44 protein-coding genes are annotated in these 47,588 nt (G+C 69.1%); 23 read left to right on the forward strand and 21 right to left on the reverse strand.

What is annotated here, in order from left to right; genetic code table 11:
• The first annotated feature begins 117 nt into the window (after positions 1-117).
• From acnB to A3AG_RS0109035, 6 genes are all read left to right on the forward strand, one after another.
• Complete coding sequence (gene acnB / locus A3AG_RS0109010; protein WP_018005081.1) at positions 118-2,709, forward strand: bifunctional aconitate hydratase 2/2-methylisocitrate dehydratase; 2,592 nt, start codon at positions 118-120, stop codon at positions 2,707-2,709.
• Between the two features lie 192 nt (positions 2,710-2,901).
• The gene (locus A3AG_RS0109015; RefSeq protein WP_018005082.1) at positions 2,902-3,606 is read left to right on the forward strand and encodes a glutathione S-transferase N-terminal domain-containing protein; all 705 of its coding nucleotides are present in this window, start codon (positions 2,902-2,904) and stop codon (positions 3,604-3,606) included.
• A 146-nt stretch (positions 3,607-3,752) separates the two neighbouring features.
• Positions 3,753-5,093 (forward strand): PQQ-dependent sugar dehydrogenase, encoded by a 1,341-nt coding sequence (locus A3AG_RS0109020; RefSeq protein WP_018005083.1) that lies wholly within the window; start codon positions 3,753-3,755, stop codon positions 5,091-5,093.
• 81 nt (positions 5,094-5,174) lie between these two features.
• On the forward strand, positions 5,175-6,014 hold the full coding sequence (locus A3AG_RS0109025) for an EamA family transporter (protein WP_018005084.1): 840 nt from the start codon (positions 5,175-5,177) through the stop codon (positions 6,012-6,014).
• Positions 6,015-6,185: 171 nt separating this feature from the next.
• A complete protein-coding gene (locus A3AG_RS0109030) occupies positions 6,186-7,010 on the forward strand; it encodes a class I SAM-dependent methyltransferase (RefSeq protein WP_018005085.1) in 825 nt (274 codons plus the stop codon).
• A gap of 204 nt (positions 7,011-7,214) precedes the next feature.
• Positions 7,215-7,586: a hypothetical protein gene (locus A3AG_RS0109035; RefSeq protein ID WP_026164061.1), complete on the forward strand. Its 372-nt coding sequence runs from the start codon at positions 7,215-7,217 to the stop codon at positions 7,584-7,586.
• A 74-nt stretch (positions 7,587-7,660) separates the two neighbouring features.
• Here A3AG_RS0109035 and A3AG_RS0109040 read toward each other — a convergent pair whose 3' ends face one another.
• Positions 7,661-8,071: a type II toxin-antitoxin system VapC family toxin gene (locus tag A3AG_RS0109040; RefSeq protein ID WP_018005087.1), complete on the reverse strand. Its 411-nt coding sequence runs from the start codon at positions 8,069-8,071 to the stop codon at positions 7,661-7,663.
• Positions 8,071-8,319 carry a type II toxin-antitoxin system VapB family antitoxin gene (vapB, locus tag A3AG_RS0109045; protein WP_115678634.1) on the reverse strand — a complete coding sequence of 83 codons (249 nt, stop codon included), beginning with the start codon at positions 8,317-8,319 and terminating at the stop codon, positions 8,071-8,073. The genes A3AG_RS0109040 and vapB overlap by 1 nt, the downstream gene beginning before the upstream one ends.
• A 126-nt stretch (positions 8,320-8,445) precedes the next feature.
• Here vapB and A3AG_RS0109050 point away from each other — a divergent pair, with 126 nt between their 5' ends.
• Entirely contained in the window at positions 8,446-9,306 is an 861-nt protein-coding gene (locus tag A3AG_RS0109050) for a LysR family transcriptional regulator (RefSeq protein ID WP_018005089.1), read from the forward strand.
• A gap of 24 nt (positions 9,307-9,330) precedes the next feature.
• Here the strand turns inward: A3AG_RS0109050 and A3AG_RS0109055 are convergent, their stop codons facing one another.
• The gene (locus A3AG_RS0109055) at positions 9,331-9,576 is read right to left on the reverse strand and encodes a hypothetical protein (protein ID WP_018005090.1); all 246 of its coding nucleotides are present in this window, start codon (positions 9,574-9,576) and stop codon (positions 9,331-9,333) included.
• A gap of 227 nt (positions 9,577-9,803) precedes the next feature.
• Between A3AG_RS0109055 and A3AG_RS0109060 the strand changes: the two genes are divergently transcribed.
• The 8 genes from A3AG_RS0109060 to A3AG_RS0109095 all read left to right on the forward strand — a co-directional run bounded on the left by A3AG_RS0109060 (position 9,804) and on the right by A3AG_RS0109095 (position 20,885).
• Positions 9,804-10,961 carry an acyl-CoA dehydrogenase family protein gene (locus A3AG_RS0109060; RefSeq protein ID WP_018005091.1) on the forward strand — a complete coding sequence of 386 codons (1,158 nt, stop codon included), beginning with the start codon at positions 9,804-9,806 and terminating at the stop codon, positions 10,959-10,961.
• Positions 10,962-11,311: 350 nt separating this feature from the next.
• On the forward strand, positions 11,312-12,691 hold the full coding sequence (locus A3AG_RS0109065; RefSeq protein ID WP_240619815.1) for a TolC family protein: 1,380 nt from the start codon (positions 11,312-11,314) through the stop codon (positions 12,689-12,691).
• Between the two features lie 24 nt (positions 12,692-12,715).
• Positions 12,716-13,939 (forward strand): efflux RND transporter periplasmic adaptor subunit, encoded by a 1,224-nt coding sequence (locus tag A3AG_RS0109070; protein WP_018005093.1) that lies wholly within the window; start codon positions 12,716-12,718, stop codon positions 13,937-13,939.
• A gap of 13 nt (positions 13,940-13,952) precedes the next feature.
• Positions 13,953-17,075, forward strand: coding sequence for an efflux RND transporter permease subunit (locus A3AG_RS0109075; RefSeq protein ID WP_018005094.1), 3,123 nt, complete (start codon positions 13,953-13,955; stop codon positions 17,073-17,075).
• A gap of 309 nt (positions 17,076-17,384) precedes the next feature.
• A complete protein-coding gene (locus A3AG_RS0109080) occupies positions 17,385-17,999 on the forward strand; it encodes a hypothetical protein (RefSeq protein ID WP_018005095.1) in 615 nt (204 codons plus the stop codon).
• Between the two features lie 100 nt (positions 18,000-18,099).
• Positions 18,100-18,303, forward strand: coding sequence for a CsbD family protein (locus A3AG_RS0109085; RefSeq protein WP_018005096.1), 204 nt, complete (start codon positions 18,100-18,102; stop codon positions 18,301-18,303).
• Positions 18,304-18,484: 181 nt separating this feature from the next.
• Positions 18,485-19,270, forward strand: a complete 786-nt coding sequence (locus A3AG_RS0109090) for a GntR family transcriptional regulator (protein ID WP_018005097.1) — start codon at positions 18,485-18,487, stop codon at positions 19,268-19,270.
• Positions 19,271-19,340: 70 nt separating this feature from the next.
• A complete protein-coding gene (locus A3AG_RS0109095; protein WP_026164062.1) occupies positions 19,341-20,885 on the forward strand; it encodes an acetolactate synthase large subunit in 1,545 nt (514 codons plus the stop codon).
• Positions 20,886-20,898: 13 nt separating this feature from the next.
• Here the strand turns inward: A3AG_RS0109095 and A3AG_RS0109100 are convergent, their stop codons facing one another.
• On the reverse strand, positions 20,899-21,309 hold the full coding sequence (locus A3AG_RS0109100; protein ID WP_026164063.1) for a hypothetical protein: 411 nt from the start codon (positions 21,307-21,309) through the stop codon (positions 20,899-20,901).
• Between the two features lie 119 nt (positions 21,310-21,428).
• Here A3AG_RS0109100 and yddG point away from each other — a divergent pair, with 119 nt between their 5' ends.
• Positions 21,429-22,361: an aromatic amino acid DMT transporter YddG gene (gene yddG, locus A3AG_RS0109105; RefSeq protein ID WP_018005100.1), complete on the forward strand. Its 933-nt coding sequence runs from the start codon at positions 21,429-21,431 to the stop codon at positions 22,359-22,361.
• 68 nt (positions 22,362-22,429) lie between these two features.
• Here the strand turns inward: yddG and A3AG_RS0109110 are convergent, their stop codons facing one another.
• The 8 genes from A3AG_RS0109110 to A3AG_RS0109145 all read right to left on the reverse strand — a co-directional run bounded on the left by A3AG_RS0109110 (position 22,430) and on the right by A3AG_RS0109145 (position 29,927).
• Entirely contained in the window at positions 22,430-22,813 is a 384-nt protein-coding gene (locus tag A3AG_RS0109110; protein WP_018005101.1) for a response regulator transcription factor, read from the reverse strand.
• Positions 22,814-22,880: 67 nt separating this feature from the next.
• Positions 22,881-23,948: a porin gene (locus tag A3AG_RS0109115; RefSeq protein ID WP_018005102.1), complete on the reverse strand. Its 1,068-nt coding sequence runs from the start codon at positions 23,946-23,948 to the stop codon at positions 22,881-22,883.
• A 25-nt stretch (positions 23,949-23,973) separates the two neighbouring features.
• Entirely contained in the window at positions 23,974-24,252 is a 279-nt protein-coding gene (locus tag A3AG_RS0109120) for a XapX domain-containing protein (protein WP_018005103.1), read from the reverse strand.
• Between the two features lie 29 nt (positions 24,253-24,281).
• A complete protein-coding gene (locus tag A3AG_RS0109125) occupies positions 24,282-25,913 on the reverse strand; it encodes an MFS transporter (RefSeq protein WP_018005104.1) in 1,632 nt (543 codons plus the stop codon).
• Positions 25,914-25,918: 5 nt separating this feature from the next.
• Positions 25,919-26,383 carry a DoxX family protein gene (locus tag A3AG_RS0109130; RefSeq protein ID WP_018005105.1) on the reverse strand — a complete coding sequence of 155 codons (465 nt, stop codon included), beginning with the start codon at positions 26,381-26,383 and terminating at the stop codon, positions 25,919-25,921.
• 39 nt (positions 26,384-26,422) lie between these two features.
• On the reverse strand, positions 26,423-28,360 hold the full coding sequence (locus tag A3AG_RS0109135) for an amidohydrolase (RefSeq protein WP_018005106.1): 1,938 nt from the start codon (positions 28,358-28,360) through the stop codon (positions 26,423-26,425).
• Positions 28,361-28,364: 4 nt separating this feature from the next.
• Positions 28,365-29,186, reverse strand: a complete 822-nt coding sequence (locus tag A3AG_RS0109140) for an alpha/beta fold hydrolase (protein WP_018005107.1) — start codon at positions 29,184-29,186, stop codon at positions 28,365-28,367.
• Between the two features lie 54 nt (positions 29,187-29,240).
• Complete coding sequence (locus tag A3AG_RS0109145; RefSeq protein WP_018005108.1) at positions 29,241-29,927, reverse strand: hydrolase; 687 nt, start codon at positions 29,925-29,927, stop codon at positions 29,241-29,243.
• A 386-nt stretch (positions 29,928-30,313) separates the two neighbouring features.
• On the opposite strand from A3AG_RS0109145, the gene A3AG_RS0109150 reads away from it, so the two are divergent.
• Positions 30,314-30,973: a response regulator transcription factor gene (locus A3AG_RS0109150; RefSeq protein ID WP_018005109.1), complete on the forward strand. Its 660-nt coding sequence runs from the start codon at positions 30,314-30,316 to the stop codon at positions 30,971-30,973.
• A gap of 56 nt (positions 30,974-31,029) precedes the next feature.
• Positions 31,030-36,198, forward strand: coding sequence for a trifunctional serine/threonine-protein kinase/ATP-binding protein/sensor histidine kinase (locus tag A3AG_RS0109155; RefSeq protein WP_018005110.1), 5,169 nt, complete (start codon positions 31,030-31,032; stop codon positions 36,196-36,198).
• A 59-nt stretch (positions 36,199-36,257) separates the two neighbouring features.
• Here A3AG_RS0109155 and A3AG_RS0109160 read toward each other — a convergent pair whose 3' ends face one another.
• The 7 genes from A3AG_RS0109160 to A3AG_RS0109190 form a co-directional block, all read right to left on the reverse strand.
• Entirely contained in the window at positions 36,258-36,935 is a 678-nt protein-coding gene (locus A3AG_RS0109160; RefSeq protein ID WP_018005111.1) for a hypothetical protein, read from the reverse strand.
• Positions 36,932-37,918: a 5'/3'-nucleotidase SurE gene (gene surE / locus A3AG_RS0109165; protein WP_026164066.1), complete on the reverse strand. Its 987-nt coding sequence runs from the start codon at positions 37,916-37,918 to the stop codon at positions 36,932-36,934. Before surE ends, A3AG_RS0109160 begins: the two co-directional genes overlap by 4 nt.
• A gap of 73 nt (positions 37,919-37,991) precedes the next feature.
• Positions 37,992-39,017 (reverse strand): 4-hydroxy-2-oxovalerate aldolase, encoded by a 1,026-nt coding sequence (gene dmpG, locus A3AG_RS0109170; RefSeq protein ID WP_018005113.1) that lies wholly within the window; start codon positions 39,015-39,017, stop codon positions 37,992-37,994.
• Between the two features lie 10 nt (positions 39,018-39,027).
• Positions 39,028-39,933: an acetaldehyde dehydrogenase (acetylating) gene (locus A3AG_RS0109175; protein WP_018005114.1), complete on the reverse strand. Its 906-nt coding sequence runs from the start codon at positions 39,931-39,933 to the stop codon at positions 39,028-39,030.
• A gap of 27 nt (positions 39,934-39,960) precedes the next feature.
• A complete protein-coding gene (dmpE, locus tag A3AG_RS0109180; RefSeq protein ID WP_018005115.1) occupies positions 39,961-40,743 on the reverse strand; it encodes a 2-oxopent-4-enoate hydratase in 783 nt (260 codons plus the stop codon).
• Positions 40,744-40,800: 57 nt separating this feature from the next.
• Positions 40,801-42,372 carry a DUF1302 domain-containing protein gene (locus A3AG_RS0109185; protein ID WP_018005116.1) on the reverse strand — a complete coding sequence of 524 codons (1,572 nt, stop codon included), beginning with the start codon at positions 42,370-42,372 and terminating at the stop codon, positions 40,801-40,803.
• A gap of 159 nt (positions 42,373-42,531) precedes the next feature.
• The gene (locus A3AG_RS0109190) at positions 42,532-43,320 is read right to left on the reverse strand and encodes an SDR family oxidoreductase (RefSeq protein ID WP_018005117.1); all 789 of its coding nucleotides are present in this window, start codon (positions 43,318-43,320) and stop codon (positions 42,532-42,534) included.
• Positions 43,321-43,448: 128 nt separating this feature from the next.
• On the opposite strand from A3AG_RS0109190, the gene A3AG_RS0109195 reads away from it, so the two are divergent.
• The 5 genes from A3AG_RS0109195 (at position 43,449) to A3AG_RS0109215 (ending at position 46,547) form a co-directional block, all read left to right on the forward strand.
• Positions 43,449-44,351, forward strand: coding sequence for an alpha/beta fold hydrolase (locus A3AG_RS0109195; RefSeq protein WP_035848257.1), 903 nt, complete (start codon positions 43,449-43,451; stop codon positions 44,349-44,351).
• Between the two features lie 37 nt (positions 44,352-44,388).
• Positions 44,389-45,174, forward strand: a complete 786-nt coding sequence (locus A3AG_RS0109200; RefSeq protein WP_018005119.1) for an SDR family NAD(P)-dependent oxidoreductase — start codon at positions 44,389-44,391, stop codon at positions 45,172-45,174.
• Between the two features lie 61 nt (positions 45,175-45,235).
• On the forward strand, positions 45,236-45,595 hold the full coding sequence (locus A3AG_RS0109205) for a nuclear transport factor 2 family protein (RefSeq protein WP_026164067.1): 360 nt from the start codon (positions 45,236-45,238) through the stop codon (positions 45,593-45,595).
• 13 nt (positions 45,596-45,608) lie between these two features.
• On the forward strand, positions 45,609-46,244 hold the full coding sequence (locus A3AG_RS0109210) for a TetR/AcrR family transcriptional regulator (RefSeq protein WP_018005121.1): 636 nt from the start codon (positions 45,609-45,611) through the stop codon (positions 46,242-46,244).
• A gap of 87 nt (positions 46,245-46,331) precedes the next feature.
• Entirely contained in the window at positions 46,332-46,547 is a 216-nt protein-coding gene (locus tag A3AG_RS0109215; protein WP_018005122.1) for a hypothetical protein, read from the forward strand.
• 51 nt (positions 46,548-46,598) lie between these two features.
• Here A3AG_RS0109215 and A3AG_RS0109220 read toward each other — a convergent pair whose 3' ends face one another.
• The gene (locus A3AG_RS0109220) at positions 46,599-47,078 is read right to left on the reverse strand and encodes an SRPBCC domain-containing protein (RefSeq protein ID WP_018005123.1); all 480 of its coding nucleotides are present in this window, start codon (positions 47,076-47,078) and stop codon (positions 46,599-46,601) included.
• Between the two features lie 234 nt (positions 47,079-47,312).
• Positions 47,313-47,588: ISL3 family transposase (locus A3AG_RS33270; RefSeq protein WP_018005124.1), on the reverse strand; the 276-nt coding region annotated here is incomplete at its 5' end.

The following is a 47,588-nucleotide window of genomic DNA, read 5'->3' on the forward strand; positions in this document are numbered from 1 at the left end:
ATGGGTTTTCCTGTTTTAACTCTTATATAAGATATAAGACATTTGACCCAGGAGCCGCTTCGGACTACAATCGCGACGTACCGAGTCTTTCTAAACCTAATTACTCAGCAGGTTCCCATGCTTGAAAACTATCGCGCACATGTGGCCGAGCGCGCCGCGCTTGGCATCCCCCCTCTGCCCCTGACCGCCAAGCAGACGGCCGAGCTGATCGAACTGCTGAAGAACCCGCCCGCCGGCGAAGAACAGAACCTGGTGGACCTGATCTCCAACCGCGTTCCCGCCGGCGTCGATGACGCCGCCAAGGTCAAGGCCTCGTACCTGGCCGCGGTGGCGCTGGGCAAGGAACAGTGCGCGCTGATCTCGCGTGCCAAGGCCACCGAGCTGCTGGGCACCATGCTGGGCGGCTACAACATCTCGCCGCTGATCGAGCTGCTGGACGACGCCGAAGTCGGCACCGTCGCCGCCGACGCGCTGAAGAAGACCCTGCTGATGTTCGACGCCTTCCACGATGTGAAGGAGAAGGCCGACAAGGGCAACGCCAACGCCCGCGCCGTGCTGCAGAGCTGGGCCGACGCCGAATGGTTCACCAGCCGTCCGGAAGTGCCGCAAAGCCTGACCATCACCGTGTTCAAGGTGCCGGGCGAAACCAACACCGACGACCTGTCGCCGGCCCCGGACGCCACCACCCGCCCGGACATCCCGATGCACGCGCTGGCCATGCTGAAGAACAAGCGCGAAGGCGCGGCGTTCCAGCCGGAAGAAGACGGCAAGCGCGGCCCGGTCAAGTTCATCGAGTCGCTGAAGGAAAAGGGCCACCTGGTCGCCTACGTGGGCGACGTGGTCGGCACCGGTTCCTCGCGCAAGTCCGCCACCAACTCGGTGCTGTGGTTCACCGGTGAAGACATCCCCTTCATCCCGAATAAGCGCTTCGGCGGCGTGTGCCTGGGCAACAAGATCGCCCCGATCTTCTACAACACCATGGAAGACGCCGGCGCACTGCCGATCGAGCTGGACGTGTCGAAGATGGAAATGGGCGACGTGGTCGAGCTGCGCCCGTATGAAGGCAAGGCCCTGAAGAACGGCGAAGTGATCGCCGAGTTCAAGGTCAAGTCCGACGTGCTGTTCGACGAAGTCCGCGCCGGCGGCCGCATCCCGCTGATCGTCGGCCGCGGCCTGACGGCCAAGGCGCGCGAAGCGCTGGGCCTGGCCCCGTCGACGCTGTTCCGCCTGCCGCAGAACCCGGCCGATACCGGCAAGGGCTACACGCTGGCACAGAAGATGGTCGGCCGCGCCTGCGGCCTGGCCGAAGGCAAGGGCATCCGCCCGGGCACCTACTGCGAACCGAAGATGACCTCGGTGGGCTCGCAGGACACCACCGGCCCGATGACCCGCGACGAGCTGAAGGACCTGGCCTGCCTGGGCTTCTCGGCTGACCTGGTGATGCAGTCGTTCTGCCACACCGCCGCCTATCCGAAGCCGGTCGACGTCAAGACCCACCACACGCTGCCCGAGTTCATCAGCACGCGCGGCGGCATCTCGCTGCGCCCGGGCGACGGCGTGATCCACTCGTGGCTGAACCGCATGCTGCTGCCCGACACCGTCGGCACCGGCGGCGACTCGCACACCCGCTTCCCGATCGGCATCAGCTTCCCCGCAGGTTCGGGCCTGGTCGCCTTTGCCGCCGCCACCGGCGTGATGCCGCTGGACATGCCGGAATCGGTGCTGGTGCGCTTCAAGGGCCAGATGCAGCCGGGCGTGACCCTGCGCGACCTGGTCAACGCGATCCCGCTGTACGCGATCAAGCAAGGCCTGCTGACCGTGGCCAAGCAAGGCAAGAAGAACATCTTCTCGGGCCGCATCCTGGAAATCGAAGGGCTGCCCGACCTGAAGGTCGAGCAAGCGTTCGAACTGTCGGACGCCTCGGCCGAGCGTTCGGCCGCCGGTTGCACGGTGCGCCTGAACAAGGACCCGATCATCGAATACATCAACAGCAACATCACGCTGCTGAAGTGGATGATCGCCCAGGGCTACCAGGACCCGCGCAGCCTGCAGCGCCGCATCAAGGCCATGGAAGCGTGGCTGGCCGATCCGAAGCTGCTGGAGCCGGACGCCGACGCCGAGTACGCCGCCGTGATCGAGATCGACCTGGCCGACGTGCATGAGCCGATCGTGGCCTGCCCGAACGACCCGGACGACGTCAAGACCCTGTCGGACGTGGCCGGCGCCAAGATCGACGAAGTCTTCATCGGTTCGTGCATGACCAACATCGGCCACTTCCGCGCAGCCTCCAAGCTGCTGGAAGGCAAGCGCGACATCCCGGTCAAGCTGTGGGTCGCCCCGCCGACCAAGATGGACCAGAAGCAGCTGACCGAGGAAGGCCACTACGGCGTGTTCGGCACCGCCGGTGCCCGCACCGAAATGCCGGGCTGCTCGCTGTGCATGGGCAACCAGGCACAGGTGCGCGAAGGCGCGACCGTGATGTCGACCTCGACCCGCAACTTCCCGAACCGCCTGGGCAAGAACACCAATGTGTACCTGGGTTCCGCCGAACTGGCCGCGATCTGCTCGCGCCTGGGCCGCATCCCGACCAAGGACGAGTACATGGCCGATATTGGCGTCATCAACCAGAATGGCGACAAGATCTACAAGTACATGAACTTCGACCAGATCGAGGACTTCAAGGAAGTGGCCGACGGCGTGACGGTGTAAGCCGTCGCAGCCAGATTGGCGTAGGAATGGGGCCCCACGGGGCCCCTTCTTTTTTTGCGGGGCGGTGGCAGGGGGGGCACCCGGCGGTGCGGGCCGTCGCCCTGCAAGCGCGGCGACACCGGTTTATGATCGGGCTCTTTCGTTGTCCGGCGGCTTCCCCACGATGCGGAAGCGCCCGAACCAGGAGCCCGTGTGCCCGATCTGTCCGCTTTTCCCATCACCCGCAAATGGCCGGCACGGCATCCCGACCGCATCCAGCTCTATTCGCTGCCCACGCCCAACGGCGTCAAGGTGTCGATCATGCTGGAAGAGACCGGCCTGCCGTACGAGCCGCACCTGGTGCGCTTCGATACCGACGACCAGCTGTCGCCGGAATTCCTGTCGCTGAACCCGAACAACAAGATCCCGGCCATCCTCGACCCGCACGGCCCGGGGGACAAGCCGCTGGCGCTGTTCGAGTCGGGCGCGATCCTGCTGTACCTGGCCGACAAGTCCGGCAAGCTGATTCCGGCCGACCCGGCGCGCCGCTACGAGACCATCCAGTGGGTGATGTTCCAGATGGGCGGCATCGGGCCGATGTTCGGCCAGCTGGGCTTCTTCCACAAGTTCGCCGGCAGGGACTACGAGGACAAGCGCCCGCGCGACCGCTACGTGGCGGAGAGCCGGCGCCTGCTGAAGGTGCTGGAGCAGCGCCTGGATGGCCGCGCCTGGATCATGGGCGACGAGTACACCATTGCAGACATCGCCACCTTGCCGTGGGTGCGCAACCTGGCTGGCTTCTATGAGGCCGGCGACCTGGTCGGCTTCAAGGACTTCATCAATGTGCGGCGCGTGCTGGATGCGTTCGTGCAGCGACCGGCGGTGGTGAAGGGGCTGGATACGCCGCAGCGGGGCTGAGCGCGCCGGGGCAGGGCGCCGCGCGGGCGTGGGCATCGTCTTGCACGGTGCCTTGCGCGGCGCCTGCAGAGTGCCGGTCGCTCTACGTCCTGTCCTATAGTCCAGGCACAGGCGCGCGGCCGTGCGTGGCCTGAGGAGCCCGGACCATGCCGATGCCCAACCCCTTGCGCCAGTTGCGCACCGCCATGCTGGCGGGCGCGGTGCCCGTGATCGCCGCGCTTGCCGCCTGCGGCGAATCCGCCAAGCTGCCGTCCGAAGCCGGCTTCGGCCCCACGCCGCAGCTGCCGCCGCCCAACCAGACCGCCATTCCCACCGTCAAGATCGCGCCGGCGATCGGCTGGGCCGCGGGCCAGCGCCCGGTGCCGGCCGAAGGCATGGCGGTGACGGCCTTCGCCGACGGGCTGGATCATCCGCGCTGGGTCTACGTGCTGCCCAACGGCGACGTGCTGGTGGCCGAGAGCAATGCGCCGCCCAAGCCCGACGACGGCAAGGGCATCAGGGGCTGGATCATGAAGATGGTGATGAAGCGCGCCGGCGCCGGCACGCCCAGCGCCAACCGCATCACGCTGCTGCGCGACAGCAACGGCGACGGCGTCGCCGACCAGCGTTCGGTGTTCCTCAAGGATGTGAATTCGCCGTTCGGCATGGCGCTGGTCGGCAATGACTTCTATGTGGCCGCCACCGACGCGCTGCTGCGCTTCCCGTACCAGCCCGGCCAGACCGAAATCAGCGCCGCCCCGCAGAAGGTGGTCGACCTGCCCGGCGGCCCGCTCAACCACCACTGGACCAAGAGCCTGATCGCCAGCCGCGATGGCAGCAAGCTGTACGTGACCGTGGGCTCGAACAGCAACGTGGGCGAGAACGGCATGGACAAGGAAGCCGGCCGCGCCGCGATCTGGGAGGTCGATCGCCGCACCGGCACGCACCGTATCTTCGCCAGCGGGCTGCGCAACCCCAACGGCATGGCGTGGGAGCCGGTCACCGGCATGCTGTGGACCGCCGTCAACGAGCGCGACGAGATCGGCAGCGACCTGGTGCCGGACTACATCACCTCGGTGCGCGACGGCGGCTTCTATGGCTGGCCCTACAGCTACTACGGCCAGCATGTGGACCAGCGCGTGAAGCCGCCCGCACCGGACCTTGTGGCCAAGGCGATCGTGCCCGACTATGCCGTGGGCGCGCACACCGCCGCGCTCGGCCTGGCCGCGGCCGGCGGCAACAGCCTGCCGGCGCGCTTCAGCGAAGGCATGTTCGTCGGCCTGCATGGTTCGTGGAACCGCCGCCCGCTGGCCGGCTACAAGGTGATCTTCGTGCCGTTCAGCCAGGGCCGGCCAAATGGCGCGCCGTTCGACGTGCTGACCGGGTTTGTCGACGACGACGGCAAGGCGCGCGGGCGCCCGGTGGGCGTGGCGATCGACAGGCGCGGCGGCCTGCTGGTGGCCGACGATGTCGGCAATACGGTCTGGCGGGTCAGCGGCGCCAGATAGTCGAGCCGCGGCGCGGCACGCCGGCGCGGCTAGAATGGCGCGATCCGGCGCCGCCTGCCGGCGCCGACTTCGCTGCCGCCCATGTCGCTCACCGTCTTCGCCGTCGTCCTGCTTGCCGCCTTCCTGCATGCCGCGTGGAATGCCGTGGTCAAGGGCGGCGGCGACAAGCTCCTGTCCACCGTGATGGTGGCGGTGACGGCTGGCCTGATGGCCGCGCTGGCGCTGCCGGCACTGCCGCAGCCGGCGGCCGCCAGCTGGCCCTTCATCGCCGCGTCGGTGGGCGTGCACGTGGTGTACTTCGCGCTGGTGGCGCGCATCTACCGCAGCGCCGACATGAGCCTGACCTACCCGCTGATGCGCGGCTGCGCGCCGTTGCTGGTGGCGCTGGCCAGCGTCGGCTGGCTGGGCGAGCACCTGTCGGCGCTGGCATGGAGCGGCATCGCCGTGATCAGCCTCGGCATCCTGGCCATGGCGGGCGGCGCCCGTGGCGGGCCCGGCAGCCGCGAGGGCGTGTGGCTGGCGCTGCTGAACGCGCTGGTGGTCGCCGCCTATACGCTGATCGACGGCACCGGCGTGCGCCGCTCCGGCGCGCCGGTGGCCTATGCCTTCTGGATCTTCGTGCTGACCGCGGTGCCGCTGGCGGCATGGGCACTGGCGACGCGCCGGCCGCAACTGGCCGGCTACGTGCGGCGCAACCTGGTGTTCGCGCTGGTGGGCGGCGGCGGCACGCTGGCGTCCTACGGGCTGTCGCTGTGGGCCATGACGCGCGCGCCGGTGGCGCCGGTGGCCGCCTTGCGCGAGTCCTCGATCCTGTTCGGCGCGCTGATCTCCGCGCTGCTGCTCAACGAGCGCGTCGGCGCCGCGCGGCTGGGCGCGGCCTGCCTGATCGCCGCCGGCGTGGCCACGCTGCGCTTCGCCTGAACGGGCGCGGCCCGGCGCCGGGGTGCTTGCCCGGGCGCCTGGCCGCTGCCCGTGCGCGGCGCTGTCTATACTTGGCTTGACCGGGTTCTCAGGACGCTTCAGCGCTGCGTCCGCACACCAACATCACCAAGACACGCCCGCCCGTCTGGACATCGTCGCCGAGGAGTAGGCATGGACCACACCGCAGATTCGTTTCGCGCCTTTGAACTGGCTGGGTGGGAAGACCCGGAAGTCGTCAGCCGGTACCAGGAACACCTGTCGCACGTGACCCGGCAGTCGGTCGAGGCCCTGCTGGACGCCGCGCATGTGGCCAGCGGGCAGCGGGTGCTCGATGTCGCGTCCGGCTCCGGCTATGTCGCAGCCGGGGCGGTGCAGCGCGGGGCCGACTCGGTCGGCATCGATTTCGCGCTGGCGCAGGTGCAACTGGCGCGCAAGCTCCATCCCGAGGTCCGGTATGAGCAGGCCGACGCGCAGGCGCTGCCGTTCGCCGATGCCAGCTTCGACGCCGTGGTCAATGGCTTTGGCCTGTGCCACATGTCCGACCCGGACGCGGCGCTGGCCGAGGCCTTCCGCGTCCTGCGCCCGGGCGGGCGCATCGCCTTCACGGTATGGGATACACCGGAGCGCGCGGTCGGCTTCGGCGCGGTCTATGCCGCGATCCGCGCCTATGGCTCTATGGACGTCGACATCCCGGTCGGGCCGAATTTCTTCCTGTTCAGCGATCCCGGCCACTGCCGCAGCGCCTTGCAGCAGGCCGGCTTCGTCATGCCGACCTGCCGCAGCGTGCCGCAGGTCTGGCGCTTCTCCGCGCCCGACCAGCTGTTCGACGCGCTGGCCCAGGGCACCGTGCGCGCCGCCGCCACGCTGCGCGCGCAGACCCCCAAGGCCCGCGACGAAATCCGCGCCGTGCTGCGCGGCACCGTGGCCGGCTACATGCGCGGCAGCGGCTTCGAGGTGCCGATGCCGGCGGTGCTGGCGGCGGCGGTCAAGCCCTGAGCCAGGAGCGTCGGACGCCGGCCGACACCTGCGCGGCCAGCGTTGGCCCGCTCCCACCACTCCACGCCCGGAATGTGCCGCATTCCTGGCCCTGGGCCGCATTAGCCGGCATTAGCCCGATGGCACGGTGATTGCGCAATGGACCGCGAGCGCGGCCGCGGCTCGTTGTGCCACCCGCCAGCAATGGCTTCCCGGAGAACCCCGATGAATACCCGATCCCCATGCCAGAACGGGCAGGCCGCGTCGCGCCCGTCCGCCCTCCGACACCGCTCGCGCCAGGCCATGGTATTGCTGCGCGTGCTGGGCCTATGCCTGAACAGCGTCGCCTGCGCGCAGTCCGAGGCGCCGCAGGCCGCCACGGCACCTGCCGTGCAGGCGGTAACGCCGGAGCGCAAGTTTGCGCCCGGTTACCTCGAGGCCGCCGCCACCGGCTATGACAATGGCCTGGCCTGGCAGGAGCCGGAAGGCATTGCACCGTTGCGGCCGCCACGCGAGGCGCGCAGCATGCCGGCGGCGCAGACCGGCGCGGTGCCGGTAGCCATGCCGGCGGGAATACGGCCGCAGCCGGTGCGCTAAGCCCGCCCGGGGCCGTCAGCGGTCAGGAAGTGGTGTGGGATATTGGTGCTGCGCCAGCGTCGCCGGTTTTCCCGTCAGGCGCCCTGGCCCTCGGTCCAGTCTTCGACGCGCAGCCCCGGGTAAGCCGTAAAGTCGCGGACGTTGCGCGTGACCACGGTCAGGCCTTCGGCAATGGCATGCGCCGCGATCAGCTTGTCCAGCGCATCGGCCTTGCGTTCGCGGGTGGCGGCACGGACCGGACCATAAGCGCGCGCCGCTGCCGCATTCAGCGGCAGCACCGGCACGCGGCCGATCAGCGCCTGCAAGGCGCGCCGGGCTCGCTGCGGATCCCGCGACGCGGTGACGCCGAACTCCAGTTCGGCCAGGCTGACGGCGGACAACACCACGTCGCCTTCAAAGCACCGGGCAAGGCGTTCGGCCACCTGGGGCGGCTGGCTCTTCATCAGGTAGATGCACATATTGGTATCGAACATATACCTGGCCATCAGAACCCCTCCCGCTCGGACCGGGCCTGGTCTTCGCGACCTGGCGCCATGAAATCGTCCGGGAAGGCGGCGAACACATCGAGCAGCCCGGTCAGGCGCCGCCGCGCGGGCCGGATGCGCAGCTCATCGCCGATCCGCTCGATTTCAAATTGCATGTCGGTGTCGGGATAGGCCAGTTCCGCGGGAATGCGCACCGCCTGGGAATTGCCGTTGCGGAAGATGCGGGTGAAAGGCATCGAGAGTTCCATGTACATCCATGTAGGTACAAAGCATAGCGCCATGACAGCAGAAGTACATCCTTGTGTGTATAAGCCGATTTTCCATCGGCTACTCTTGTCTACAATGCGCCACGCCGTCCCGGAACCTCCGCCACCATGGACATCGAACTAGCCCGCACCTTCCTCCAGGTCGTGCGCGACGGCAGCCTGCTCGCCGCCGCCGACAAGCTGCATGTCACCCAGACCGCCGTCACCGCGCGCATCAAGAGCCTGGAGGCGCAGCTGAACTGCCGCCTGTTCGAGCGCAACAAGGCGGGCGCGCGGCTGACGCCGGATGGGCAGCGCTTCCTCGGCTATGCCAGCCAGCTGGTGCAGACCTGGGAGGCGGCGTGCCGCGAGCTGCCGTTGCCGGCGGGGTTGGCCAGCCTGTTCCGCTATGGCACCGAGATCAGCCTGGGCAATCCGCTGGTGCTGCTATGGGCGACGCGCCTGCGCCAGCGGATGCCGGATCAAGCGGTGCGGGCCGAAGTGGGCGAGGGGGCTGAGCTGCAGCGCAGGCTGCAGTCGGGCGCGCTCGACGCGGCGCTGGTATACCAGCCGGAATACGCGCCCGGCATGCATGTGGAAGCGCTGATGGAAGAGAAGCTGGTGCTGATCCGCTCGACGCAGCGCGACGGCGGCTATGTCTACGTGGACTGGGGCCCGGAATTTCGGCGCCAGCATGACAGCGCGTTGCCCGAGCATGCGCGCGCGTCGCTGTACTTCAACCTGGGGCCGCTGGCGTTGCAGTACATCCTGCAGTACGGCGGCAGCGGCTATTTCCGCACGCGCGTGGCGCAGAGCTACCTGGACAGCGGCGCCCTGGCGCGGGTCGCCGGCGCGCCCGAGTTTTCGTATCCCGTGTTCCTGGTGTGCGCCGACGCGCCCGCGGGGCCGGCGCGTGAAGCCGTGGAGATCCTGCGCGAGATCGTGCGGGAAGCCTCCGACTGGTCGCAGCGCTGGGACTTCCCGCAATAGTGCCCAGGCGTTGCCGCCCGGCAGTCAGACCCGCACCGGCACCGGCTGAGCCGAGGGTGCGGGCACGGCCACCAGGCGCCATTGCCGCACGCGCCGTGTACGGCCGCCGCCACCGCGGCGTGGCGGACGTGGTTGCAGCCCGGCAAAGCGCCCGTGCAACTGCGCGCGCGCAAACAACGGTTCGGGCACCCGCGTGCCGATCAGCCAGGTGACGCTGCCCCCCAGCGCCACCAGTGCCAGCGCCAGTCCAATCCAGAGGATGGCTTCCATGTTCCCCGCTCCATCGAATCGTTATCTGTTTCCAGTATTGGCACAAAGCGTGCCGGCGGGTAAATGAAAGTTATTGGCGCTTTATATCAACAAGATTGCATTGAAGCGGCTCTCCAGCGCGGGAGAAGGCGGTTAGCGGGGGCAAGAAAAATCATCCGTTCCGACGAATCTCATAGGCGTCGCGCGGCCGACACTGGCCTGGTCGATCAAAACACCTGGAGACCCCGATGCAACGCCTGATCTTCGAAGCCGAACACGACGCCTTCCGCGAATCCGCCCGCCGCTTCTACCAGCGCGAGGTCGGCCCGCACGGCGAGCGCTGGCGCGAACAGGGCTGCGTCGACCGCGAGGTGTTCCGCAAGGCCGGCGAGCAGGGCTACCTGCTGATGTGGGCCGACGAGCAATACGGCGGCGCCGGCGTGCAGGACTTCCGCTACGAGCAGATCCTGATCGAGGAAAACGCGCGCCACGGCGATTCCGGCTTCTTCGGCACGCTGCACTCGCGCCTGGTGGCGCCCTACATCGGCCGCATCGGCAATCAAGAACAGCGCCAGCGCCTGCTGCCGGCGGCGGCGCGCGGCGAGTCGATCTTCGCCGTGGCCATGACCGAGCCGCAGACCGGCTCGAACCTGGCCGGCATCCGCACCCGCGCCGAGGACCACGGCGACCACTGGGTGCTGAACGGCGCCAAGACCTATATCTCGAACGGCCAGCTGGCCGACGTGGTGATCGTGGTGGCCCGCACCGACCCGGAGCGCAGCCATGGCCTGACGCTCTTCATCGTCGAACGCGGCATGCCCGGCTTCGAGCGCGGGCGCAAGCTGCGCAAGCTGGGCCTGCATTCGCAGGACACCTCGGAGCTGTTCTTCGACAACGTCAGGGTGCCCAAGGCCAATGTGCTGGGCGAGCCGGGCCAGGCCTTCCGCTACCTGACGCGCCACCTCGCCGAAGAGCGCCTGATCGGGGCCTGCGGCTACATGGCGTCGGCGCAGGTGGCGTTCGACATCACGCTGGATTACGTGCGCGAGCGCAAGGCCTTCGGGCGCGCCATCGGCACGTTCCAGAACTCGCGCTTCAAGCTGGCAGAACTGCGCGCGCAGCTGGATGCGCTGCAGACCTTTGTCGACCAGTGCGTGCTGCAACACAACGCCGGCACGCTGACGGTGGAAACCGCGGCGTCGGCCAAGCTGCTGACTTCGGAGTTGCAGGGGCGCATGGTCGACGAGGGCGTGCAGCTGCACGGCGGCGCCGGCTACATGGAGGAATACCGCATCTGCCGCATGTATGCCGATGCGCGCATCTCGCGCATCTACGCCGGCAGCAGCGAGATCATGAAGGAGATCATCGGCCGCGGCCTGGGGCTGGATGACCGGGTCAAGGCTTGAACCCGCGGCCCGGTTTCCAACGGCACGGCCGGCCACGGCCGTGCCGTTTGTCGTTTGCTCCATCCAGTCAGGGTTTTCGCGTAGTTGAAGGCTTTTGTCAGCGGAATGAAAGCCGTTTGTAAAGCGATTCGGTTTGAATGCGGGCGGGAGATCGTGTCCGAGTGCCCTTGGCGGCACCAGGACAGCGGGCGAGGGCGCACCAGGACAGCCCCGCCACGCCACGGCGCTGGGCGCCTGCCGCGTGAATATTTCACGTCGCGGTGAACCGTTCGGCGGGCACGGTCGTTTACCGCAGATCGTTGTCAAACCGAGCCCGACTGAACGTGCCTCTTGTCTTATCCCGTGTTGCCATGGCAGCCCTGCTGGGTCTGGGTTTCGTGGCAGGACCTGCCGCCAGCCTCGCGGCCGAACGCCCGGCCGATCCGCTTCCTTCCGGGGATTCCACGCCCACTGCACCGGCCGATGGCCCATGCACGCCGCCGCCCGCCGGCGCCGCGCTGACCCTGGCCCAGGTGCGCCTTGGTGCATTGCGCTGCAACCGCACCATCATCGCCGCGCGCCGTGGCGTGGAAGCCAGCCAGGCCGATATCCAGATCGCGTCGCAGCGGCCCAATCCCGTGCTGAGCCTGGGCGTGGAAAACATCAATCCGCATGCCGGCGTCGGCGCCGGCAACCTGCGCAGCAAGACCGTGGATTCGACGCTGCGGGTGGACCAGCTGATCGAGACCGCCAACAAGGGCAACCTGCGCGTCGACGTCGCGCGCAAGGCCAGCGCCGCCGCGGGCGAAGTGGTGCAGGCGGTGGTGGCGCAGCAGACCGGCATGGTGGAGCAGGCCTACTTCGACGCCCTCGCCAGCCAGGAACGCGTGGCCGTGCTGCGCGAGATGCTGGGGCTGTACGAGCGCACCCGCCAGGCCAGCGAGACGCGCCTGCGCGCCGGCGACGTGGCGCGCGCCGACGTGACCCGGCTGCAGCTCGACGCGCTGCGTGCGCAGAACGACATGCGCCAGGCCGTCACCGACCATTACCGCGACAAGGCCGTGCTGGCGCAGGCAATGGGCGTGCCCGGCACCCTTGCCGACAACCGGCTGGTGGCCGACTGGCCGGCGCTCGAGGCCGCGGTGCCGCCGCCGGACCCCGACACGCTCCAGCGCCGCCCCGACGTGACCGCTGCCGAGGCGCGCCTGGCCGCCGCCGCGGCCTCGCGCGACCTGGCACGCGCGGGGCGCGTGCCGGATGTGACCATCGGCGCGCAGGCCGAGCATTATCCGACCTCGCCATCCAACAGCTATGGCACCGGCAACAGCTTCGGCGTGTTCCTGTCGATGCCGCTGCCGGTACGCCACAGCAACGGTGGCGAGGCGCGCCGCGCCGAGGTCGATTACTACGCCGCGCTCGACGACCGCAACCGCGTGTTGCTCGAAGCCGGCAACGAGATCGACCGGCTGCGCAGCCAGCTGGAAACCGCGCGCCAGTCGCTGCGGCAAATGCGTGAGGACGTGCTGCCGGCCGCGGAAAGCGTCGCCGGCAACGCCGAGTTCGCCTACAGCAAGGGCGCAAGCGGTGTGCTCGACCTGCTCGACGCGCGCCGCGCGCTGCGCCAGACCCGGCTCGATGCCGTCGCAGCGCAGGGCGAATACGCCAAGGCGCTGTCGGCGTACCGTGCCGCGCTGCAAACCTCGACCACCGCGGCTGCGGCCCGCACTGCCGCCACTCCCGCGCGCCCCTGAAGCGCCGTTCCCGCGATCTTCCCCATGTCTTTCCTGTCACGCATGTCCCGCCGCCAGCCATTCCCCAGCGCCGCCTTGCCGGCCCGCCTTTCCGCCCTGTTGGCGATGTCGTTGTGCGCGCTCGCGCTGGCCGCCTGCGGCAAGTCCGAAGCCCCGAAGGCCGACGACGAGCCGAAGGTCAGCGGCAATACCATCCAGTTCCCGGCCAGCGTGAAGACGCTGCCCGGCATCGCCGGCGAGCCCGCCAGGACCGGCGGCGAGCGCATGCTGAGCCTGCCCGGCCGGCTGGTGTGGAACGAAGACAAGACCGTGCGCGTGGCGACGCCGTTTGCCGGGCGGGTGACCGAGGTGCTGGTGCAGCCCGGCGCCACCGTCAAGGCGGGCCAGCCGCTGGCGATGCTGACCTCGCCGGATTTCGGCGTGGCCCAGGCCGATGCGCGCAAGGCCGCCGCCGACAGCGCGGTCGCGGCCAAGGCGCTGGCGCGCCAGCGCGAGTTGTACGGCGCCGGCATCATCGCGCAGAAGGAACTGGAGCAGGCGCAGGCCGACGCCGCGCGCGCCGCGGCCGACCTGCAGCGCACCCGGGCGGCGCTGAGCCAGTACGGCGCGGCCGCGGCGGGGCCGGATGGTGTCAATCAGCGCTTTGCGCTGCGCAGTCCGATCGACGGCCTGGTGGTCGAGCGCAACATCAACCTCGGCATGGAGCTGCGCCCCGACCAGCCGCCGGCCGCGCCGCTGTTCCTCGTCACCGACCCGACCACGCTGTGGGCGCAGGTCGATGCGGGCGAGGCCGACCTGAAGCTGTTCAAGCCCGGCGTCGAGGTGCAGCTGACCACCGCCGCCTGGCCCGGCGAAACCTTTGCCGGCTTCGTGGTCAAGATTGCCGACTATGTCGACCCGACCGCGCGCAGCATCAAGGTGCGGCTGACCGTGCCCAATCCCGAACGCCGCCTGAAGGCGGAGATGTTCGTCACCGCCAGGCTGCCGGCGGCTTCGTTCAAGGGCATCGCGGTGCCGTCCAAGGCCGTGTTCCTGGCCGACAACCGCAACTATGTGTTCGTGCGCACCGCGCCCAACACCTTCGAGCGCCGCCTGGTGCGCGTGGGCGTGACGCTGCCCGGCACCACCGAGCTGCTCGAGGGCGTGAAGGACGGCGAGACCGTGGTCAGCGAAGGCAACCTCTACCTGCAGGACATCCTGCGCGACGCCACCGCGGTCAACGCGGCGCGCGCGGCGGAAAAACGCTGAGGACGATCGCCCCATGATTTCGCGTATCGTCAGCTTTGCCCTGCACCAGAAGCTCTTTGTCTGGCTGGGCCTGATCCTCTTCGTCGGCGGCGGCATCGCCGCGTTCAAGAACCTGCCGATCGAGGCCTTCCCGGATGTGTCGGACATCCAGGTCAACGTCATCACGCTGTACCCCGGGCGCGCCGCCGAAGAGGTGGAGCGCCAGGTCACGATCCCGATCGAAACCGCGCTGGCGGGCACGCCCAACGCGGTGCGGGTGTTCTCGCACACGCAGTTCGGCCTGTCGTTCATGATGGTGACCTTCAACGACCGCGCCACCGACGTGGCCGCGCGCCAGCAGATCCTGGAGCGCCTGCGCAGCGTCGACCTGCCCGACGGCGTGCATCCGGACCTGGCGCCGCTGTCCACCGCGATCGGCGAGATCTACCGCTTCCGCCTGACCGGCAAGGGCTATACGCCGCAGGAGCTGCGCACGCTGCAGGACTGGGTGGTCGAAAAGAACCTGCGCCAGGTGCCGGGCGTGGCCGACCTGGTCACCATCGGCGGCACCATCAAGCAGTACGAGGTCAACCCCAACCTGGCGCGCATGCGCGACGCGCGGATCTCGCTGTCGCAGCTGTTCACCGCGCTGCAGCGGGCCAATGCCAATGCCGGCGGCGGCGCGGTCGCGCACGGGCGCCAGCAGTTCCTGCTGCGCTCGCTGGGCAGCTTCCGCACCTCGGCCGATATCGCCAACGTGGTGGTGGCCGAGAACAATGGCACCCCGATCCTGGTCAAGGACATCGCCGACGTGCGCGTCGGCAGCGCGCCGCCGCAGGGCCTGATGGGGCAGGACGACGAGGAGGACATCGTCTCGGGCATCGTGGTGATGCGCAAGGGCGAAAACCCGTCGCTGGTGCTGGAAGCGCTGAAAAAGAAGATCGAGCTGCTCGACGACCAGATCCTGCCCAAGGGCGTGAAGATCGTGCCGTACTACGACCGCTCCACGCTGATCGACAAGACCCTGCACACGGTGTTCGGCAACCTGGTCGAGGGCGCGCTGCTGGTGATGGCGGTGCTGTACCTGTTCCTCGCCAACGTGCGCGCCGCGGCGATCGTGGCGCTGATCATCCCGCTGGCGCTGCTGTCCACCTTCATCGGCCTGACCTGGGTCGGGATTCCGGCCAACCTGCTGTCGCTGGGGGCGATGGACTTCGGTATCATCGTCGACGGCGCGGTGATCGTGGTCGAGAACATCTTCAAGCGGCTGGGCGAGCTCAAGGCGCAGCAGATCCAGGACAGCCGGGCGCGCCTGCATGCGATCCTGCAGGCCACCACCGAGGTGGGCCGCCCGACCGTGTTCTCGATGGTCATCATCATCGCGGCGCACATCCCGATCTTTACGCTGCAGCGGCACGAGGGCAAGATCTTCGCGCCGATGGCCTATACCGTGACGGGCGCCCTGATCGGTTCGCTGATCCTGTCGCTGACGCTGGTGCCGCTGTTGTGCCACCTGTTGCTGAAGAAGAATATCGCGCACGACGACAACTTCCTGGTGCGCCACTGCAAGCGGCTCTACGAACCGATCCTGACCTGGGCACTGGACCACAAGAAGCTGGTGGTGGGCGCGGCGCTGGGCCTGCTGGTAGTGACCGTGGGCGCGGGCAAGTTCCTCGGCAGCGAGTTCCTGCCCGAGCTGGACGAAGGCTCGATGTGGGTCAGCTTCGACCTGCCGGCATCGGTCTCGATCGACGAGGCGCGCGACCAGGCGCGGCTGCTGCGCAACGTGATCCGCCAGACGCCGGAGGTCAACACCACCATCTCCAAGGTGGGCCGCCCCGACGACGGCACCGACCCCAAGCTGATCAATACCGTCGAGATCCTGGTCGACCTCAAGCCCGAGAAGCAATGGCGCGCCGGCCTGGACAAGCGCGCCATCATCGGCGAGATCGACCGCAACCTGCGCCGGCTGCCCGGCATCGAGCCCAATTTCTCGCAGCCGGTGCGCGACAACATCCTCGAGAGCATCTCGCAGATCAAGGGCCAGATCGTGATCAAGGTGCAGAGCGACAGCCTGGAGCAGAACAAGAAGGTGGCCGACCAGATCCTGGCCAACGTGCAGTCGGTCAAGGGCGTGATGCGCGCCTTTATCGACCGCGACGGCGAGCTGCCGCAATACGTGCTGGAATTCGACCGCGCCCAGGCCGCGCGCTACGGCATCAACGTCGCCGACGTGCAGGAGCTGATGGAAACCGCGCTGGCCGGCAAGGCCGCGACCGAGCTGTGGGAGGGCGAAAAGCACTTCAGCGTGGCGGTGCGGCTGAAGCCGTCGGAGCGCGCGCTGCCCAACCTGCCCAATATCTTCATGCAGACCGCCGACGGCGCGCAGGTGCCGCTGTCGCAGCTGGTGACCTTCCGCGCCGCCTCCGGCGCGATGAACATCAGCCGCGAGAACGGCCAGCGCACCACCTCGATCGGCATCTTCATCCGCGACCGCGACATGGGCAGCGTGGTCAAGGACATGCAGAAGCTGGTGGCGAAGAACGTCAGGGCCGACGACGTCAAGATCAGCTGGTCGGGCGAGTTCGAGAACCAGGAGCGCGCCATGGCGCGGCTGTCGATCGTGGTGCCGCTGTCGGTGCTGGTGATCTTCCTGCTGCTGTTCAATGCGTTCAAGTCGTTCAAGAGCGCCACGCTGATCATCTCGAACATCCCGTTCGCGCTGATCGGCGGCGTGTTCGCGCTGCTGCTGACCGGCATCCCGCTGTCGGTGTCGGCGGCGATCGGCTTTATCGCGCTGTTCGGCCAGGCCGTGCTCAACGGCGTGGTGATGGTGACCTACTTCAACCAGCTGCGCGAAGAGGGCATGCCGGTGCGCCATGCCGTGCTGACCGGCTCGATGGACCGGCTGCGCACGGTGCTGATGACCGCGCTGCTGGCCATGCTGGGCCTGTTCCCGATGGCGATCTCGCGCGCCATCGGCGCCGAGACGCAGCGGCCGCTGGCCATCGTCATCATCGGCGGGCTGATCACCGCGACCGTGCTCACGCTGATCGTGCTGCCGACGCTCTATGAATGGATGGTGGGCCGCAACTGGCCGGACGAGGAGGGCGCGACGCCCGACGAAAACCGGATCACGCCTTCGATTTCAGGCTGATGACGGTGCTGCGCGGGGCTGGTCCCGGCGCGGCCTGTCTGGCATCGCAGACATGGCGATGCATGGCGCCGCCCCGCCGTGGGCGGCTTTTTTTATGCCGCGGCGCAATCCACAAGCACTGCGCAACCCGATGCAGCCATGCATGTGCTGCGCGCGGATCTATGTCGGAATAGTCTGACGTTCCTTTCGGAGCCCAACGCCTGCTGACCCCATCCCCCCGGGCCTACTCTGTACATACGGCGTGGCCAGCAGCATAGCCGCCGGCCTCTCATGCGTACCCTTACGCAATCACCCGGAAAGGAGCTCGACATGATGAAGAAATGGCTGACCGCAGCAGTGTGTTCGATGATGGTTGCCGCCCCGGCAGGCATGGCCCTGGCGCAGACGACGGCACCGGCACCGGCAACGACGGCCGGAACGGCTGCAACCGGCGCAAGAGCAGACTATGACGCCGCAGTGAAGCAGGCCGACGCGGACTACAAGGCTGCCTCTGCCAAGTGCGATGGCATGAAGGACAACGCCAAGGACGTCTGCAAGGCCGAGGCCAAGCGCGACCGCGACGTGGCCAAGGCCCAGGCCGAAGCGCGCCGCGACGGCACGCAAAAGTCCATGGCCAAGGCCGAGAAGACCAAGGCCGACCGCGACTATGACGTCGCCAAGGAAATGTGCGACGACAAGAAGGGCAACGACAAGGACGTCTGCAAGAAGGACGCCAAGGCTGCGCATGAAAAGGCCCTGACCGCCGCCAAGGTCGACAAGGCCGCGGCAACCGGTTCGCGCAGCGACGTGGCCGAAGCGCGCGCCGATGCGAAGAAGGACACCACTGACGCCGCCTACAAGGCCGACAAGGAACGCTGCGATGCACTGTCCGGCGATGCCAAGGACAAGTGCCAGGCCGACGTGAAGGCCAAGTACGGCAAGTAAGCCGCTTCGGTACGGCTCGCCCGGGGGCGGGTCGTACACCGCACCACTCTGCAAGGGGACGCTGCCGGCGCCCCCTTGCCATGACATCAAGGAGCATGCGATGAACTGGGATCAGATCGAAGGCAAGTGGGAACAAGCCAAGGGCAAGGTCAAGGAGAAGTGGGGCAAGCTCACCGACGACGACATCGCGCAGATCAACGGCAAGCGCGACCAGCTCGCCGGCCGCATCCAGGAACGCTATGGCTACAGCAAGGAGCAGGCCGAGGAAGAGATGAAGGCATGGGAACGGGATGTGCGGTGGTAAGCCGCCGTACAACGGTCTTGCAAAGCGCCTCCGGGCGCTATTTTTTTTGTGGCCAGGCAGTGCGAAAGCCGGCAGCGGCCAAGGTAAACCCTAGTAGTCTACCTATATAGACTTTTTATACTGTCCCCACCACCCGCCGGCCTCCGCCGGCCGCAATCTGCCCGGCGCCGGGCACCCGCCCATGCCGGAACCTCTTTCCAGCGAACTGCTGTCGCGCAGCCGCCAGCCGGTCTACCTGCAGCTGGCCACCATCTTTCGCCGCCAGATCGAAAGCGGCGCCTGGCGCCAGGGGGCGCGCATCCCGTCGCTGGAGCAGCTGTGCCGCCAGTACGGCGTGGCGCGCATGACCATGCACCATGCGCTGTCGATGCTCGACGAGGAAGGGCTGCTGGAGCGCTCGCGCGGGCGCGGCACCTTCGTCAAGGCGCCGTGCCAGGCGCGGCGGCAGGTGTCGCTGTCGACCAGCTGGGACGAGGCCGTTGCTGTCGGCGCACAGCTCGACACCGAAGCCATGGTCGAGTCGGCCGGCAAGGTGCCGCTGCCCGATGACCTGGGCATGCCCTGCACCGGCGCGCGCGCGCCCGCCTACCACTTCCTGCGCCGGCTGCACCGCCTCGACGGGCGGCCCTTCGCCGTGGGCGAGGTCTATATCGAGGCGGAGGTGTTCGCGCGCGACCCCGAGGCCTTCAGGCAGGGCGCGTCGGTGCCGGTGCTCGACCGCTTTCCCGGCCTGTCGGTCAGCACGGCGCGGCAGCGGCTGTCGATCGTCGCCGCCGGCGCGGAATCGGCGGCCGCGCTGGCGCTGGCGGTCGGTGCACCCGTGGCCGAGCTGCGTCGCTTTGCCTGCGTGCCGTCGGCGACGGCGGCGGGCGCGGAGCGCATCGTCTATTTCGCCCGCATTGAATTCCCCACCGAGTTCGTCTGCCTCGATTTCGACCTGCTGGCGGCGCGCCCGCAGCCGGCATGACTGAGCGGCCCCGAGCCAATCCCCAGCCACCCCTCCAACCAACGGACCCAAGATGGACAACGCACAACCGATGAACGGCGCCGAGAGCCTGGTCAAGACCCTGCTGGCCAATGGCGTGGACACCTGCTTTGCCAACCCCGGCACCAGCGAGATGCATTTCGTCGCGGCGCTGGACCGCATTCCCGGCATGCGCTGCGTGCTGGGGCTGTTCGAGGGCGTGGTCACCGGCGCGGCCGACGGCTACGCGCGCATGGCGCGCAAGCCCGCCGCCACGCTGCTGCATTGCGGCCCGGGGCTGGCCAACGGCCTGGCCAACCTGCACAACGCGCGCCGCGCGCAGACTCCGGTGGTCAACCTCATCGGCGACCAGGCCACCTACCACCGGCCGCTGGACGCGCCGCTCACCGCCGACACCGAAGGCTGGGCGCGGCCGGTCTCGGTGTGGACGCGCACCGCCACGCAGGCGGCTTCGGTCGGGGCCGATGCGTCGGCCGCGGTGCAGGCCGCCTGTGCCGCGCCGGGCGGCGTCGCCAGCCTGATCCTGCCGTCCGACGTGTGCTGGGATGCGGGCGGGGTGGTGGCCGCGCCGCTGCCCGCGCTGGCGGTGCCCAAGGTTGCGCCGGACGCCGTGCAGCAGGCCGCGCGCGTGCTGCGCTCGGGCCAGCCGACGCTGATCGTGCTGGCCGGCAGCGCGCTGCGCGAGGCGCCGCTGGCCGACGCGCACCGCATCGCCGCCGCCACCGGCGCGCGGCTGATCTCGCCCATGTCCAATGCGCGCGTCACGCGCGGGCGCGGCCGCCTGGCGCTGGACCGGGTGCCGTATTCCGGCGATGCCGCACGCGACAAGCTGGCCGGCATCCGCAACGTGATCCTGGTGGGCGCGCCGGCGCCGGTGACCTTCTTTGCCTACCCGGGCAAGTCGCCGCGCCCGTATCCGGAGGATGCCGCGCTGCATGTGCTGGCGCGCCCGGAAGAAGACCTCGCCGAAGCGCTGGCGCGGCTGGCCGATGAACTGGGCGCGCGCCACGCGCCGCTGCCAGCCGCCGCCGCGCCCGCGCCGGTGGAGCCCGCGCGCGGCGCGGTCACCTCCGAGGCGGTGGCGCGCACGCTTACCGCGCTGCTGCCCGAGCAGGCCATCGTGGTGGAAGAAAGCGTCAGCTTCGGCCGCGCCTTCTATCCCGGCACGGTGCACGCCGCGCCGCACGACTGGCTGCAGCTGACCGGCGGCGCCATCGGCGCGGGCCTGCCGCTGGCGCTCGGCGCGGCCGTGGCCGAGCCCGGCCGGCGCGTGGTGGCGCTGCAGGCCGACGGCTCGGCCATGTATACGCTGCAGTCGCTGTGGACCATGGCGCGCGAACAGCTCGACGTCACCGTGGTGCTGCTGGCCAACCGCAAGTACGCCATCCTGCTGGGCGAACTGGCCGGCGTCGGCGCCAACCCCGGCAAGACCGCGCTCGACATGCTCGACATCGGCAACCCCGACGTGGACTGGGTCAGGCTCGCCAGCGGCATGGGCGTGGAGGGCGCGCAGGCCACCGACATGGAAGGCTTCGCCGACCTGTTCCGCATGGCCAACGCGCGCAAGGGGCCGTTCCTGATCGAACTGGTGATCTAGTCAGCCGCGCGTTTCAGTCGGCCAGGTCCGGCCACCCCGGCGCCTCGCTGGCGCCGGGTAGTTGCTGCACCACGTATTCATGCAGGCGCGACAGCTCCAGCGCGATGCCCTCCGGAAACCCCTGGCGCCCGCCGCGCTTGTCGATCAGCAACTCGACCAGGAAGGCATGCAGCGCGGCCGGATTGGCGGCCAGCGCCGCCAGCTGGTTGCCGATGCGCGGATAGCGACGGCACAGCACCAGCGGTCGCGCCGCGGCCGGCAGCGACAGCAGCCAGCGCATGGCAACGTCCGACAGCGCCGCATCTTCCGGCGACGGCGCGCGCCGCAGCTCGCTCCAGTCCGGCGCGGCCTGCACCGGCGGCTCGCCGTCCAGAATCTTTTTGGCTTCCTCGACGGTGACGAATTCAAAAGAGAGGGGTTCCATGCCGGCTCCGGAGATCGAACCGACGCGCGACGCGGCGTCGTTGCTGCATTCTAGCGGTGAGCGCAGGCCTTCGATCAAGTAAAGTAATGCCCCTTCCGTTCCATCGATGGCTTTATCCCATGGCAGTCATGCAGAGAAAACAGGCAACGCTGGTCGGGCTGGCTGCGGTGCTGCTCTGGAGTGCCGTGATTGGCCTGATCCGCGGCGTCACCGAAAGCTTCGGCGCCACCGGTGGCGCGGCGCTGATGTACACGGTGGCTTGCGCGCTGCTGTGGGTTTCGGTGGGCAGCGTCCGGCTGCGGGCGCTGCCGCGCGCCTACCTGGTCTGGGGCAGCGTGCTGTTCGTGTCGTACGAGCTGTGCCTGTCGCTGTCGATCGGCTACGCCGGCAGCGGCAGCCAGGCCATCGAGGTAGCCATGGTCAACTATCTGTGGCCCAGCTTCACCATGCTGGCCGCCATCCTGTTCAACCGGCAGCGGGCCAGCTGGCTGATCGTGCCGGGTTTGCTGGTGGCCATACTCGGCATCTGCCTGGTAGTGGCCGGGGACCAGGGGCTAGATGTGGCGGGCATGGCGGCCAGCGTGCGTGACAACCCGCTCAGTTACGGACTGGCCTTCGCGGGCGCGGTGATCTGGGCGGGCTACTGCACCGTGACGACCCGCATCGCCCAGGGCAAGAACGCCGTCACGCTGTTCTTCATGCTGACCGCGCTGGCCTTGTGGACCAAGTACTTGTTCACCGGCGGAGAAGCGATGGCGTTCAGCGTTGCCGGCGTGGTCTACCTGGCGCTGGCAGCCGCTGCGATGGGTTTCGGTTACGCGGCGTGGAATGTCGGCATCCTGCACGGCAACGTGACGGTGCTTGCGGGGGCATCGTATTTCATTCCGGTGCTGTCGGCTGCCCTGGCCGCCATGCTGCTGCATGCGCCGCTGTCGTTCGCGTTCTGGAAGGGCGCTGCCATGGTGGTCGGGGGTTCCATCCTGAGCTGGCTTGCGACGCGCGGCAAAGGGCAACGCACCGCGCCGGCCGCCGTGTCCGGCCAGCCGACATAGCGTGACGGCGGCCGGCGTGCGTGCAATGACTGCGCGCGCAGCGCAGGCGCGCGGCGGGTAGGGCCAGCCTACCGCGTGTCGCGCGGCAGCCCCAGCGCCCGTTCGATACACCGGATGATCTCGGTATCCTCGAACGGCTTGCCGATAAAGCACGCCGCCCCGGCCGCGCGCGCGCGCGCTTCATATGCCTGCTTGTCGAAGGCCGTCATGAAGATCACCGGCATCCGCAGGCCGCGCGCGCGCAGCGCGGCGCTGAGCGCAAAGCCGTCCATGCCGGGCATCTGCACGTCCGCGACCACGCAGGCAATGCCTTCGATCGATGGCGACGCCAGCAACTGCGCCGCGCCGGGGTAGAGCTCCACGGCCAGGTCGCAGGCGCGCAGCAGCCGCCCCAGGGCGTGGCGCACGGCGGCGTCGTCGTCGACAATGGCAATCACGGGCGTGGCATTCACGCGAACTCCTCCAACAGGCGTGCGCGGTGGCAGGGGTCACGCACGCCCCCTTGCTGCGTTGGCGCCACTAGAAGGTGTGCCGCAGCCCCAGCGCAAACGTCTGCGGATCGGCGCCGGCGCGGATGCCAAGATCGTTGATGGCGAAGTCGTAGATCGCGTTGTCGGCATTGTCGATGCGGCTGTAGTAGGCATACAGCGCGGTGCGCCGCGACAGCGGATAGTCGTAGCCGACCGTGAACTGCATGGCATGGGTTTGCGCGCCGCTGCGGAAGAAGCCGATGGTGTCCGTCGACGACCCGGTGCCGTTGGCCGCATAGGCTACGCCGATGCGCACGCTGCCGGTCCCCACCTGCTGCACCAGCGAGGCATAGTAGGCATTGCGCTGCAGGTCGCCGCTGTCGGTGCGGTAGTGCAGGTGTTCGACCACCGCGGCAAGGCGCGTGCCGGGCAGCAGCTGCCACGCCGCACCGGCCTTGAGCGCGTCGTCGTTGCGGCCGGCGGCCTGGTAGTGCTGGTGGCGCTCCCAGGCCAGCGTCGCGTTGAGCGGGCCGCGCTCATAGACCGCCGCCACCGAGTACAGCGCGGGATTGCGCGCGACGGTGGCCTTTTCCTCGGGCAAGCCCCAGCCCAGCCACAGGCTCACGCCGGCCCAGCTGGGCGAGCGGTACTGCACGATGTTCTTCTGGCGCCGGTCGAAGGCGCTGGTGTTCTCGACATTGTCCGTGCTCGACGCCGAGCCGTTGCCGATCAGCGCCATATAGCCCGCCGTGGTCGGGTAGTACGGGTCGTAGCCCATGGTCGCCTCGGTGTAGGGCGTGTGCCAGTGGCCCAGGAACAGCAGGCCATGGCTGCCCTGCAGGCCGATGCGCGAATTGCGGCTGGCGATCTGGCCCTGGCCCGAATCCAGCGACAACGCGCTTTCGATCTGCCACAAGGCCTTGAGCGCGCCGCCCAGGTCTTCTTCGCCGCGCAGGCCGAATACCGAGCGGTTGTTGTTGAGGCGCACGACACTGCCGAGGCTGGTGCCGTCGGTGGCCGTGCTGGCGTGGCTGTACTCGATGGACGTGTTCAGGCGCCCGTAGACGGTGACGCTGCCGGCCGCCAGCGCGGGTGCGCACAGCGCGGCGCAACACATGCCAAGCAGCGCCCGGAAGCCAGGACTAGTTCGTGGCATCGTCGGCGGGCGGCTTGCTGGCGGCGTTCAGGGTCGGACCGGGGGTTCCGGTGATCTTGGGCATGCATTCGCTGTGGAACCACGCGGCCGTCACCGGTTCGCCGGCGAGCATGCGCTTGATCGGCGGCACCACCTGTTCGCCGATCAGCATGCCGAGCAGGCCGACCAGCGCCACCACCGGCGGCGCCGGTGAGCGGACCTGCATCAGTGCGTAAATGATGCCGACGAGAATGCCAGCGGCAAGGGAAACAAGGTAGAGCTTCATGGGATCGGATTCCTGACAAGGTTGAAGAATCAGCGCGGCGCCGACGGCGCGGGCGGCAGGCCCACGCCCAGCAGGTGCCGCACGCGCGGCGGCGTCTCGCGCGCATGGAAGCGCGTGATCTCGCGCTGCAGGTCGGCATCGGCGTGCGGCACGCGGCGGTGCTGGCGCAGGTGCTCGGCCCAGGATTCGACCAGGAACCACTCGGTCAGCAGTTCCGGGTCGGCCGGGTCTTCCATCACGCCCCAGTTGAAGGCACCGTCGCGCAGCCGTTCTTCCGAGAGCTTGTGCACCGCGCGCAAGAAGGCATCGCGGTCTTCCGCGCGGATGCAATACTCGATCAGGATCATCACCGGTCCGCGGTCATGCGCGATCTCTTCGGCGCCCTCCGGCTCCGGCCAGTGCTGGGCCGGTGCCAGGTCTTCCTCGCCACGCGGCAGGCGCAGCCGATGCAGCAGCAGCGCCGCGGCCAGCAGGCCGCCGGCGGCGACCAGCAGTCCGCCGGAGATGCCCAGCGCCTGGGCCACGAAGCCCCACACCAGGCTGCCAGCCGCCATCGCGCCGTTGAAGACCATCTGGTAGACCGCCAGCGCGCGGCCGCGCACCCAGTTGGGCAGGATGGCCTGCGCCACGCCGCCCAGCGTCGTCAGTGCGGTGATCCAGGCGGCGCCGAGGAACAGCAACAGCGGCAGCGCCACCCACACCGGCGGCGCGATGCACAGCGCCGCCATCACCACGGCGGTGACGACGGCCGACAGCAGCACCATGCCGTCGGCGTCGAGGCGCCGCTGCAGCCGCGGCATCACCAGCGCACCGAGGATCGCGCCGAGGCCCACCGCGCCCAGCAGCACGCCATAGAGGCTGGCGCCGCCGTGCAGCAGCTGCTTCGCCACCAGCGGCAACAACGCCCAGATGCTGCTGCCGAAGGCGAAATGGACCGCCGCGCGCGCCAGCACGACATGCAGCTTGCTGTGCGCGCGGGTAAAGCGCAGCCCCGCGCGGAACGCGCCCAGGAAATGCTCGCGCAGCGGATCGGCGGGGCGCGGCGGGCGCTTCCACCACAGCAGCGCGGCGATCACGAAGACATAGCTGACCAGGTCCACGCCATAGGTCGTGGCCGCGCCGAACGCGGCCAGCAGCAGGCCGCCGGCAGCCGGGCCGATCGCGCGCGCGATGTTGACGCCCAGCGCATTGAGCGCGACGGCGCGCTTGAGCTCGTGCTGCGGCACCAGTTCCGGCACGATCGATTGCCAGGTGGGGCCCATCATCGCCGCGCCGATGCCACCGAGGAAGGCCATGCCGATCAGGATCTCGATCGTCAGCGCCTGGCGCCACGCCAGCACCATCAGCGTGCCGCTGACCATGGCCAGCCCCACCTGCACCGCGATCAGGAAGCGGCGCCGGTCGAGGATGTCGGACAGCACGCCCGCCGGAATCGCCAGCAGGAACACCGGCAGCGTGGCCGCGGCCTGGATCGTGGCGACCGCGGCGGGGGAGGTGGACAGGTCGGTGGCCAGCCAGGCGCTGGCCACGTCGCGCATGAAGCTGCCGATATTGCCGAGGATGGTCGCTGCCCACAGCACTGCGAAGGTGGCCTGCGCCAGCGGCGCGAAGGTGCCGCCATCGGCAGGCGTAGGCGTGGGGCGGAGGGCTTGTTCTGCCATGCGGGTCACCGGTTGGTTTGCACGGAAGGCGTGCGTCGCGCACGTTCGCGCAGGTCATGCCAGGCCACCAGCAGGAAGCCGCCGACCAGCCCCAGGTGTTCGAAGAAGGCATTGGCCATCATGAACCGGGCGTCGGGCGGCGCCTGCCAGAAGCGGTTGGCGACGAAGGTCGCGGCCAGCGTGAACGCCGCCAGCGCCAGGGCGCCCAGCCAGCGGCGCCAGCCGAGCAGGATCATGGCGCACGCGCCAAGCTCCAGCACGATGGTCGCAATCGCCATCGGCACCGCCGGCGACAGGCCGAAATGCTGCATCTCGGCGACCGCGCCGCCGAAGTCGGCCAGCTTGACCAGGCCGCCCTGCAGGTAGGCCGCGCACAGCAGCAGCAGCGCCAGCCAGTGCAGCCAGCGCGGCATGCGCAGTGCGCCTGCGCCGGAGGAATCCGGCGTCTGCGTGGTAGTCGGTTCAGGCATCGCCGGTCTCCGGGTGGGGCGTTGGGGAAGTGGCCGAGATCAGAACGCCCAGCACGAGCAGCCGAGTGCGCCCCAGAAGGTGCTTTCGTCGGCGGTCGGCACGCTCGCGGTCCAGGCCCTGGCATGCGCGTGCCCGTGCACGCCGCAGCTGCTGGCGCAGCCGCACGCGGTGTTCATGGCCAGCTGGCGTGCCTGCGGCCGCGGCTGGTAGCCGCCCACATGCCGCACCGGCGACCAGTCCGGCATTGCCGGCGGGATCTGCGGCGACAGCTTGCCGAAGTCGCCGTCGCCATAGACCACCTTGCCGCCGAGGATGGTCAGCACCGAGGCGATGTCCTGGATCTCGTCGCCCGGCACGCTGAAGTAATCGGCCGACAGCACCGCCAGGTCGGCAAGCTGGCCCACCTTGATCTGGCCCTTCTTGCCCACTTCCGACGAGAACCAGGCATTGGCCTCGGTCCACAGCCGCAGCGCGGTCTCGCGGTCGAGCAGGTTGGCCTGCGGGTACATCGGCATGCCGCCCACGGTCTTGCCAGTGGTCAGCCAGTACAGCGACACCCACGGGTTGTACGAGGCCACGCGGGTGGCGTCGGTGCCGGCGCCGACCTTGACGCCTTTCTCCAGCATCTTCTTCACCGGCGGCGTCGCTTCGGCAGCGCGCGCGCCGTAGCGCTCGACGAAATATTCGCCCTGATACGCCATGCGGTGCTGCACGGCGATGCCGCCGCCCAGCGCGGCAATGCGGTCGATATTGCGGTCGGAAATGGTCTCGGCGTGGTCGAAGAACCAGTTCAGGCCATCGAACGGGATGTCTTTGGCAACCTTCTCGTAGACGTCGAGCGCGCGCGAGATGGTCTGGTCATAGGTGGCATGCAGCCGCCACGGCCAGCGCTTTTCCGCCAGCAGGCGGATCACCGGCTCCAGGTCGGCTTCCATCGACGGTGCCATCTCGGGGCGCTCGACGCGGAAATCCTCGAAGTCGGCCGCGGTGTAGACCAGCATTTCGCCGGCGCCGTTGTGGCGGTAGAGGTCGTCGCCCTGGCCCGGCCTGACCGTGGCGGTCCAGGTCTTGAAGTCCTGGAGTTCTTCCTTGGGCTTCTGCGTGAACAGGTTGTACGCGAGCCGCACCGTCAGCTGGCCTTCCTTGTGCAACTCCTCGATGATGCTGTAGTCCTCGGGGTAGTTCTGATAGCCGCCGCCCGCATCGATCACGCCGGTGACGCCAAGCCGGTTCACCTCGCGCATGAAATGGCGGGTCGAGTTCTTCTGGTATTCGGGCGGCAGCTTCGGGCCCTTTGCCAGCGTCGCGTACAGGATGGTCGCGTTGGGCTTGGCCAGCAGCAGGCCGGTGGGGTTGCCGCGCGCATCGCGCACGATCTCGCCGCCCGGCGGGTTGGGCGTGTCCTTGGTGTAGCCCACCGCGCGCAGCGCGGCGCCGTTCAGGATGGCGCGGTCGTACAGGTGCAGGATGAACACCGGCGTATCGGGCGCCACGGCGTTCAGTTCCTCGATGGTCGGCAGGCGCTTTTCGGCGAACTGGTGCTCGGTAAAGCCGCCCACCACGCGCACCCATTGCGGCGCGGGGGTACGCGCCACCTGGTCCTTCAGCATCCGCATCGCGTCGGCCAGCGAGCGCACGCCGTCCCAGCGCAGCTCCATGTTGTAGTTCAGGCCGCCGCGGATGATATGCATATGGCTGTCGATCAGCCCGGGAATGGCCCGCCGGCCATTCAGGTCGATCACCTTGGTCTGCGCCCCGGCCAGCTTCATGATGTCCTGGCGCGTGCCGACGCCGACAAAGCGTCCGTCGCGAACGGCCACGGCGTCGGCTTGCGGATTGGACTTGTCGAGCGTGGCGAACTTGCCGTTGACGAGGATGAGGTCTGGGTTTTCCGGTGACATGGCGAAGATCTCCGAGGAGGCGGCCGCGCCGAGCGCGGCGGCGGAGGCGATGAATTGCCGGCGGGTGACTGACATAAGGTCAGGCGTTCAGGAAGGCCAGCAGGTCGGCATTGACCTGGTCGGCGTTGATTACGCACATGCCGTGCGAGGCACCGGGGTAGACCTTCAGCGTGGCGTCCTTCACGATCTCTGCCGACAGGCGCGCCGAGTTGTCGATCGGCACGATCTGGTCGTCGTCGCCGTGCAGGATCAGCGTCGGCACGTCGATTTTCTTCAGGTCTTCGGTGTAGTCCACTTCCGAGAATTCCCGGATGCAGGCGTACTGGCCGACGATGCCGCCGGCCATGCCCTGCGCCCAGAACGCATCGATGGTGCCCTGCGAGACCTTGGCGCCGTCGCGGTTGAAGCCGAAGAACGGCACCGCCAGGTCCCGGTAGAACTGCGAGCGGTTGTCGGCGACGCCCTTGCGGATGCCGTCGAACACCGCCATTGGCAGGCCGCCGGGGTAGGCCGTGGTCTTCAGCATCACCGGCGGCACCGCGCCGATCAGCACCGCCCTGGCGACGCGTTTGGTGCCATGGCGGCCGATGTAGTGTGCCACCTCGCCGCCACCGGTGGAATGGCCCACCAGCGTCGCATCCTGCAAGTCCAGCGCGTCCAGCAGCGCCGCCAGGTCGTCGGCATAGGTGTCCATGTCGTTGCCCTGCGCGGGCTGGTCCGAGCGGCCGTGACCGCGGCGGTCATGGGCGATCACGCGGAAGCCCTGCTGCACCAGGAACAGCATCTGCGCGTCCCAGGCGTCGGCATTGAGCGGCCAGCCGTGCGAGAACACGACCGGGCGGCCCGAGCCCCAGTCCTTGTAGAAGATCCGGGTGCCGTCGTGGGTAGTGATAAAGCTCATGGTTCACCTTTTCGATGGAGGAGGATGACAGGTGGAAGCGAGATGGACGCAGGCTCAGCGCGCCGGCACCGGCGCGATCGACTCGTGCGGCGTGGCGGTGCGTTGCGGCGCCTTGTGGACCATGGTGTACGCGTAGTCGACGCCCATGCCATAGGCACCCGAATGCTCCTTGACCAGCTTCATCACGGCGTCATACGTGTCGCGATGGGCCCAGTCGCGCTGCCATTCCAGCAGCACCTGCTGCCACGTTACCGGCACGGCGCCGGCCTGCACCATGCGCTGCATGGCGTAGTCGTGCGCTTCCTTGCTGGTGCCGCCCGAAGCATCGGCCACCATGTAGATCTCGTAGTTGCCTTCCAGCATCGCGCACAGGGCGAAGGTGGTGTTGCAGACCTCGGTCCACAGGCCGGCGACGATCACCTTGTTGCGGCCGTTGGCCTTGAGCGCGTCGCGCACCTTCTGGTCGTCCCACGAGTTCATCGAGGTGCGCTCCAGGGTCTTGTGGTCCGGGAACACGTCGAGCAGCTCCGGATAGGTGTAGCCCGAGAACGACTCGCTCTCGACGGTGGTGATGGTGGTCGGGATATTGAAGATCTTGGCCGCCTTGGCCAGGCCGACCACGTTGTTCTTCATGGCCTGACGGTCCATCGACTGCACGCCGAAGGCCATCTGCGGCTGGTGGTCGATGATGATCAGCTGGCTGTTCTGCGGGGTGAGGACTTCGAGCTTCGGATTGGACATGATGTCGTTCCTTGGGAACACAGGGTTGGGCCCCCGGTGCGATCCTTGCTTGAAGGCAAGGTCGCGACACGGCAGGGACGGAAAAGGCAGCCCGGTTGCGTTACCGCAGCGCCGCCGGATACAAGGCTAGTCGGTGCCCGCGCCCACGCAAATCGGATGTTCGTATTACCCGGCGGTTGCGCCGGTGCCCACATGTGGTGCCCGGCGGGCGCCGTTGCGCGGCGAATGGGCGCGGCCGCCGCACGCCGTCGCGGCGCGCGCCCGCGACTAACACCATGGTATGGGTGCCCGTTGCATCACTGACGTGATCCAGTCCCGGTCCTTGCGATGACATGCCTGCTGGTTATAATCCGCAACACCTTTCCGAGCGCACTGGAGATCTGACCGTGACATCACCGAGCCTGGAGCCAGCCGACACCAGTGCGAACGATGACGCGACGGTGCTGGTGGTCGACGACGATGCCGCGCTGCGCCGTGCGCTTGGCAGCCTGTGCCGTTCGGTCGGCCTGAAGGTGGCGTTGTTCGCCTCGGCCGCCGAACTGCTGGCCACGCCCTTTCCCGATACGCCATGCTGCCTGCTGCTCGATGTCAGGCTGCGCGGGCCGAGCGGACTGGACCTGCAGGCGCGTCTCGGCCAGCTGGGCGTCCATATCCCGATCATCTTCATGACCGGCTACGGCGACATCGCCATGACCGTCGCGGCCATGAAGGCCGGCGCCGAAGACTTCATGCCCAAGCCGTTCCGCGACCAGGACCTGCTCGATGCGGTGGCCGCTGCGCTGGCGAAGGACCGGGGCCGGCGCGAGGGCTTGCGCCAGCTTGAAGCGCTGCACGCCTGCTACCGGTCGCTGACGCCGCGCGAGGGCGAAGTCATGGGCCTGGCGGTGTCCGGCCTGCTCAACAAGCAGATTGCCGCACAGATCGGTATCAGCGAGGTGACGGTGAAGATCCACCGTGGCCAGGCCATGCGCAAGATGAAGGCGCGCACCTTTGCCGAGCTGGTGCTGATGGCGCAGCAGCTTGGCATCTGCAAGGTCGGCGGCTGAGTGCACCCCGACCAATTTGCGCGTGCCGGCGCGGCGCCCGCGACCCTTCCTGCCCCATGACGCCCGGCATCCCCCCGCGGCAAAGCACCGCGCCGGCCTTTGACAACGCCTGGCTGACGCGGGCCGCACAGATTGTGCTGCACGTATCGGACGGCGTCAGCGCGGTGCAGCTGTTCGATCCCGACACCGGACTGCGCTGCTTCGCCAGGAGTGCGCCGCTGGCCGAGAGCGGGCCGCTGCAGCAGGAAGCCCGGCTGGCCGCGCGCCTGCAGGCGGACTGGGCCGCGGTGCCGGTGGCCACGCTGCGCACGGCCGACCGCATGGTGGTGGTGTATGGCGGTGCGCCGGCCTCGACCTTCGCCGCGATATTGGGCGATGACCCCGTGCCCGCCGCCCGCTTCCTGGAACTGGCCATCGGCAGCGCGCGGGCGCTGGCGGGCGCGCATGCGCACGGCCTGTTGCATGGCGATATCCGGCCGCACAACCTGCTCGCCGACGGCGGCGCTGGCGTGCGCCTGACCGGGTTCGACCATGCCACCGCGCTCGACGCCATGCCGCCCGTCGTGCCGCGGCCCGGACCGGCATCGTGGCCCTGCCAGTCGCCCGAAATTGCCCGCGCCGACCAGGCGCGCACCAGTGCCCGCTCCGACCTGTACTCGCTCGGCGTCACCTTCTACCGGATGCTGACCGGCACGCTGCCGTTTACGGCCGGCTCGGCCGCGGCGTGGCAGCATGCCCATCTCGCCATCGAACCGGTGCCGCCGCAGGCGCGCGCTGCCGGCATTGCGCCGATGCTGGGTGCGATCGTGCTCAGGCTGCTGGCCAAGGATCCCGTCGACCGCTATGCCAGCGCCATGTCGCTGCTTGCCGACCTGCTGCGCTGCCAGGCGGACTGGCGCGACCGCGGCGAGATCGCGTCGTTTGTCCTCGATGCCGCCGGCGCAACCTCCACGCTGAACGTGTCCGGCGAACTCTTTGGCCGCGCCCGCGAAACCGCGCAGCTTGCCGATGCGCTGGCGCGCGTGCGCCACAGCGGCCAGTCCGAGCTGGTGCTGATCGCCGGCGCCGCCGGCTCCGGCAAGTCGGCGCTGGCGGCCTGGCTGTCGTGCCAGGCGGGGCAGCAGGGGCTGCGCTTTGTCAGCGGCAAGAGCGACCAGTTGCAACTCGATATTCCGTATGCGCCGGTCGCGCAGATGATCCGCGCGCTGACCCTGCCACTGCTCGGCGAGCCGGAAGCCGCGCTGGCGCCGGTGCGCGAGCGCTGGCTCGGCGCGCTGGCGGGGCAGGGCCGGGCCATTGCCGTGCTGGCGCCCGAGGCCGGTCATGTGCTGGGACGCACCGCGCCGCTGGCCGACGTGCCGGCCCAGCAGGCGCAGGCGCGCGCGCAGAAGGCCATTCTTGCCACCTTTGCCACGTTTGCCGAACGGGCCGCGCCGCTGGTGCTGTGCTTCGATGACCTGCAATGGGCCGATGCGTCGACCATTGCGCTGCTGGAAGCCTTTACCGCGCAACGGCCGGGCAATCTGCTGCTGATCGCCGCCTATCGCGACCACGGCAACGACGTGGAGCAGCGCTTCTCCTGGCTGCTGCACGCCAGCCGCGCCGGCGCGCTGCCGGTCACGCGCATCGCGGTCCGCCCGCTGGCCGTGCCGGAGCTGGCCGAGCTGGTGGGGGCCGCCCTCAACGAGCCCGCGCCGCGCGTGGAAGCGCTGGCGCGCCTGGTGCATGGGAAGACCGGCGGCAATCCCTTTTTCTCGTACCAGTTGTTGCGCGCGCTGGTCGACGACGGCGTGCTGGCGTACCGCGAGGACGGCTCTGGCTGGCACTGGGACGAGGCGGACGCCGCGCAGCATCGCTACACCGACAGCGTGACCGACCTGATGACCCGGCGCTTTGCCAGGCTGCCGGAAGCCGGCACGGAGCTGCTGCAGCAGCTGGCCTGCGTGGGCATCCGCTGCGAGCAAAGCCTGCTCGCGTGCGTGGCGCAGCTCAGTGCGTCGGAGCTCGGCGAGCGGGTGCGGCCGTTCGTCGCCGCCGGGCTGCTGGTGCGGACCGAGGACGGCTATGCGTTCCAGCATGACCGCGTGCTGGAAGCGGCGTACGCCATGATCGAGCCTCGCGCGCGCCCGGCCGCGCACGCGCGCATCGCGGCCATCATGATCGGGCACTGGCAGGCCGAGCTGGCCGTGCATGCCTTCGAGATCGGCAACCAGATCGAACGCGCGGCCGGCCATCCGCTGCCGGAGCCGCAGCGCGTGGCGTTCGTGGAGGTGCTGCTGGTCGCCGCCAGGCGCGCCAGGCGCAGCGCGGCGATGGCGCAGGCAACGCGCTACACCGACGCGGCATTCGCGCTGATGCAGCCGTCATGGTGGTCGACTCACCGCGCGCTGGCCTACGCCGCCAGCGTGCTGCACTGCGAGTGCCTGCTGGCGCAGGCGCGGCTGGAGCAGGCCTCGCAGGAGATCGACGCGCTGCTGGCGCGCGCGCTGCCGCCCGTGGACAAGGCTGCCGTGCATCGGCTGAAGGCCAGCCTGCAGACCGTGCGTTCCGACTACGAGGGCGCGATCAACGCCGCGCTGTCGGGGCTGGCGCTGCTCGATATCCACCTGGAGCGCGGGCCGTCGCCGGCGCGCATGCGCGAAGCCTACGACGCGGTGAGACAGGCGCTGGGCGGGCGCGCGATCGGCAGCCTGGCATTGCTGCCGGCGACCGAAGACAGCCGCATCCAGACCATCATGGGGTTGCTGTCGACGCTGATCTCGTCGCTGTTCGTGCGCGACGGCATCAGCTTCCTGCATGTGGCCAAGATGGTGGAGCTGACGCTGGAGCACGGTGCCACCGCGGAATCGCCATACGGCCTGTCCTGGTTCGGCGTCTTCATCGCCAGCCTGTACGAGGAATACGAGGACGGGCTGGCCTACGGGCTGGCGGCCATGGACCTGGCCGACCGCCAGGGCTACGAGGCCGAGCGCATCGCCACGCTGGTGGCGGTCGACCAGGTCAGCGCCTGGACCCGGCCGCTGTCCTACGCGCTGGCGCATGCGCAGCGCGCGGTCACGCTGGGCCGGGCCTCGGGCGATATCGGCATGGCCTGCTATGCCTGCAACCATATCGCGTCCGACCTGCTCGCCATGGGCGAGCACCTGCGCCTGGTGGAGGAAGAGATCGACCGCGGGCTCGCGCTGACCCGGCTGGTGCAGTACCGGGATATCGAGCTCATCCTGTACTCGCAGCACCATTTCCTGCACCGGCTGCGCAGCGGCGACGACGCGCCGCCACAGGGCGAGGCCGTCCACCGGATGAGCGCGGCGCAGCGGCTGGCGCACGCCAACTCGCTGCCGACCCAGTTCTGGATCTGGCTCTACGACGGCATGGCGGCGGTGTTCCGGCAGGAATGGGAACACGCGCTGCGCAGCCTGCGCGAGGCCGAGACGCTGATCTGGTCGGCGCCGGCGCATATCAACGTCGCGGATTGCCGGCTGTACCTGGCCCTGGCGCTGGCGCACGCGGACCCTGACGCGGCGCCGGACAGCGTCATGGCCCGGGTGTCCGCGCATCGCGACTGCTTTGCCCGCTGGGCGGCGCTGAACCCGCTGACGTTCCAGGGCAAGCTGGCGCTGGTCGACGCCGAACTGGCCCGCCTGCGCGGCGATCCGATGCAGGCGCTGGCCGGCTACGAGGAGGCCGCTGCCGCCGCCACGGCGGCGGGGTTCGTGCACGAGGCGGCGCTCGCGCATGAGCTGGCCGGCATGCTGTGCGATGCGCGCGGCCTGCCGACCGCGGCCGCGCAGCACTGGCGCCTGGCCGGTGCCGGCTATCGCCGCTGGGGCGCCGACTACAAGGCGATGCTGCTGGCCGCGCGTCATCCGCAGCGCGATGCGGCGGGGCCCGATCACGTTGGCGACGACGCTGCCGGCGCCGACGGCAAGGTCAGCGCTTCGCGCTGGGAACTCGGCATGAAGGCGGCCCGGGCGATGTCCACCGAGATCGTGATGGACCGGCTGATCGAAACGCTGATGACCCATGTGGTGGTCCATGCCGGCGCCCAGTACGGCTTGCTGCTGCTGATGCGTGGCGAGCAGCCCATGATCGAGGCCTCGGCGCGCGTGGTCGACGGCAAGGTCGTGGTGACGCTCGGCAGCGCGGTGCCGAGCGAGCAGGCGCTGCCTTTGGCGGTGCTCAACAGCGTGCTGCGCACCCGGCAGACGCTGGCGCTGGACGATGCCATGGTCGACGCGCCGTCGATCCGCACCAAGGGCGCCATTGCCGCCGGCCTGCGCTCGGTGCTGTGCCTGCCGCTGCTGCGCGGCGGCGGCGTGATCGGCGTGCTGTACCTGGAGAACAGCCTGGCACCGGCGGTGTTCGACGCCACCCGCATCGCCGAACTCGAGGTGCTGGCGCCGCAAGTGGCCATCTCGCTGGAGACCGCGCGCCTGTACGAGCAACTGATCGACGAAAGCAACCGGCGCGTCGCGGCCGAAATGCGGCTGCGCAGCGCCAGCACGGCGCTGGCCCGCACCTCTCACCTGACCGTGATGGGCAGCCTGGCCGCATCGATCGCCCATGAGGTGAACCAGCCGCTGACCGCCATCGTCGCCACCGTCGACGCCAGCCTGCGCTGGCTCAGCCGGCCCAGGCCGGAGGTGGCCGAGGCGCTCGACGGCTTTACCCACATCCGGCAGAACGCGCTGCGCGCCGCCGATATCATCCGCGCCCTGCGCGCGCTCGCCAGGCAGGCGCCGGCGGTGCTGGCGCCGCTGCATCCCGACGATGTCCTGCGCGAGGTGCTGGACATGGCGCGCCTGGACCTCGACGCGCATCACGTCAGGGTGGTCGCGCGCCTGGCGGCAGGGCCGGCCGTGGTCGAAGCCGACCGCGTCCAGTTGCAGCAGGTGGTGCTGAACCTGATCACCAACGCGCTCGACGCCATGGCGCAGACCCTGCCCGCGCAGCGCGAGCTGATCGTGACCTCGTACCGCGAGCAGGATACCGTCGTCGTCAGCGTGCAGGACCGTGGCGCCGGCATCCCCGACGACGTGCTGGGCCAGCTGTTCGAACCGTTCTTCACCACCAAGGAAGACGGCATGGGCATGGGCCTGGCCATCTGCCGCTCCATCATCGAGGCGCATGGCGGCACGCTGGAAGTGCGCAACCGGCGCAGCGGCGGCAGTGAGTTCCTGTTCCGGCTGCCGGTGTCCGGGCTGTTGCCGGCGGCGCAGCCCTGAAAGATCCACCGCGGCGGCGCTGCGGGACGGTGATCTTCACCCGTCCCGCAGCGCTTGCCTCATCCGCAGTTGGCGTCCGCCACGCACAGTCCGCGCACCACCATCTCGCCCATGAAATCCATGGAGCCCTGGTCGGCAATGGCCTCGCGCAGCGCATCCAGCGCGGCATCGTGAGCGTCGCCGGCATTGCCGGCCTGCAGCGGGGTGTCATGCCAGCGCCGCGGGACGGCGGCGGGGTCGACATCGACCCCGGCACCGGCGGCCAGCGCAGCCAGCACGGCGCTTTCCGCTTCGGCCATGGCTTCGGCGGACAGCTCCCTGGCGCTCCCTGCGCCGAAACTGTCGAAGGCCTGGCCCGGCGGGCCGCCCATCAGCTTCCACAGCGCCAGCTCGGTCAGCGGCGTGCAGTTCACGGTGCGCCCGCCCAGCACAAGTCCGTGCAGGCGCTGGTGGTTGGCTTGGCCCTGCGCGAGCCCCCCTTCGCAGCGGACCATCAGCGCCCCGTCCGGTACGCCGGACAGGCGGAATGTGCCGCTGGCATCGGCCGTGGCGTGGCGCAGCTGTCCCTGCGCGTCGCGCACCTGCACGGTCGCGCCGGCCAGCGCGGCGCCGACGGCCGCGGTGCCGTTCACGTCCTGCGCCTGCTCATCCCCGCATGCGGCGACGGCCGCGACCCCGCATGCGAGCACGAGGTGGCGCCAGTGTCGAAGTTGCTTGCCCATGGTATCGGTGCTCACGGAGCCAGGTTGGCCAGCTCGCGGCGCGAGCGGTTGAACAGGCCCCGCGCCAGCGGCGTCGGGCGGAAGTCGACATCGAGCGGCGAGATGGTGATGTACTTCGCCAGGAAGGCCGGCGTCTCGGCGGTCTTCGCCAGCGCGGCCAGCTCGGTCTCGGCCGCGCCCACGTCGATCGAGACGGTGTTGTCGGGGTTGCGCTTGTAGGCCGTGGTAAAGGAATCCACGGTGCCGGGCACGGTCAGGCGCACGCCGGCCGGGGCCCCGCCGACCGGGTAGTTGATGCTGAGCGGGTTGGCCATCGGCAGCAGCGGCTGGCCGGCGGCGCGGGTGGCCTCCAGCGTGGCGATCACGCGCGCCAGGAAGGCGCCGGCCTTGGGGAACGCGGCCAGGGTGCCGGGAAAGCCCGAGCGTGCCTCGGCAAAGTCCACTCCCACGCTCAGCGCGATGCCGGGCACGCCGCGACGCGCGGCGTACAGCACGTTCATCACCGTACCCGAGTGCGGGATCGAATCCGACAGGTTCTCGCCGAAGTTGGCGCCCGAGACCACCAGGTCCGGGGTCAGACCGGTTTCGGGCGCGACGATCTTCAGGCCGATGGCGGTGGCGTCGACCGGCGAGCCGGTGCCGATATAGTCCGGATTGGTGCTGTTGAGCGCGCTGCCCGCGACATAGGTGGGCTTGACCCGGTGCACGCAGAAGGTATCGGCGCTGCCGGCGAGCGGGTCCACCACCAGCCGGGTGCGGCCATCGGGCACGGCATAGGCCGCGCCCGAGCCGCTCTGGTTGGTGGCGGGGCCGACCGTGACGACGCGGTGGCCGGCATCCTGCAGGGCCTTGCGCACCGCGGCGATGCCGGGCGCGGCGCAGCCGTCGTCATTGGTCAGCAGGATATTGAGGGCGTGGGCCGGGCTGGATGCGACGGCCAGTGCCATCGCAGCAAAGGCCAAGCCGGCAAGCCGCGGGCGGGCACGAAGTCTGAGCATGGGTACCTGTCTCCTCTTTCTTGGTGGGTGATGAAAGCAGTGCCCGGCGTGCCGGGCCGGATCGAAAGCGTCCTTACGCGACGGGCAGTCCGCGCGCGCGCGCCAGCGTGATCGCGGTGTCCTCGATCATGTCTTCCTGGCCGCCCACCAGCCGCTGCCGGCCGAGCTCCACCAGGATCTCGCGCGCGGGAATGCGGTACTTGGCCTCGGCGCGCTTGGCGAACAGCAGGAACGACGAATACACGCCGGCATAGCCGAGCGTGAGCGCGTCGCGGTCGATGCGGATGGGGTGGTCCATGATCGGCACCACCAGGTCCTCGGCCACGTCGGCAATGCGGAACACGTCGACGCCGGTCTCGATGCCCATGCGCTCGCACACCGCCACCAGCACTTCCATCGGCGTATTGCCGGCGCCGGCGCCGAGTCCCGCGGCGGCGGCGTCGATACGGGTCGCGCCGCAGGCGATCGCCGCGAGCGAGTTGGCCACGCCCATGGCGAGGTTGTGGTGGCCGTGGAAGCCCAGCTCGGTCTCGGGGCGCAAGGCCTGCCGCACCGCGGTGAGCTTCTCGGTGACGTCGTGCGGCAGCATGTGGCCGGCGGAATCGGTGATGTACAGGCAGTTGGCGCCGTAGCTTTCCATCAGCAGCGCCTGCTGCACCAGCGTCTGCACCGGCGCCATGTGCGCCATCATCAGGAAGCCGACGGTATCCATGCCGAGCTTGCGCGCCATGCCGATATGCTGCTCCGAGACATCGGCCTCGGTGCAATGCGTGGCCACGCGGATGGTCTGCACGCCGATCTCATGCGCCATGCGCAGGTGGTCGACGGTGCCGATGCCGGGCAGCAGCAGCGCCGACACGCGCGCCTGCTTCAGTTCGCCCAGCACCGCGCGCAGGTATTCCTCGTCGCTGTGCGCGGGGAAGCCGTAGTTGACCGAGGCGCCGCCCAGGCCATCGCCGTGGGTCACTTCGATCAGCGGCACGCCGGCGGCATCGAGCCCGCGGGCAATGCCTTTCATCTGTTCCAGCGAGATCTGGTGGCGCTTCGGATGCATGCCGTCGCGCAGGGTCATGTCGTGCAGGGTGATGCGTTGGGTCATGGCCGGCTCCTCAGGCAGTGGCGGTTTCAGGGCTGCCGGCGCGCATGGCGGCGGCGATGCATTCGGCGGTCCTGGCGGCCGAGGCGGTCATGATGTCGAGGTTGCCGGCGTACTTCGGCAGGTAGTCGCCCAGGCCTTCGACCTCGAGGAAGATCGAGACGCGCTTGCCGTCGAACACCGGGCCGTTCTTCAGCGTGTAGCCGGGCACGTATTTGCGCACCTCGGCAATCATCTCGTGCACCGACGCGGTGATCGCGGCAACATCGGGCGCGTCCTCGGTCAGGCAGTGGATGGTGTCGCGCATGATCAGCGGCGGCTCGGCCGGGTTGATCACGATGATCGCCTTGCCCTGGCGCGCGCCCCCCACGGCTTCGATCGCGCCCGCGGTGGTGCGCGTGAACTCATCGATATTGCGGCGCGTGCCGGGCCCGACCGAGCGCGACGACACCGTCGCCACGATCTCGCCATACGCCACCGGCTGCACGCGCGATACCGCATAGACCATCGGGATGGTGGCCTGGCCGCCGCAGGTGACCATGTTGACGTTCATCTCGTTGCTGCCGATATGGGCCTCGAGGTTGACCGGCGGCACGCAGAACGGCCCGATCGCCGCCGGCGTCAGGTCGATCACGCGCACGCCGCGCGCGGTCAGCTTGGCCGAGTGCTCGGCGTGGACGTAGGCCGAGGTGGCATCGAAGGCGATACGGATATCGTCGGCCTCAAGGTGCGGCAGCAGGCCGTCGATGCCGTCGCTGGTGGTCTTCAGCCCCAGTTCGCGCGCACGCGCCAGGCCCTCGGAGCTCGGCTCCACGCCGACCATCCAGACCGGTTCCAGGATGTCGCTGCGGCGCAGCTTGTAGAGCAGGTCGGTGCCGATATTGCCGGGACCGATCAGGGCGCATCGGATCTTGTTCATGGTGTTTGGGATCGCAGGGTCAGACAGTCAGGAGAACACGGCGGCACAGCCGCCGATGCCGGTGATATGCATGGACAGGCGGTCGCCGGCCTGCACGGGAATCAGCGCCGCCAGCGAGCCCGACAGGATGGTCTCGCCGGCCAGCAGGGCAATGCCGTAGCTGCCCAGGGTGTTGGCCAGCCACGCCACCGCGTCGGCGGGGTGGCCCAGCGCGGCGCTGCCCAGGCCGGTGGCGACGCATTCGCCGTTCTTGTCGAGCGTCATCGCGCACGCGGCCAGGTCCACCGCATGCGGGCTCACGCGCTCGTCGCCGAGCACATAGACGCCGCACGAGGCGTTGTCGGCAACGGTGTCCTCGATGCGGATGCGCCAGTCGCGGATGCGCGAGTCGACGATCTCGAAGCACGCCGCCACCGCCTCGGTGGCGTCGAGCACGTCGTCGCGCGTCACGCCCGGGCCGCGCAGGTCGCGCCGCAGGAAAAAGGCGATCTCGCCCTCGGCGCGCGGCTGGATCAGCGACGCTGTGGGAATGGGCTGGCCGGCGGCGTAGTGCATGCTCTGCAGCAGGATGCCGAAGTCGGGCTGGTGCACGTCGAGCATCTGCTGCACGGCGGCGCTGGTCACGCCGATCTTCTTGCCGGTGACGCGGTCGCCGGCCGCGAGCCGGTGGGCGACGAAGCCCTGCTGGATGCGGTAGGCGGCGCCGACATCCAGCGCCAGGCCGCGGCCGCTGAGCGGCGGCACCGGCGTGCGCGTGACCAGTGCGTGGTGGAGTTCGTTGCTGAGCGTGGTGATCAGGTCGGCATTCATGGCACGAAAAAGGGGTGGTCCGCGCGGCCAAGCAGGCGGCGCGGACCGGGACCAGGGTCAGAACGAGTACTTGGCGTTGAAGGCCACGTAGTCGCGGTCGGCCAGCGGGCGGTTGACGATGTTGGCGCCGCCGATGAACGCGGCGTAGGTCAGGTTGAGCTCCAGGTTGTTCAGGTACTTGAAAGTCAGCCCGACGCTGGCGCGCTTGTCGCCATAGCCCATCAGCGTGCCGAAGGCGCCGGCCACCGCCGACCTGCCGCTGAACTGCTGCGCATAGGTCAGCGGCACGGTGACGTCCCAGCCGTCGAACACGTTGTTGTAGGTCAGCGACCAGCCCACCTGGACCGCCGCCGAGTTGCGCGTGTTCGACAGCTTGCTGAAGCCCATCACCGGGTCCACGTCAAGCACGTGCAGGTACGAGACTTCGCCCAGCAGCGACTGCGAATCGGCGAGGAAGGTCGGCCCCACCGAGTAGATCGCGGACAGGTTGCCCTGCAGCGCCTTGCCGCGCGAGGCGGTGGGCGACCCCGCCACGTCCACCAGCATCGGTATGCCGTCCTTGTAGCTGACTTCACCGGCGACGTTGGCGCCGAGCAGCTGCGTCGAGAAGCTGGCGCCGGTCAGGTTGATGCCGCCGTAGAACTTCTGCTGGTACTGCAGCGTGGGGAACAGCGAGGTGACCACGCTCGGGTTCTTGTCGTGGTAGCGCAACTGGTAGATGCCGATCTCGGTGTCCTCGAACACGCGGAAGCGGGCACCGACACCCCACTGGCCCCAGTCGGACGGGCGGATATCCGGGCCGCGCGGGATGTTGAAGCCCGGCCCGATGATGAACTCGGCGCCGGGTCCGACCACGTCGGTGGTGCTGAAATAGCTGCCCGGGGCGAACATCTGGTTCGGCTTGTAGGTGAACTGGTAGTAGCCCATCAGGCTGAACGTCGGCGTGACCTGCAGCTGCAGCGAGGCCTGTGGCACCGGCAGCAGGATGTCCTTGACCTCGGCGCCGGGCACGAAGGCCTTGGTGGCATCTGCGGGCCCTTGCGCGCCGGCGATGTTGGCGAAGAACAGGCTCTCGCCCCACGCCACCACCTGGTTGCCCAGCTTGAAGCTCAGCTGCGTGCCGCCGATCGGCGTGGCGCCGTAGACATAGGCGTCGAGCAGCTGTGCGCGGTGCTCGTGGTAGTCCTTCGCCGACTCGGTGAACTGGTTGAACGGCCCGCTGTGGTTGACCGTGAAGGGCGCGTTGTTGGAGTTGGTGCCGCTGTAGGCCCAGTCGTAGAACACGCTGCCGCGCAGCAGCGCGCCGAATTCGCCGCGCTTCAGGTGCGCCTCGCCCAGCAGCGAGACACGGTTCGCGGTCATGTCGCCGCGCTTGAAGTTGCGGTCGCCGTCGTCGCCGTTGATATTGGCCGGGCTCAGCAGCGCGTCGCTCTGGCGGCCGGTGCGCACCGCAGCGCCGTAGGACGCGGTGACGCTGTAGTCGAGCGTGGTGTCGTTGCCGAAGTCGATGGTGTCGCCGGCTTGCGCGGGCTGCGCGAGCAGCGCGGCCAGCGCCGTCAGGGCCGCTGCCGCGGCGATGGGCCGCAGCCGGTTGCGGCGCTGCTGTGGCCCGCGTGGTGGTTGGTGCATGGTGGTCTCCCCGTGGAATCGGTGTTGGTTCATTGCCTGGCACTTCGATCGGCGCTCGCCTGGACGAGAAGCGTAGAGAGGGGGAGCCATGCACAAATCGGCAGAACGGACTAGGCGGTTTCCCTACGGGCAGCGCCCCAGCCACGGGTCAGCGGTGGCTCAGCCGCGGTTCACCGAGGCCGCGTCGAGAAAGGCCGGCCGCTCGCCGCCGCCATCGATGACGAGGTTGGCGCCGCTCACGTACGAGGCCTGCGGCGATGCCAGGAACAGGCAGGCGGCGGCGATGTCGTCCGGCAGCGCCAGCCGGCCCAGCGGCACCGTCGCCGCCATGCTGCGCAGCGCCGCCGGGTCGCCGTAGTGCTGCTGCTGCGAGGTATCGGTCAGCACCATGCCCGGGCTGACCGCGGCCACGCGCACGCGCGGCGCCCATTCCACCGCGAGCGTGCGCACCGCGTTGAGGATGCCGGCCTTGGCGGCGCCGTAGGCCGCGGTGCCGGGCGAAGGGCGCAGCGCACTGACGCTGCCGACGAACAGCTGGGTGCCGCCGCCGGCCTGCTGCTGCATGCGTGCATTGCAGCGCTGGGCCAGCTGCAGCGGCGCCACCAGGTTGAGCCGGATCACCGACTCGAGCAACCGCGGCGAGGCGTCGGCAACCAGCGCGAACGGCGCGCCGCCGGCGTTGTGGACCACCGCGTCCAGCGTCGGGCTGGCCTGCGCGATCTGCGCCAGCATGGCGTCGACCTGTTCCAGGTCGCGGATGTCCGCGGCAATGAAGCGGGCGCTGCGGCCGTTTGCAGCCGGCAGTTCGCGGTCGTCGGCGGGCGCGGTGCGCCCGCACACGAACACCTGCGCGCCGGCGCGCAGGAAGGCCGCGCTGATGGCGCGGCCGATGCCGCGCATGCCGCCGGTGACCAGCACGGTCTGGCCGGTGTAGTCGAATCCTGTCATGGGCTTGCCCCGTTTTGCATGGAGCGCCCATCGTAGGAGAAGTGGCGCGGCGGCTCGTAGTCCGAATGAACGATGCCCGGGGCGGTGGCGCTGCGCAAGATGCTGGGCAAACCAAGGGAGACGCCCTCATGTCCGCTACCTCGCAGCACACCGCCCCGATCGCCCCCGCCACGTCCTCCACGCCAGCTTCGCTTCACCCCAACCTGCCGGTGGGACGCTTCATCACCACCGCCAGGGGCCTGCGCCTGCACTGCCTGGATGCCGGCGCCGGCGAGCCGGTGGTCTTTATCCACGGCAGCGGGCCGGGCGCGAGCGGGCACAGCAACTTCCGCCACAATGTGCCGGCGTTCGCCGCGGCGGGCTTCCGTACCGTAGTGGTGGACCTGCCGGGCTACGGGCTGTCGTCCAAGCCGGACGATGTCGAATACACGCTGGACTTCTTCGTCGCCGCGCTGCGCGAGCAGCTGCTGGCGCTGGAACTGCCGCGCTGCGTGCTGGTGGGCAATTCTCTGGGCGGCGCGATCGCGCTGCAGTACGCGCTGGATTATCCCGAGCATGTCAGCCGCCTGGTGATGATGGCGCCCGGCGGCGTGGAGGAGCGCGAAACCTATTTCGAGATGCCGGGCATCCAGCGCATGGTGTCGCTGTTTACCGGCGGCCACATGAATCCCGACACCATGCGCCAGCTGCTGCAATTGCTGGTGCACGACGCCAGCCTGGTCACCGACGCGCTGGTCGACGAGCGCATGGCGGTGTGCCGCGAGCAGCCGCGCGAAGTGCTGGCGACGATGAAGGTGCCCAACCTGACCGCGCGGCTGGGCGGGATCCGCTGCCCGGTGCTGGGCTTCTGGGGCACCGAGGACCAGTTCAATCCCGCCTCCGGCGCGGCGAAGTTCCTGAGCGGCTGCGGCGATGCGCGCTTTGTCATGATCAACCGCTGCGGCCACTGGGTGATGGTCGAGCACGCGGCGTACTTCAACCGCGAATGCCTGGGCTTCCTGGGCGATACGGCCCCCGCCGGCGCGGCATAATTGCCTGCGCCCACAAGACAAAGACCAAGGAGACATCATGGAATACCCGTATGACCTGTTCGGCCTGCGCGGCAAGGTGGCGGCCATCACCGGGGCCGCGCGCGGCATCGGCGCCGAGACCGCGCGCATGCTCGCGGCCGCTGGTGCCAGGGTGGCCGTGCTCGACGTGCTGGAAGCCGACGGCAAGGCGACTGCCGAAGCCATCTGCGCCGCCGGCGGCGAAGCCGCGTTCTGGAAGCTCGACGTCACCCGCGAAGACGAGGTGGCGCGCGTGTTCACCGAGATCGCCGGGCGCTTCGGCGGGCTCGGCATCCTGGTCAACAACGCCGGCATCGAAGGACCCAATGCGCCCACCCATGAACTGGCGCTGGAGCAATGGCAGCAGGTGATGGCGGTGAACGTGACCGGCACCTTCCTGTGCACCAAGCACGCCATCGCGCATATGGAGCGCGCCGGCGGCGGCGCCATCGTCAATGTGTCGTCGATGTACGGCATCGCCGGCGGCCCGGACGTGCCGCCTTACCACGCGTCGAAGGCGGCGGTGCGGATGATGGCCAAGACCGACGCGCTGCTGTACGCCGGCAAGAACATCCGCGCCAATTCGATCCATCCGGGCTTTATCCGCACGCCGATGCTGGAACACGTGGCGCAGGCCTCGGGGCAGGGCGAGGGGCTGTTCGACTACCTGGGCGGCCTTACGCCCGCGGGCAAGGTGGGCCAGCCGCGCGACATCGCGGCGGGCATTTTGTACCTGGTGTCCGACGCGGGACGCTACGTCACCGGCGCCGAGCTGGTGATCGACGGCGGCTACACCGCACGCTGAAACCCACCACCAGGAGCATTCCGTGTCCCAGGGGCCCAATCCTCATCCCGACAGCGCCGCGATGAAGGCGACGCTGCTCGCCTATGTCGAGCGCTTCAATGCCGGCGACGCGCAGGGCGTTGCCGCGCTCTACGCCGACGATGCCATCGTCGAAGACCCGGTTGGCGCGCAGCCGGTCGCCGGCAAGCCCGCCATCCTGGCGTTCTACCAGCACGCCATCGCGCTGGGCGCGCGGCTGGAGGTGGTGGCGCCGCCGCGCGGCTCCCACGGCAACGCCGCCGCGCTGACCTTCGCCGTACATGCGCGGCTCGAAGGGCGGCCGGCGCGCATCGACGTGACCGACATCATGAGCTTCGACGACGACGGCCGCATCCGCAGCATGCGCGCCCACTGGGGCCCGGACGACGTGCATTTCGTGTAAGCGCGCCGCGCCGATGGCCCGCCACACCCGCGAGGATGCCGCCGTCACGCGCGCGCGCATCCTCGCCAGCGCGCAGCAGCTGATCCGCCACCGCGGCCTGCACTGCGTCACCGTCGACGACGTGGCGCGCGCCATCGGCATGACGCGCGGCGCCGTCTACGGGCACTTCCGTTCCCGCGCCGAACTGCTGGGCGCGCTGCTGTCCTGCGCCGAAGCCGACTTCGCCGCGCGGCTCGCGCCGCTGGCGCAGGGCGGCGCCGGCCCGGACGCACTGGCGCAGGCGTTGCACGCCTTCCTGGACGGCGATGAACTCGCGCGCCATGTCAGCCTGGTTGCGGCGCTGCTGCAGCACAAGTGCGGCGAGGCCTGCGAACTGTGTCCGCTGCGCGAGCGCGTGCTGCGCGGCGTCGAATCGCTGCGCGCCACGTTCGCGATGCTGTTGCCCAGCCCGGAGTTGGCCGGCCTGCTGGTGGCGCACCTGTGGGGCCTGCTGGGCGCGCATGCGATGCATCTGGCGCCCGCCGGCCTGTCAGGCAGCGCCGTGGTGCTGGCCCGGCTGTACCAGGACCACGCGGCGCCGCCCGCCGCGCGCGCTTCTTGTCGATTCAACGCCACTTCCAATACCGCGCTGATGCGGGATACCCCTTAGTCTGCTCGGACGAAGAGGTCCGGCCCGCCGCTGACTACGATGCTTGCAATAGCCCGGATAAAAGCAGGGCAAGCGCAGGAGACAGCGATGAAGCGGCTGGGATTTCGTTGGGCGGCAGGCCTGGTCGGGGCTGGCGCCGCCATGGGCGTGGCCTGGGGGCTGGCGATGGATGCCGGCCAGGACGATCGGCCCACGGTGACATTGCACTCCGCCGAAGCCGTCCTGGAGCGCTGCGACGACGCCTGCGTGCGCAGCCGCGGCGCCGCCGCGCTGGTGGTACTGAGCCAGCGCCCGCCGCAGTAAGGCATCAAGTATCGGCCGGCCCGGGCTTCGGGCCGCTCACGCGCCGCCGGCTCAGTTGCGGCTGCGCTGCCGCTGCGCCTGCAGCGCTTCGGCGCGCGCCTTGACGTCGCGTGCCACCTGGTCGAAGCCCTGTTTTACCCAGGCACCGTGCTCGCGCATGATGGTCTCGGCGTTCAGGCCAAGGAACAGGTCGGTGGTGAAGTAGCGGGTGCGTCCCGGGCCGATCGCTTCCAGGTACTGGTCGCGCCGCGCCGCGTCCTTGTTCTCGTCGGTCGGGCGCTGTTCCCACGACAGCAGCCGCTCCGGCTCCCACGCCACCAGGTACTCGTTGACCGGGATCACCTGGTCGGTGCCGGGAATGCGCACCTGCATGTGCACCATGTCGCCGAGCCGGCCGGTGGTTTCCAGTCCGGGACAGAACGTGTTCCATTCGCCGTAGCGTGCAAAGTCGGTCAGCACTTCCCACACCAGCGCTGCCGGCGCCTCGATTTCTACCTGGATCGACGTCACCAGATTCTCGGCCTTGGCCATGTCTGCTCCTTCATCAAAGTCATTGGGAAGGGAAACACTAGAGCCACCCGCCGGCGCCCCGCATACCCCGAACGGACGAGTCCGGGTGGACGAAGGCGACGCTATCGCGGTGATGCAAATTGAGGTTGGCCCCGCGCTCGCGCTGTCCGGCGGCGGCGATGCGCGGCGGGGCCGCATTTCTCCATCTGCTGTGAGCTTGGTGCCGGCCATCGGGATGGCCGGCATTTTTTTGGTTCAACGAGGAATTCCGGGGAAGGCAGCCTTGATCTTCAGGAAGAAGTATTCCTCGTCACGGTAGCCATAGGCTCGGCGCTTGATGACTTTGATGGTGTTGTTGATGCCCTCAACGACGCTGGTATTCAGCGGATGGCGGCATCGGGCAAGGATGCCGTGCCAATACGCTTTCAGGCGCTGGGCGAACAGTTCGAGGGCAGGTATTCGGCTCTGCCTTGCTTGTTCGCACCAATGCTCCCACGCCTTTTGCGCCCATCCCGGGCGGCGATAGAACCA

The organism is Cupriavidus neocaledonicus, assembly GCF_000372525.1.
In the GTDB taxonomy this organism is placed as follows: domain Bacteria; phylum Pseudomonadota; class Gammaproteobacteria; order Burkholderiales; family Burkholderiaceae; genus Cupriavidus; species Cupriavidus neocaledonicus.

What these genes read in the sequence shown, in the direction of transcription:
- dmpG (WP_018005113.1), bottom strand. Translation starts at nt 39,017, where the DNA reads ATGACCCAACGCATCACCCTGCACGACATGACCCTGCGCGACGGCATG.
- A3AG_RS0109085 (WP_018005096.1), top strand. Translation starts at nt 18,100, where the DNA reads ATGAACTGGGATCAGATCGAAGGCAAGTGGGAACAAGCCAAGGGCAAG.
- yddG (WP_018005100.1), top strand. Translation starts at nt 21,429, where the DNA reads ATGGCAGTCATGCAGAGAAAACAGGCAACGCTGGTCGGGCTGGCTGCG.
- A3AG_RS0109215 (WP_018005122.1), top strand. Translation starts at nt 46,332, where the DNA reads ATGAAGCGGCTGGGATTTCGTTGGGCGGCAGGCCTGGTCGGGGCTGGC.
- dmpE (WP_018005115.1), bottom strand. Translation starts at nt 40,743, where the DNA reads ATGAATGCCGACCTGATCACCACGCTCAGCAACGAACTCCACCACGCA.
- A3AG_RS0109040 (WP_018005087.1), bottom strand. Translation starts at nt 8,071, where the DNA reads ATGGCCAGGTATATGTTCGATACCAATATGTGCATCTACCTGATGAAG.
- A3AG_RS0109070 (WP_018005093.1), top strand. Translation starts at nt 12,716, where the DNA reads ATGTCTTTCCTGTCACGCATGTCCCGCCGCCAGCCATTCCCCAGCGCC.
- A3AG_RS0109055 (WP_018005090.1), bottom strand. Translation starts at nt 9,576, where the DNA reads ATGGAAGCCATCCTCTGGATTGGACTGGCGCTGGCACTGGTGGCGCTG.
- A3AG_RS0109050 (WP_018005089.1), top strand. Translation starts at nt 8,446, where the DNA reads ATGGACATCGAACTAGCCCGCACCTTCCTCCAGGTCGTGCGCGACGGC.
- A3AG_RS0109080 (WP_018005095.1), top strand. Translation starts at nt 17,385, where the DNA reads ATGATGAAGAAATGGCTGACCGCAGCAGTGTGTTCGATGATGGTTGCC.
- A3AG_RS0109090 (WP_018005097.1), top strand. Translation starts at nt 18,485, where the DNA reads ATGCCGGAACCTCTTTCCAGCGAACTGCTGTCGCGCAGCCGCCAGCCG.
- A3AG_RS0109125 (WP_018005104.1), bottom strand. Translation starts at nt 25,913, where the DNA reads ATGGCAGAACAAGCCCTCCGCCCCACGCCTACGCCTGCCGATGGCGGC.
- A3AG_RS0109210 (WP_018005121.1), top strand. Translation starts at nt 45,609, where the DNA reads ATGGCCCGCCACACCCGCGAGGATGCCGCCGTCACGCGCGCGCGCATC.
- A3AG_RS0109060 (WP_018005091.1), top strand. Translation starts at nt 9,804, where the DNA reads ATGCAACGCCTGATCTTCGAAGCCGAACACGACGCCTTCCGCGAATCC.
- A3AG_RS0109195 (WP_035848257.1), top strand. Translation starts at nt 43,449, where the DNA reads ATGTCCGCTACCTCGCAGCACACCGCCCCGATCGCCCCCGCCACGTCC.
- A3AG_RS0109145 (WP_018005108.1), bottom strand. Translation starts at nt 29,927, where the DNA reads ATGTCCAATCCGAAGCTCGAAGTCCTCACCCCGCAGAACAGCCAGCTG.
- A3AG_RS0109020 (WP_018005083.1), top strand. Translation starts at nt 3,753, where the DNA reads ATGCCGATGCCCAACCCCTTGCGCCAGTTGCGCACCGCCATGCTGGCG.
- A3AG_RS0109140 (WP_018005107.1), bottom strand. Translation starts at nt 29,186, where the DNA reads ATGAGCTTTATCACTACCCACGACGGCACCCGGATCTTCTACAAGGAC.
- A3AG_RS0109025 (WP_018005084.1), top strand. Translation starts at nt 5,175, where the DNA reads ATGTCGCTCACCGTCTTCGCCGTCGTCCTGCTTGCCGCCTTCCTGCAT.
- A3AG_RS0109115 (WP_018005102.1), bottom strand. Translation starts at nt 23,948, where the DNA reads ATGTGTTGCGCCGCGCTGTGCGCACCCGCGCTGGCGGCCGGCAGCGTC.
- A3AG_RS0109130 (WP_018005105.1), bottom strand. Translation starts at nt 26,383, where the DNA reads ATGCCTGAACCGACTACCACGCAGACGCCGGATTCCTCCGGCGCAGGC.
- A3AG_RS0109035 (WP_026164061.1), top strand. Translation starts at nt 7,215, where the DNA reads ATGAATACCCGATCCCCATGCCAGAACGGGCAGGCCGCGTCGCGCCCG.
- surE (WP_026164066.1), bottom strand. Translation starts at nt 37,918, where the DNA reads ATGCTCAGACTTCGTGCCCGCCCGCGGCTTGCCGGCTTGGCCTTTGCT.
- A3AG_RS0109155 (WP_018005110.1), top strand. Translation starts at nt 31,030, where the DNA reads ATGACGCCCGGCATCCCCCCGCGGCAAAGCACCGCGCCGGCCTTTGAC.
- A3AG_RS0109095 (WP_026164062.1), top strand. Translation starts at nt 19,341, where the DNA reads ATGAACGGCGCCGAGAGCCTGGTCAAGACCCTGCTGGCCAATGGCGTG.
- A3AG_RS0109185 (WP_018005116.1), bottom strand. Translation starts at nt 42,372, where the DNA reads ATGCACCAACCACCACGCGGGCCACAGCAGCGCCGCAACCGGCTGCGG.
- A3AG_RS0109175 (WP_018005114.1), bottom strand. Translation starts at nt 39,933, where the DNA reads ATGAACAAGATCCGATGCGCCCTGATCGGTCCCGGCAATATCGGCACC.
- A3AG_RS0109065 (WP_240619815.1), top strand. Translation starts at nt 11,312, where the DNA reads ATGGCAGCCCTGCTGGGTCTGGGTTTCGTGGCAGGACCTGCCGCCAGC.
- A3AG_RS0109030 (WP_018005085.1), top strand. Translation starts at nt 6,186, where the DNA reads ATGGACCACACCGCAGATTCGTTTCGCGCCTTTGAACTGGCTGGGTGG.
- A3AG_RS0109075 (WP_018005094.1), top strand. Translation starts at nt 13,953, where the DNA reads ATGATTTCGCGTATCGTCAGCTTTGCCCTGCACCAGAAGCTCTTTGTC.
- A3AG_RS0109100 (WP_026164063.1), bottom strand. Translation starts at nt 21,309, where the DNA reads ATGGAACCCCTCTCTTTTGAATTCGTCACCGTCGAGGAAGCCAAAAAG.
- A3AG_RS0109205 (WP_026164067.1), top strand. Translation starts at nt 45,236, where the DNA reads ATGAAGGCGACGCTGCTCGCCTATGTCGAGCGCTTCAATGCCGGCGAC.
- A3AG_RS0109190 (WP_018005117.1), bottom strand. Translation starts at nt 43,320, where the DNA reads ATGACAGGATTCGACTACACCGGCCAGACCGTGCTGGTCACCGGCGGC.
- acnB (WP_018005081.1), top strand. Translation starts at nt 118, where the DNA reads ATGCTTGAAAACTATCGCGCACATGTGGCCGAGCGCGCCGCGCTTGGC.
- vapB (WP_115678634.1), bottom strand. Translation starts at nt 8,319, where the DNA reads ATGGAACTCTCGATGCCTTTCACCCGCATCTTCCGCAACGGCAATTCC.
- A3AG_RS0109220 (WP_018005123.1), bottom strand. Translation starts at nt 47,078, where the DNA reads ATGGCCAAGGCCGAGAATCTGGTGACGTCGATCCAGGTAGAAATCGAG.
- A3AG_RS0109200 (WP_018005119.1), top strand. Translation starts at nt 44,389, where the DNA reads ATGGAATACCCGTATGACCTGTTCGGCCTGCGCGGCAAGGTGGCGGCC.
- A3AG_RS0109135 (WP_018005106.1), bottom strand. Translation starts at nt 28,360, where the DNA reads ATGTCAGTCACCCGCCGGCAATTCATCGCCTCCGCCGCCGCGCTCGGC.
- A3AG_RS0109120 (WP_018005103.1), bottom strand. Translation starts at nt 24,252, where the DNA reads ATGAAGCTCTACCTTGTTTCCCTTGCCGCTGGCATTCTCGTCGGCATC.